At 31.2% G+C, this 52,795-nt stretch carries 49 protein-coding genes and 1 pseudogene; 3 read left to right on the top strand and 47 right to left on the bottom strand.

Annotated features, from left to right (window positions below; translation table 11 throughout):
• Positions 1 to 50: 50 nt before the first annotated feature.
• The 10 genes and pseudogenes from RSD37_RS13095 to RSD37_RS13050 all read right to left on the bottom strand — a co-directional run bounded on the left by RSD37_RS13095 (position 51) and on the right by RSD37_RS13050 (position 7,829).
• Positions 51 to 311 carry a hypothetical protein gene (locus tag RSD37_RS13095; RefSeq protein WP_346947190.1) on the bottom strand — a complete coding sequence of 87 codons (261 nt, stop codon included), beginning with the start codon at positions 309 to 311 and terminating at the stop codon, positions 51 to 53.
• A gap of 22 nt (positions 312 to 333) precedes the next feature.
• Complete coding sequence (locus RSD37_RS13090) at positions 334 to 1,332, bottom strand: HD domain-containing protein (protein ID WP_346947189.1); 999 nt, start codon at positions 1,330 to 1,332, stop codon at positions 334 to 336.
• Between the two features lie 139 nt (positions 1,333 to 1,471).
• Positions 1,472 to 2,086, bottom strand: coding sequence for a lactate utilization protein (locus RSD37_RS13085; protein ID WP_346947188.1), 615 nt, complete (start codon positions 2,084 to 2,086; stop codon positions 1,472 to 1,474).
• 118 nt (positions 2,087 to 2,204) lie between these two features.
• Positions 2,205 to 2,858, bottom strand: a pseudogene (locus RSD37_RS13080) (amino acid permease).
• A 125-nt stretch (positions 2,859 to 2,983) separates the two neighbouring features.
• Positions 2,984 to 3,685 (bottom strand): lysoplasmalogenase family protein, encoded by a 702-nt coding sequence (locus RSD37_RS13075; protein ID WP_346947187.1) that lies wholly within the window; start codon positions 3,683 to 3,685, stop codon positions 2,984 to 2,986.
• A 166-nt stretch (positions 3,686 to 3,851) separates the two neighbouring features.
• The gene (locus RSD37_RS13070; protein ID WP_346947186.1) at positions 3,852 to 4,889 is read right to left on the bottom strand and encodes a PTS sugar transporter subunit IIC; all 1,038 of its coding nucleotides are present in this window, start codon (positions 4,887 to 4,889) and stop codon (positions 3,852 to 3,854) included.
• A gap of 238 nt (positions 4,890 to 5,127) precedes the next feature.
• Positions 5,128 to 5,985: a response regulator gene (locus RSD37_RS13065; RefSeq protein ID WP_346947185.1), complete on the bottom strand. Its 858-nt coding sequence runs from the start codon at positions 5,983 to 5,985 to the stop codon at positions 5,128 to 5,130.
• Positions 5,957 to 7,294: an ATP-binding protein gene (locus tag RSD37_RS13060; RefSeq protein WP_346947184.1), complete on the bottom strand. Its 1,338-nt coding sequence runs from the start codon at positions 7,292 to 7,294 to the stop codon at positions 5,957 to 5,959. Before RSD37_RS13060 ends, RSD37_RS13065 begins: the two co-directional genes overlap by 29 nt.
• Positions 7,295 to 7,422: 128 nt before the next feature.
• Complete coding sequence (locus tag RSD37_RS13055) at positions 7,423 to 7,668, bottom strand: hypothetical protein (protein WP_346947183.1); 246 nt, start codon at positions 7,666 to 7,668, stop codon at positions 7,423 to 7,425.
• Complete coding sequence (locus RSD37_RS13050) at positions 7,665 to 7,829, bottom strand: hypothetical protein (protein WP_346947182.1); 165 nt, start codon at positions 7,827 to 7,829, stop codon at positions 7,665 to 7,667. The genes RSD37_RS13055 and RSD37_RS13050 overlap by 4 nt, the downstream gene beginning before the upstream one ends.
• 361 nt (positions 7,830 to 8,190) lie before the next feature.
• Between RSD37_RS13050 and RSD37_RS13045 the strand changes: the two genes are divergently transcribed.
• Positions 8,191 to 9,462, top strand: coding sequence for a dicarboxylate/amino acid:cation symporter (locus tag RSD37_RS13045; protein WP_346947181.1), 1,272 nt, complete (start codon positions 8,191 to 8,193; stop codon positions 9,460 to 9,462).
• Positions 9,463 to 9,639: 177 nt separating this feature from the next.
• On the opposite strand, the gene abc-f is transcribed toward RSD37_RS13045, so the two are convergent.
• The gene (gene abc-f, locus RSD37_RS13040; RefSeq protein WP_346947180.1) at positions 9,640 to 11,619 is read right to left on the bottom strand and encodes a ribosomal protection-like ABC-F family protein; all 1,980 of its coding nucleotides are present in this window, start codon (positions 11,617 to 11,619) and stop codon (positions 9,640 to 9,642) included.
• A 660-nt stretch (positions 11,620 to 12,279) separates the two neighbouring features.
• Here abc-f and RSD37_RS13035 point away from each other — a divergent pair.
• A complete protein-coding gene (locus tag RSD37_RS13035; protein WP_346947179.1) occupies positions 12,280 to 12,459 on the top strand; it encodes a hypothetical protein in 180 nt (59 codons plus the stop codon).
• Positions 12,460 to 12,749: 290 nt separating this feature from the next.
• On the opposite strand, the gene RSD37_RS13030 is transcribed toward RSD37_RS13035, so the two are convergent.
• The 19 genes from RSD37_RS13030 to cdaA form a co-directional block, all read right to left on the bottom strand.
• Positions 12,750 to 13,598 carry an AraC family transcriptional regulator gene (locus RSD37_RS13030; RefSeq protein ID WP_346947178.1) on the bottom strand — a complete coding sequence of 283 codons (849 nt, stop codon included), beginning with the start codon at positions 13,596 to 13,598 and terminating at the stop codon, positions 12,750 to 12,752.
• A gap of 631 nt (positions 13,599 to 14,229) precedes the next feature.
• Positions 14,230 to 16,056 (bottom strand): glutamine--fructose-6-phosphate transaminase (isomerizing), encoded by a 1,827-nt coding sequence (glmS, locus tag RSD37_RS13025; RefSeq protein WP_346947177.1) that lies wholly within the window; start codon positions 16,054 to 16,056, stop codon positions 14,230 to 14,232.
• 765 nt (positions 16,057 to 16,821) lie between these two features.
• Positions 16,822 to 17,751: an alpha/beta hydrolase gene (locus RSD37_RS13020; protein ID WP_346947176.1), complete on the bottom strand. Its 930-nt coding sequence runs from the start codon at positions 17,749 to 17,751 to the stop codon at positions 16,822 to 16,824.
• Positions 17,752 to 17,912: 161 nt separating this feature from the next.
• Positions 17,913 to 19,262, bottom strand: coding sequence for a phosphoglucosamine mutase (gene glmM / locus RSD37_RS13015; RefSeq protein WP_346947175.1), 1,350 nt, complete (start codon positions 19,260 to 19,262; stop codon positions 17,913 to 17,915).
• 337 nt (positions 19,263 to 19,599) lie between these two features.
• Positions 19,600 to 20,889, bottom strand: a complete 1,290-nt coding sequence (locus tag RSD37_RS13010; RefSeq protein ID WP_346947174.1) for an MFS transporter — start codon at positions 20,887 to 20,889, stop codon at positions 19,600 to 19,602.
• A gap of 69 nt (positions 20,890 to 20,958) precedes the next feature.
• The gene (locus RSD37_RS13005) at positions 20,959 to 21,855 is read right to left on the bottom strand and encodes a hypothetical protein (protein ID WP_346947173.1); all 897 of its coding nucleotides are present in this window, start codon (positions 21,853 to 21,855) and stop codon (positions 20,959 to 20,961) included.
• Positions 21,856 to 22,005: 150 nt separating this feature from the next.
• Positions 22,006 to 22,626, bottom strand: coding sequence for a DUF4004 family protein (locus RSD37_RS13000; RefSeq protein WP_346947172.1), 621 nt, complete (start codon positions 22,624 to 22,626; stop codon positions 22,006 to 22,008).
• A gap of 92 nt (positions 22,627 to 22,718) precedes the next feature.
• Positions 22,719 to 23,513: a polymer-forming cytoskeletal protein gene (locus tag RSD37_RS12995; RefSeq protein WP_346947171.1), complete on the bottom strand. Its 795-nt coding sequence runs from the start codon at positions 23,511 to 23,513 to the stop codon at positions 22,719 to 22,721.
• A gap of 381 nt (positions 23,514 to 23,894) precedes the next feature.
• On the bottom strand, positions 23,895 to 24,425 hold the full coding sequence (locus tag RSD37_RS12990) for a 2-oxoacid:acceptor oxidoreductase family protein (protein WP_346947170.1): 531 nt from the start codon (positions 24,423 to 24,425) through the stop codon (positions 23,895 to 23,897).
• 1 nt (position 24,426) lies between these two features.
• A complete protein-coding gene (locus tag RSD37_RS12985; protein ID WP_346947169.1) occupies positions 24,427 to 25,176 on the bottom strand; it encodes a thiamine pyrophosphate-dependent enzyme in 750 nt (249 codons plus the stop codon).
• Complete coding sequence (locus tag RSD37_RS12980; protein WP_346947168.1) at positions 25,176 to 26,246, bottom strand: 3-methyl-2-oxobutanoate dehydrogenase subunit VorB; 1,071 nt, start codon at positions 26,244 to 26,246, stop codon at positions 25,176 to 25,178. The genes RSD37_RS12985 and RSD37_RS12980 overlap by 1 nt, the downstream gene beginning before the upstream one ends.
• A 13-nt stretch (positions 26,247 to 26,259) precedes the next feature.
• The gene (locus tag RSD37_RS12975; RefSeq protein ID WP_346947167.1) at positions 26,260 to 26,469 is read right to left on the bottom strand and encodes a 4Fe-4S binding protein; all 210 of its coding nucleotides are present in this window, start codon (positions 26,467 to 26,469) and stop codon (positions 26,260 to 26,262) included.
• Positions 26,470 to 26,650: 181 nt separating this feature from the next.
• A complete protein-coding gene (locus RSD37_RS12970) occupies positions 26,651 to 27,328 on the bottom strand; it encodes an ATP-binding protein (RefSeq protein WP_346947166.1) in 678 nt (225 codons plus the stop codon).
• Positions 27,329 to 27,339: 11 nt separating this feature from the next.
• Positions 27,340 to 28,410 carry a butyrate kinase gene (buk, locus tag RSD37_RS12965; RefSeq protein WP_346947165.1) on the bottom strand — a complete coding sequence of 357 codons (1,071 nt, stop codon included), beginning with the start codon at positions 28,408 to 28,410 and terminating at the stop codon, positions 27,340 to 27,342.
• An 18-nt stretch (positions 28,411 to 28,428) separates the two neighbouring features.
• Positions 28,429 to 29,331: a phosphate butyryltransferase gene (gene ptb, locus RSD37_RS12960; protein WP_346947164.1), complete on the bottom strand. Its 903-nt coding sequence runs from the start codon at positions 29,329 to 29,331 to the stop codon at positions 28,429 to 28,431.
• Between the two features lie 17 nt (positions 29,332 to 29,348).
• On the bottom strand, positions 29,349 to 30,440 hold the full coding sequence (buk, locus tag RSD37_RS12955; protein WP_346947163.1) for a butyrate kinase: 1,092 nt from the start codon (positions 30,438 to 30,440) through the stop codon (positions 29,349 to 29,351).
• Between the two features lie 134 nt (positions 30,441 to 30,574).
• Complete coding sequence (locus RSD37_RS12950; RefSeq protein ID WP_346947162.1) at positions 30,575 to 32,176, bottom strand: NAD(P)/FAD-dependent oxidoreductase; 1,602 nt, start codon at positions 32,174 to 32,176, stop codon at positions 30,575 to 30,577.
• Positions 32,166 to 33,413: a CdaR family protein gene (locus RSD37_RS12945; RefSeq protein ID WP_346947161.1), complete on the bottom strand. Its 1,248-nt coding sequence runs from the start codon at positions 33,411 to 33,413 to the stop codon at positions 32,166 to 32,168. The genes RSD37_RS12950 and RSD37_RS12945 overlap by 11 nt, the downstream gene beginning before the upstream one ends.
• On the bottom strand, positions 33,383 to 34,231 hold the full coding sequence (gene cdaA / locus RSD37_RS12940) for a diadenylate cyclase CdaA (protein ID WP_346947160.1): 849 nt from the start codon (positions 34,229 to 34,231) through the stop codon (positions 33,383 to 33,385). The genes RSD37_RS12945 and cdaA overlap by 31 nt, the downstream gene beginning before the upstream one ends.
• Positions 34,232 to 34,418: 187 nt before the next feature.
• Here cdaA and RSD37_RS12935 point away from each other — a divergent pair, with 187 nt between their 5' ends.
• Entirely contained in the window at positions 34,419 to 35,429 is a 1,011-nt protein-coding gene (locus RSD37_RS12935; RefSeq protein ID WP_346947159.1) for a hypothetical protein, read from the top strand.
• Between the two features lie 193 nt (positions 35,430 to 35,622).
• On the opposite strand, the gene RSD37_RS12930 is transcribed toward RSD37_RS12935, so the two are convergent.
• The 17 genes from RSD37_RS12930 to rpsI all read right to left on the bottom strand — a co-directional run.
• Positions 35,623 to 35,937 carry a thioredoxin domain-containing protein gene (locus RSD37_RS12930; protein WP_346947158.1) on the bottom strand — a complete coding sequence of 105 codons (315 nt, stop codon included), beginning with the start codon at positions 35,935 to 35,937 and terminating at the stop codon, positions 35,623 to 35,625.
• A 67-nt stretch (positions 35,938 to 36,004) separates the two neighbouring features.
• Positions 36,005 to 37,294 (bottom strand): tetratricopeptide repeat protein, encoded by a 1,290-nt coding sequence (locus RSD37_RS12925; RefSeq protein ID WP_346947157.1) that lies wholly within the window; start codon positions 37,292 to 37,294, stop codon positions 36,005 to 36,007.
• A gap of 310 nt (positions 37,295 to 37,604) precedes the next feature.
• A complete protein-coding gene (locus RSD37_RS12920; RefSeq protein WP_346947156.1) occupies positions 37,605 to 38,636 on the bottom strand; it encodes a DUF4652 domain-containing protein in 1,032 nt (343 codons plus the stop codon).
• Positions 38,637 to 38,653: 17 nt separating this feature from the next.
• Positions 38,654 to 39,208 (bottom strand): sigma-70 family RNA polymerase sigma factor, encoded by a 555-nt coding sequence (locus RSD37_RS12915; protein WP_346947155.1) that lies wholly within the window; start codon positions 39,206 to 39,208, stop codon positions 38,654 to 38,656.
• A gap of 260 nt (positions 39,209 to 39,468) precedes the next feature.
• A complete protein-coding gene (gene citF / locus RSD37_RS12910; protein ID WP_346947154.1) occupies positions 39,469 to 41,007 on the bottom strand; it encodes a citrate lyase subunit alpha in 1,539 nt (512 codons plus the stop codon).
• 23 nt (positions 41,008 to 41,030) lie between these two features.
• On the bottom strand, positions 41,031 to 41,900 hold the full coding sequence (locus tag RSD37_RS12905) for an aldolase/citrate lyase family protein (protein ID WP_346947153.1): 870 nt from the start codon (positions 41,898 to 41,900) through the stop codon (positions 41,031 to 41,033).
• Between the two features lie 11 nt (positions 41,901 to 41,911).
• Entirely contained in the window at positions 41,912 to 42,175 is a 264-nt protein-coding gene (gene citD / locus RSD37_RS12900) for a citrate lyase acyl carrier protein (RefSeq protein ID WP_346947152.1), read from the bottom strand.
• 30 nt (positions 42,176 to 42,205) lie between these two features.
• Entirely contained in the window at positions 42,206 to 42,763 is a 558-nt protein-coding gene (locus tag RSD37_RS12895; RefSeq protein WP_346947151.1) for a Fe-S-containing hydro-lyase, read from the bottom strand.
• 16 nt (positions 42,764 to 42,779) lie between these two features.
• Positions 42,780 to 43,622 carry a fumarate hydratase gene (locus RSD37_RS12890; RefSeq protein ID WP_346947150.1) on the bottom strand — a complete coding sequence of 281 codons (843 nt, stop codon included), beginning with the start codon at positions 43,620 to 43,622 and terminating at the stop codon, positions 42,780 to 42,782.
• A 182-nt stretch (positions 43,623 to 43,804) separates the two neighbouring features.
• Positions 43,805 to 45,049: a methylaspartate ammonia-lyase gene (locus RSD37_RS12885; RefSeq protein WP_346947149.1), complete on the bottom strand. Its 1,245-nt coding sequence runs from the start codon at positions 45,047 to 45,049 to the stop codon at positions 43,805 to 43,807.
• 73 nt (positions 45,050 to 45,122) lie between these two features.
• A complete protein-coding gene (locus tag RSD37_RS12880) occupies positions 45,123 to 46,577 on the bottom strand; it encodes a methylaspartate mutase subunit E (protein WP_346947148.1) in 1,455 nt (484 codons plus the stop codon).
• 21 nt (positions 46,578 to 46,598) lie between these two features.
• Entirely contained in the window at positions 46,599 to 47,993 is a 1,395-nt protein-coding gene (gene glmL / locus RSD37_RS12875) for a methylaspartate mutase accessory protein GlmL (RefSeq protein WP_346947147.1), read from the bottom strand.
• A gap of 76 nt (positions 47,994 to 48,069) precedes the next feature.
• Positions 48,070 to 48,483 (bottom strand): methylaspartate mutase subunit S, encoded by a 414-nt coding sequence (gene glmS, locus RSD37_RS12870; protein ID WP_346947146.1) that lies wholly within the window; start codon positions 48,481 to 48,483, stop codon positions 48,070 to 48,072.
• 17 nt (positions 48,484 to 48,500) lie between these two features.
• Positions 48,501 to 49,472 carry a GntR family transcriptional regulator gene (locus tag RSD37_RS12865; RefSeq protein WP_346947145.1) on the bottom strand — a complete coding sequence of 324 codons (972 nt, stop codon included), beginning with the start codon at positions 49,470 to 49,472 and terminating at the stop codon, positions 48,501 to 48,503.
• 142 nt (positions 49,473 to 49,614) lie between these two features.
• Positions 49,615 to 50,298, bottom strand: coding sequence for an N-acetylmuramoyl-L-alanine amidase CwlD (cwlD, locus tag RSD37_RS12860; protein ID WP_346947144.1), 684 nt, complete (start codon positions 50,296 to 50,298; stop codon positions 49,615 to 49,617).
• Between the two features lie 252 nt (positions 50,299 to 50,550).
• Positions 50,551 to 52,173, bottom strand: a complete 1,623-nt coding sequence (locus RSD37_RS12855; RefSeq protein WP_346947143.1) for a Na/Pi cotransporter family protein — start codon at positions 52,171 to 52,173, stop codon at positions 50,551 to 50,553.
• Positions 52,174 to 52,708: 535 nt separating this feature from the next.
• The coding region (gene rpsI / locus RSD37_RS12850) for a 30S ribosomal protein S9 (protein WP_346947191.1) at positions 52,709 to 52,795 on the bottom strand (87 nt) is incomplete at its 5' end.

Here is a 52,795-nt window from a genome sequence, read left to right as displayed (position 1 = left end):
AGATATGAAAGCTTCGCTTTCATATCCCGTTACGCCCTTGCTTGGCGTACTCAGGAGTTTTTTGCTCTGTCTAATACTTTTTCTCCTACATTATTTATAATTAGTGCTCTATCCTTATTATTACTTCTATATCCTGTTATAATAATTTTACTATATTTTTTAGCAATTTCACATGCAGCTAGTAATGCCCCTTCATCTGCTAAATATCCTTCTGGGTATATAATCACATCAACACTAAGATTATTCTTTATTTCTTTTTCAAGTTGCTCAATAGTGTTTTCATGAATAGGTTGTCCTGTTAAAATTTTCATAATTGTCACATCCCTTATATATCTATGAAACTCCCAAAACCATTTTAGCACTTTCATATTTTTCCTTCATAATCTCTTTTGCTTCTGGACACAATTTAATCCAACTTCTTTCAATTTTTCTGCTTACCCAGTCTGCACCTTCTTTTATATTCATGTTTCTATTATGATAAGCAAGATGTAATAATGATGGTACTTGATCTATATGTGCCATGGCATCCGCACTTGCTACACATACTGCTTCTTTAGTTTTTTGTTCCTTCCTTACGCTACCTCTGTGACATATAATACAATCTTTTATTATTCCTATTTTTTCTTCTGGACACTCTAGTTTTCTAAGAATTTTCTCTGCTTCTATTGCTCCATATATATGATGTTCTTCATACATGTTTTTATCTTTTATACTTGCATAATCATGTAGTAATGCTGCCATTTCAACTATTTCTTCGTTAGCACCTAATCTTTTCGCTAAAACTTTAGCATATTTAACTACACTAATAATGTGACATGTCCATATTCCATAACCAAATACATTATCATTACTTTTACACTGTTCCTCTACTATTGTTGAAATGGTATTTATTAATTCTGTTGATTTCATTCTCATTACTACCTCATTAAGCAAAATTGGTTGAATTTGTGGGTATGTTAAATTCTCTGGCATATCCTCAAATAATGTAATTTCTCCAATCTCTAAATTAGGTAATTCTCCTAACTCCTGAATTTCAGCATAATATAATCTCCCATAACTTTTATCTTCATGTTCTCTTTCTAAGGAATAATCGCATAAGTAATCACATATAGGCTTTATATTAAATTTAATTGCTCCTGTTTCCTCTTTTAATTCTCTTGTAGCAGTATCATTAATATCTTCATTTAACTCCCTATGTCCACCTGGAACTTCCCATGTTTCCCGTTCTTTATGCATTACATATACAAATTTACCATTAAACCTTGAAACTATAACAGCAAATTTTAATTCTTCATCACTAACTATTCCTAAATCATATACTTTAGTTTTCATATAAATCCTCCAAAACTATTCTCACCATTATTTTTTGTTGCAATAAATATAGGACAATTCAAATTAATCCACAAAATGCAATTGTTTTTCCATCTCATTATCCCTTCATTAAAATTTTATAAGTATTAATCTTTACCATTTAAAACCCTAAATCCTCATTCACAATAAACACCTTAATTCTGCCTTTTACAGATTGTCCTTCTATGACTGAAAGGCTATTACACACCCTTTCAGTTGAAGTACAGTCCACACATTTATTTAACTCTACACAAGGTGGATTAAACCCTGCTCGTTTTGCATTTAATGGGCATGCAACATTTTTAACTCTTTTTATTCCTTCTTCCCATGTATCAACAATTTTATTTATTCCAACAACTATTATTACATTATCAGGTCCAAAAGTAATTGCAGCAACTCTATTACCACTATGATCTACATTAACTATACGTCCATCTACTGATATTGCATTAGACCCTGTAACATACCAATCTGCTAGCAATGCCTTCTTTTTTAAGATTTTACCCTCTTCTTTATCTTTAGCAAGTTCTTTATCATATACAATATTACCTCTTTCACTAAAGATTTTAGTAATATCCATTTCTTTAAGTGTTGCTGAATGACCTATACCAACAATCACATCTGTTGGTATCAAATTTAAAATTTTATTTTTTGCACACTCAAGAGTTTCAACACAAATTACCTCTATATTTCTTAATTCAAAGTTAGCAATTAATTTTTCAATTTTATCTATCATTTTCTTTTACCTCATTAATTTCTTATACAATCATAGTACTTCTACAAATATTACCAAGTTCCTTCAACCAAAGTATATTTTTATATGTGAAAAAGATTGATTCAAATAATCATCTGAATCAATCTTTTTTAGCATTTTGAGTTACAATGTCAGACTCCGACCACACTATCAGTGTTTTCTTTTCAAATAATAAAATATCGGAAGACCAAGAAGAGCTATACCGATTCCTATTATAGAAATGAACTTCTCCACTCATTAAACCAAATACAATAATAGCAACTATTGGGATAAGCTTACCTACTGTTGAAATGGTTTGAATAATTCCTCCATATTTAGTGCTAATTATATTCATAATAATTACAAATACCAATATTCCCACCGATAGTAGTTTCTGTTGAAAATTACTCATTGGAATAAAAAAGGTAGCAAAAGTAGAAACAGCTATTGCCAATGCTGCTCCCTATGCAGGATAGGATATTACTGTTTGCACCCATCCCAATAGAAAACCCCAAACCTCTCCATATAACTCTTCAAGATAAACATATAACCCGCCGGTTTTTGGTATAGATGAAGCTACCTCTGCAATGGTAAGAGCAGATGCTAAAGTTATAATGCCTCCAACTACCCAAGCTAGTATACCCATTATAGGAGAGCCTGCATCATTAAATACAATACCTGGTTTTAGAAATATTCCAGATCCTATTATCATTCCAACTACTATTGCCATTGCTTCAATAAATGTTACTGATTTCTTTAGTGTATTTTGCGTCATGACTGCCTCCTTAATAATTTTTTATAGGTTTATTATTTCTTATAGTTCATTCTTTATGCTTACCTTTCAGAAGTATAAAGAGTTATTCCTCCGTGCAGAACAAATTGAAAAAAGTTTTTTTCTAGTTAGTCCAACTTAAAACCACTTAAAGTGAGCAAAAGTTGAGAAGGAAGATAAAAGATCCATATTAAAAAACCTAGAAAAAATTTAACATTACCTTCTGCCACTATATTGTAAAGTCCCACATTTAAATCGCACATAAAAAATAAAAACATTCCTAAAGCAATTATCCATGAACTGTTTTTAGAATACTTACCTCTGCTTATGGTACTTACTGCACAGTAAAGGCTAGTAATTAATAGAGAAGCGTATATAAGTGCTAAAACAATTAAATTTTTCTCTATTGATGGTATTTTTATTTTTAATAATGTTATTAAAGCTATAATTAATGATAATATGAAAAACATTAAATTTTTATATTTCTCATTTTCCATTATGCTATGCCTTATTATGTAAGTTATTTGAACTAAGGAAAAGAAAAAAATACCCATAGTAAAATTACTAGAAATCACAAGAAAATAATCAGCGATTAAGGTAAATAATCGTGCAAGCTGAACTAAAAGTTTATCTTCTTTTCTGTAGCCATGAGCTCCAATTAGTAATGATATGATAAAGCAAAGTACTATAGTTGAATATTTTAATTTTACTGAATATATATTTTCTAAACTTTTAGATACAAAATCAATGTATAAAAAAACTAGGTAAATAACAATGATTATCATAGAACTAATTTTTATAAAGTGTTTCTTGTTTATAAGTTTATACATTTATATCACCTAAGTATATTTATTCCCTTTACTTAAGTTTTATATTATTTATATAAAACATCACTTTTTAGTTTTAAATTTTATTTGCTTTATATAAAAAAACTACACACCCTCACTTCATATGAGAATACGTAGTTTTAAAATTACAATATGTTTATATATATCATTATGATGCTTGTTCAATAGCTTCCTCATCAATTTCTTTTTCTTTCTTTTTTTCAATTGCTCCAAATATTTTTGATCCTACATATCCTGCTAATGTTCCTCCTATTGCTGAACATATAAGTGCTAATATAACATTTATAGGATTATTGAAGGCAAAAGGAGCTAATAATCCTGGAATTGGTGATGCTGTTCCAGGTGCATTATTTATTATTCTAAAGTAAGCTGCTGCTATTCCCGCTAAGCCTCCGCCAAAAAAGTTAGAACAATAAATGGGAACAGGATTTTTAGTTATTATATCTGCTTGTGTCAATGGTTCTAACATAACAGCTATCACATTACTTGTATTTCCAAGTTTTAAATTTTTAAATATCATTCCATTAGTGAAAGACCCTCCTACACACGCTATTGATGCTATCCCCATAGCTAAGCCTTGTAATCCTAACATAGCTGTTATTGCCATAGAACTTAGAGGGGATGTACAAATCATTTTTATTATTCCACCAAGTAAGAATCCCATTACAAGGGGAGATTGTACTGATGCTACTGATATCATATTACCTATATTAAGTAATGTAGCATCAACAACTGGATTTATCATCATAGCTAAAAATCTAGCAAATGGTGCTATTAATATTGCTCCTACAACCATATCCAATCCTTCTGGCAATTTCTTTTCTAATATTGGAGCTACTAATCCTATTATATACCCTGCAAAAAAACCAGGAAGTATACCATATCCACCTAATGCTACTCCTCCTACTACTGCATAAACCGGGTTAACGCCCATTGAAATAGGTACTAAAATTGCCGCTGCAACTCCACCCATTGTTCCAGATATTGTTCCAACTTCACTCAAAAAACTAAAACCTAAGAAATTTCCGCTTATATACTTATGTATCGCTTCTACTAAAAATGTTGCTACCGCAGCATTAGCTAACCCCGACATAGCTTTACTACCTTTAGGTGCTTTCATACTAAAAACTGAAAAAAATACTAAAGTTATTAATAATAATCCAATACCAGTAATAACATTTAACAAAATAAACACATCCTTTCAAAAACTATATTCTAAATTTTTAGAATTTTCTAACCTAATTTTAAACCTATCGTTTTTGAAAGTTTCAGAAAGTTTCGAAAAATAATATTTGCTTTGTTATTTTTTTATCTAATCTCTATTTGTTCTAATACTACAGCATCTACAAGTTGAAGATAAGACTATCCTTTACCCTTTTCTTCCTTGAATTAACTTTATATTGCAAAGAATTTACTAAATTTAATTACCTTTCTTTATCACAATATATTATTAATCCCTCTAAGAATTTTTTCACATTAACCTTTCCACCTTCACAGCTCTTTCCTCTAATAAAATCCATCTGTCTTTTTACCTCTTCAAAATTATATAAACTAGTAGAGTATTCTAAAAATGTTTCATTCATATAATCTTCTATACCTAAATTAGCTAAATTTTTCATCCCAATTAATGCTGTTCTTCTTATTCTCTGCTCTATAGATTTGTAGTTTTTATTAAACATAATTAATAATTCTTTTAATGTAAACTCTTCCACATTTATATCTTCTTTCATTGAATATAACAATATATTTTTAATATCCCTACATCCCACTTCACCTATAATTCCTATTCTTTTCATTACATAATTAATATTTTTTTCGCTATCTTTTATTTTACCTCTACCATCTACATCCTCACAGCACTCCAAGTTATTAATGTTAAACACTTTCTCTATTTTGCTTAACTTTTGTTCAATCTTAATTTTATCACTAACTTTTTTTATAACATTTTCTACTTCAATGGCATTTATGGGTTTATTAATATAAAATTCTACACCACTTTCATAAGCTTTCCCAATAATATCTTTAGTGACAACTTGAGAAATCATAATAAACTTTGATTTAACAAAATTCTTTTTACAATCATTTACTAAGGTTATTCCATCTCTTAATGGCATTAATAAATCAACTAAAACTATCTCTGGATTTATTTTTAATATTAGTTCTTCACCTTCCATAGGGTTTGTGCAAATTTCAACAACTTGGCCTAATTGTCTATCTTCTATAATTCGCTTTAGAATTATACCAATATTAATATCATCCTCTACAATTATTATGTCCATCATTTAAATTCTCCAACTCCTTTTGAGGTATGTATATAGTAAATTTAGTTCCTTGGTTTTCCCTTGATTCTACTTCAATAAAACCATTTAAACTCTTATATGTTAACTCTTTAACTATACTTAAACCTAATCCCCTATTTATATTACCTGTTTTATAATTTATCTTAGTAGAAAAACCTGGTGAAAATATATGCTTTATTTCACTTTCTTTTATACCCGTCCCTTCATCTTCAACAGTAAATATATAATATAGAATATTTTTTATTGAATGCTGAGATTGATGCACATAAATATTTCCCTTATCTTTAATTGCATCAATAGCATTCATTATTAAATTTCTTAATATTGACATAATGCAATAGTGATTTTTTGTATAAATGTCACTTTTGTATTTTAAAAATATCTTAACTTTTTTATTATCTCTATTAATTTGTACTTTCAAAGAGCTTTGTAATATATCATATATCTCACTTAAATAAAGACCTTTCTCTTCTTTATCATTTTCTAATACCTCTTCAAGTCCTCTTAACGCTAAAAGATTATCCTTCTTTATTTCATGAATATTTTTTGCTATATCTAAGGATTCCTTTGCCCATGTGTTACTATTTATATCACTACTTATATTAGTATATAAATTATATGCATCACCCATTAAATTCTCAGTACTTTTCATGCTTTTTTCCATCCAGTACAGCTCAGTTTTCAACTTAGATGTAGTATATAATAGCCTTTTATATCTATTATCATGCTCTTTTCTTAATATGAATACTTTATATTTGGATGTTATCTTAAGGCAGATCCATATAATTATGGACCTTAATAGTGCAATTAAGATTAATCCTAATATTAATCCTGTATTAATTTTTTCTTCATTCATAAAATGTCTAAATAATATTTCTATAAAATTCCCTAAAAAATCGGCACCTAGGCATATTATAAATATTTTATTTATTTTCTTATCGTACATCTTACTTGTAAACAATTTGAAGATTACGAAATATGTAAGGTAAAAAAATATCTCTGGGAAAAAAATTTTCATTCCATCACTTAAAGCCTCTAGCTCTAACCCTAAACTAAAAAAATATGTGCAAGCCCTTATAAAGTAAACAAACATGGCAGATAAAAATCCAACTTTCATTATATTTATGTTTTCTAATATATAGAAACATATTGGTAATATTATAATTGCCAAAGATATTCTAAAGTTCGATATTACTGGTTCAAAAAATACTTGTGATATCAATCCTATTATGATTGATATTAATACTGAATTTTCATAAGAACTATCCTTTATATTATAATTTAAATTCATAAGCCCCCCCTTTAAACCTTTACATTAATCCGTGTTAATTAATCATTTTTAACTCTTTTTTTATTATCTATCTAATTATAACATCATCTGTAATAAATTAATTGATTTATTATTCTAATAATACCTCTTTATATATGTATCTTAAAATCAACAAACTCAAATACTCCATTGCCCTGCTTTAGCATGTCTTTATCCTCTATATTTTTAGACGCATTCTTAATGCTATTTATTAAATTCACTTGTACATTCAACTCATTATGTGCTGGTAATATCTTTGTTATTCCTTTTAAATTACTAATTTTATCAATGGATTGCTTAAAAAGAATAGGATCTGTACTTGGGTAGAATGCATATAAAGTTCCTTTATAAATCAAATCCCCTGTATTTTAATATTTACTATACCTAAACCTGTATCAATTAAAAGAGCAAATGTCTTGCCCATTAATAAATAGGAGTGCACTTTTTCCCAATGTCCATATTCACTTATTGTATAGGTTTCATCATCAATCTTTTCAATTTCAAACCATTCATCCATATTCAAATCTCCTTTATCAAATTCTATGCTAAATATCTATGTCCTCCTGGAACTTCCCAAGTTTCTCTTTTCTTATGCTTAACATATATAAATTTTTATATATTTTTATATGAAAAACATCAATTCAAAAACGAACAATATCTTACTACTATTTCCTTGAGTTTTGCATAATTAATTTATAATTCCTTCATAATACCATTGTAATCGATTAAACAATAACCCTCCATACCGCAATATACTTATATTAATTTTCCAACAATTGAAGTTTGACTTTTTATTTTATTCACGATATAATCTTATAACTACAGTACAAAATTTAATTTACTCAATATACAAAAGAAAATTAGAAGGGATTGATATAATGAAAAAAGCAAAAATTAGTTTATCAACAAAAATATTTATCGGATTAATCCTAGGTTTAATAACAGGTATTATGTTTAATTTTATCCCAGAGAGTTTTATACGAGATCAATTATTAATTGATGGAGTTTTCTATTTAGTTGGACAGGCATTTTTAAAAGCTATTATGATGCTTGTAGTACCTTTAGTTTTTATTTCTCTAGTTAATGGAGCTGCCAGCATGGGTGATATTAAAAAGCTAGGTAGAATTGGAGTGAAAACAGTATTATTTTACTTAGCTACTACCGCTATTGCTATTTCAATTTCATTATCACTATCTACCATATTTAAACCAGGTGTTGGATTAAATTTATCAAATTCTAATTTAACTGAAGTTACTATCAAAGAAGCTACACCATTAGTTGAAGTGCTCCTTGATATGATACCCAACAACCCTATTGCATCCATGGCAAATGGAAACATGCTACAAATTATTGTATTTGCAATATTGATAGGTGTAGGGTTATCTGTTCTAGGTGAAAAAACTAAAATGGTAACAAACCTTTTTCAACAACTAAATGATCTTATTATGAAAATTGTAGATTTTGTAATGTTACTTGCACCTTTTGGAGTATTTGGTTTAATCGCTCGTACCTTTGCTACCCAAGGCTTTGATGCAATGCTACCATTAATGAAATATATGGCATTAGTACTAATCTGCTTGCTTATCCATGCCACTATTATCTATGGCGGTATGTTAAAGTTATTCACAGGATTGAATCCTATAAGATTCTTCAAGAAATTCTTCCCTGCCATTTCAGTAGGTTTTTCTACTTCAAGTAGTAACGCAACCCTACCCGTGTCCATGGAAGTTGCAGAAGAAAATTTAGGAATTTCAAAGGATGTTGCTTCATTTACATTACCACTAGGCGCAACCATAAATATGGATGGTACAGCTATTATGCAAGGTGTAGCTACTATATTTATTGCTCAAGTTTATGGAATTGATTTAACTTTCAGTGCTTACTTAACTGTCATTTTAACAGCAACATTAGCTTCAATTGGAACAGCTGGAGTACCTGGTGTAGGAATGATTATGTTATCTATGGTATTACAATCAGTAGGTTTGCCAGTAGAAGGTATTGCTCTAATTATGGGTATCGATAGAATCCTAGACATGTCAAGAACTGCAGTTAACATTACCGGTGATGCAGTATGTACACTGATTGTAGCAAAAGCTGAAGGCGAATTTAATGAGGATATTTTTTACTCTGAAAATGTAAAAATTAAATAATTTAAAAGAGCATTTTTGCTAATCCATCCTATTCCTACTCTATATATTTTACACAGGATATAGGAATATCTAAAATTTATTTTATAGTGTAGACAATGACATGCTCCCCTTAAAGTATACAGATCAAATAATAAAAATCTGTTACTAGAAAGGGGAGCATTTTTGTATATGCCAGTATTAATTATTAAAACTTAACCACAATTCCATAACTTCATCTAGTTCTTTACTTAATTCCTCTTTCCTGCAGTACAGCTTGTTAAGCTCCTCATAATCTAACTCGTGGTCAGCCATAGCTAAATCAATGTCTCTTATTTCATTTTCAAGACTCTCAACATTTGTTTCAACTTTAGTTTTTTCTGATTCCTTCTTTTTACCTTCATCAATATTGCTTGATTTCTTAACTTTTTTAGTCTTCACCACTGTCTCTTTAGGAGCTTTCAGACTCAGCTCATCTTTTACACTTTTATAATAATCATAATTACCGGGATAACTATTGAAGATATTGTCTTCAATTGCAATGACTCTTTCACCGATTTTATTGATAAAATATCTATCGTGAGAGATAAATAATATAGTTCCTTTAAACTCCTCCAGAGCTTCTTCAAAGGTTTCTATAGAATCAATATCAAGATGATTAGTTGGCTCATCCAGTATTAACAAATTTACATCTTTATATAACAGTTTACCGAGCTTTAGCCTGATCTTCTCTCCCCCTGACAAGTGCTTTACTTTTTTAAATACACTATTACCATAAAACATGAATTTAGACAGGTATTCCCGTGCTTTTCCCTCCAATATAGAAATATCTCCCCTAAAGCACTCCAGCACAGTGAGTTCCTCATTTTCGAAAGTAATTTTCTGTGGTAAATATGCCGCCATCACATTGGCACCTAATTCCACTACGCCAGCATCCGGATGTTCTTCACCTAAGAGCATTTTTAAGAAGGTGGTTTTTCCGCTGCCATTTGGACCGATTATCGCCGCTCTTTCACCAAAATTGATCAATAAATTTGCATCCTTAAAAATAACTTTATCCTCAAAGCTTTTAGAGAGCCCTATGGCCTTGATTGTCTCATTGCCTGATCGCTGCGTAGCCTTTAAATTTAGTTTCATATTTTGTTTTTCAAATTTCGGTTTTTCAGTTCTTACATATTGACCTCTTGTTCGATAATATTTATTACTTTCAATGTCACTGTTTTTCATTTTATCAAGCTTTTTTTGTAGGCTGGTAGCTCTTTTAAAGAATTTATTATTATCCACCCTAGTTGCCCAATCCCTTAGCTCCTTTATAGCATTCTGTATATTCTTAATCTCCTTTTGCTGTTCCTTATATTGATGAAGTTGTTCAAGCATATTCTCTTCTTTTTGCTTGGCAAAATCAGAGTAATTTCCTTTATAAGTCTCACATTCCATATCTTCTATTTCTACAATCTTTGTTACTACGTTATCTAGAAAATATCTATCATGGGATACAATAATTACAATTCCTTTATAACCTTTAAGATAGCTTTCAAGCCATTCAATTGAATCCATATCCAGATGATTTGTAGGTTCATCTAGTAGTAATATATCTGGATTATCAATCAAGAGCTTCCCTAGTACTACTGTAGTTTTTTCCCCACCACTTAACAAACTAAAGTCTTTGTTTAAAAAGCTATCATCAAATTTCAATCCCGTGCAAACCTTGCCTAACTTTTCCTCTATCTGGTATCCTCCCTTAACTTCATATAATTGAACCAAATCACTGTACTGCTTCAACGCTTTTTCCAATGCAGCATCTTCTAAAACTTTCATTTTATCTTCTAATTTACGCATTTCATTTTCTATACCGTGAATTTCCTCAAAAGCTAAGTCTAAAACATCAATAACCTTTAAACTGTCAGGATACTCCGGTATTTGTTCAAGGTAAGCCTTAGTGGCTTCTCCTGGAATGGAAATAAAACCTTCATCATACCCTGAGCTTGTGGCACCTGGATAACCAATGCAATAATTCATTGGTTCTATTCCCGCTATTAATTTAAGAACCGTACTCTTTCCACTTCCATTTGCACCTACTATACCAACCTTTTCTCCTGCATAAACTTGAAAGGTTATATTTTTCAGAACAAGTGTCGCATCCATATATTTTTTTATACCATTTAATAATAATTCAAACATAAAAATCCCTTCTTTCATCCATCTTTTAAATTAAGCCTTTTATGGACAGGCAGAAAAAATCTTAACTACTATAATTTAAAAAGGAATTTTAAAAATAAAAAAAACCATAAGAAGATGGCATCTTCCTACAGTCTAAAATACTCTAACTACTATAATTTATTTAAATCAGTATAAGCAAAATTATGCATATCAATAAACTCATTTCATTATGCTTATATGTCCAATTACAGAATTTTTCAGAAAAATTCTGACTCAATATTTCAAAATAACTATTTGAAACACTCTATAAATTATAATATTGAATTCCAGTAAAGTAAGTTACCTTCTAAATGCCTTATTCCATAAAGAGCACAACAATAAAACCTAAATATAATTAGGCAAATTGAAATTCATTACAAAATATATATTAATTAAAAATTAATATTAACAATTAGTTGGTGTCATAACTTACTTCCCCCTTTAAGGTTTTTCTTTATTATATCATCTTTTGCATTTTATGTAAATAATATTTCCTTTAAACTTTACTCTTTTATGTCTTCCGTTAATGGTCTATTCAAAATTTAAGAGTATACCTTTTAGGTGCAATAAAGTAATGGTATACTATTATAAACAAGAATTATAATTTATTTTATAAAATATTTAATTTTAGGAGGGTTACATATGGACTATCAAAATAAAGAAAACCTCAATGCTAATGCTATACGTCTAATTGAAATCGGCTCTATCTTTGATAGCATAGGTGTTACTACTGTAGAACTTGCTCAACACCTTAGAGACCACCTACAAAATTGTCCTGGAGGTAAGGATTGTATTGAGACTCTTTTAGCTAAAAAAATATAATCCATGTAATTTGTAAACAAACTGCTATCATTCCTATATAATAGAAATGTCTAAAATTAAAATAACGTCATAGGAAATAGGAGCAAGAATTATATTTTATATCATTTTTGCTCCCGTTCCTTTTCAAAATTACAAAGAGTATAACTTCTTTGTCACCTAAGTTTTGTATAAACAAACTAATAGTATTTTTGAAATTGTAATTTTCCAAAATACAAATTATTTTTATTTAAATTCACCGGTAACTAGCATAGAAGTATATAATGCCAATGGAAAACAGTTAACCATTCATTTTACTTCTTAATAGGAATCCAAATCTCACATTTGTAATCCGAAGAGTGTATATCACCTTCATGATAAACCTCAAGCTCTGGTGCACAATCATGCTGATATCCTGTAGATGGCATCCATTCTGTAAATATCCTTCTATTAAGGTCTTGTATAGCTTCTGGAAGCGCTCCAACTGATTCAAATACAGCCCAGGTTGCTGCCGGTATAGTTGCCGAAACATATCCTTTCGGAATGGTGTCTTTGATTTCCTCAACTCCTATCATATAATTAAATTCATCTTCACCGAAATCCTTACATATACCTAAGACACCAAGCTTGCCTGCATTAGATTCAATCCACTGGTATGAACCATCCTTCATGCAATCATCCCAAAATTCAGGTATCTGTTTAAAGTTTTCTCCGTCCACCATAGTTATCCTGCCTTGCTTACCTACTACTGTAAAGCTTCCTTTATCAACAATCTTATAATTCATATCTTTATCTCCTTTTATTGAAATGTGAAAGGATAGCTTTGGATATGCCTTGAGATTTGCTCCTAGCTCGCGTGCAGCCGAGGGGCTCATTCCATACATTTTACCAAAAGCTTTTGTAAATGCTTCTGGTGTTTCATAGCAATATTTATAAGCTACATTAATAATCTTTTCACCAGATATAATATCTTGTGCAGCGAGTGTAAGTCTTCTTCTGCGTATATATTCAGCTATTGTAACACCGGTTATCATATGATACATACGTTGAAAGTGAAACGTGGATGATAATGCAATTTTCGCCACCTTTTCAATATCAATCTTTTCAGTAATGTTAGCCTCCATGTATTCTACTGCCTTGTTCATCGAATCGAGCCAATCCATAAACCCACTCCTCTCTATTTCTATATTAAATGTTTTCTACTTATTTGTCCTGTCTTTAAATGCTACCCTATGATAGGTTTAAATTATGTAGTTTTCATCTACATTAATTCCCCATATTAAATATATTTCTTTTATTTATAAAAGTTTATAGTATATAACAGCAATGTCGGTATTCATATTATATAAGTTTTAAACTAAAATATAGTTCAAATATAATTTAATACCTAAGTTTATATTTTCTAATTTGTAACATAAGTACAAAAATGCCATGTATCTCACATGGCATTTTCCTAGAACTATTTTGATTTTAGAATTATTAAATTATGTTTGACGAAAGAAATAAGCATTTATGTTTTGAGATTATTGTTTTACCTTAATTTTTCTAAAATAATTCTTATTAAATTTTGTAAAGTGCAATAAATTTATTAATATTTTTCAATATCTTTATCTCTATAGTTCTTTCTTTTTTCTTTCTCCAAATAAAAAAATCATGAATGGCTTCAGGATTTTCCCCTCATTCCACTCATGATTTGCAATTATATTTTACTAATTAATATTTGTGTCAATATAACTTATAATAAGTGTCATTACTAATGATAACTCACATTTAAAATCCACAACAATATATAATTTATTCAACCGTTACTGATTTTGCAAGGTTTCTTGGCTTATCTACGTCACAACCTTTTTCGATTGCCATGTAGTAAGAGAATAACTGCATTGGTATAACTGATATTACAGGTGATAGTAAATCCATTACCTTTGGAATATAAGTTACCGAATGAACTGATTTCTCTATTTCAGTGTGTCCCTTTTGAGCAAAGGCATATACCCTAGCTCCTCTTGCTATAACTTCTTTCATATTACTTATAGTTTTATCATATAAGTCTTCTTGAGTTGCAAGAGTTATTACTACTGTTCCCTCTTCTATTAAAGCTATCGGGCCGTGTTTTAACTCTCCTGCAGCATAAGCTTCTGAATGAATGTAAGATATCTCTTTTAATTTTAAAGATGCTTCCATACATACTGCATAGTCAAGACCTCTTCCTAGGAAGAACATGTCGTTGTGCTTGCAAGTTTTGTTTGTGAATTTTTGAATAGTTTCTTTACAATCAAGAGCTTCTTGAGCCTTCTCTGGAAGTGCTAACATTTCAGCTTTTATTGCTTCTATTTCTTCTGTAGATAAAGTTTCCTTCTGCTCTGCAAAGAATAGAGCTATTATATACATAGCTATTAATTGAGTTACATATGCTTTTGTTGAAGCAACTGCAATCTCTGGTCCTGCCCATGTATATAGTATATCATCAGCTTCTCTTGATGCTGAACTACCAACTACATTTGTAACAGCTATTACTCTAGCACCCTTAGATTTTGCAAGTCTTAGAGCTGACATTGTATCTGCTGTTTCTCCTGATTGGCTAACAACTATCATTAATGTATTTTCATCTATTATTGGATCTCTATATTTAAATTCTGATGCTATATCTACCTCTACTGGTATTCTAGCTAATTTTTCTATTACATACTTTCCTACTACACCTGCGTGATATGCAGTTCCGCATGCAACTATATATATTCTATTTAAATTCTTAATTTGTTCTGCAGTTATATGAATATCATCAAGAGTTATTGGCTGTCCAAGTGCTATTCTTGAAGTAAGTGTATCTCTAATAGCCTTTGGTTGCTCATGAATCTCTTTTATCATAAAGTGCTCATATCCACCTTTTTCAGCAGCATCTGCATCCCAAGTTACATTGAATACTTCTTTCTTAACTTCTTTATCATACTCATCATAAATCTTAACACCATCTTTAGTAACTACAACAAACTCATTATCTTCTAAAAGGTAAACTTTTCTTGTTTGATTTAGTACTGCTGGTATATCAGATGCAATAAATATTTCATCTTCTCCAAGTCCAACTATAAGTGGGCTCTCATGTCTTACTGCAACTAATTTATCTGGCTCATGAGTTGTTATAACTCCAATTGCATAACTTCCTTGCATTTTTTCAGCAGCCTTCATTACAGCTTTTAATAAGTCTCCCTCATAGTAATAGTCTACAAGGTTTGGAATGACTTCTGTATCTGTTTCTGATAGAAACTCATAACCTTTACTTGTAAGCCATTCTCTAATTGCTATATAGTTCTCTATAATTCCGTTATGAACTACTGATATAGTGTTATCCGCATTACAATGTGGATGTGAGTTAACATCTGACGGTTTACCATGAGTAGCCCATCTAGTATGACCTATACCAATGAATCCATGAACTGGATTTTCCTCTAATTTTCCTTCTAAGTTAGCAAGTCTTCCTTTACACTTTGTAAGGTTTATTCCATCCTCATTTAGTATAGAAACTCCTGCTGAGTCATATCCTCTATACTCAAGTTTACTTAAACCCTCAATAAGTAGAGGCGCTGCCTCTCTTCTTCCAAAATAACCTACTATTCCGCACATAAAAAATCTTCCTCCCTAAATGTCTTTTATTCTATAATTTAGATACAACTCTACATGAATAAGAAAAACCTTTGATTTAGTATGCCCTTTTAATGTAATAATTAATAAGATCTCTCTTAAAATATCCACAACTAAAGAAACTATACTTAAACTTATCCACATTTAGTTAAGGTTTTACACCAGATTGTTTTGTCACAAAAATCACTTCTTGCTTTTATCAATCGTTAACGGTAGTGCGATACCGTGGGGCACCCGCCGAAGATCGATACTCCCCATCCTCGTCAACTTAAGTGAACTCCTAAATCTATGATTTAGTTGAGTGAACTTACTCATTCGAATACATATGAGAATGAGTTTCCTTTCAAACTAAAAATCTTTGATTTAGTTACGGGAACTTGCTCATTTGCATGAATATAAAAATGAGCTTCTTTTCACTTAAGTCCTGGCGCTAAGTTAATTTTTCTAGAATGACTTTATTCAAACCACTTCTTAATTCATACTCCACATATACGATAAAAAAAGTAATTAAGTTTGTAAAATAAATATTAATATTAAATATTAATCTATTATTAATATTTAACTACTTTGAAATCTAAAACCCATTAACCTCATTATATTATATTCATTTAATAAGTTTTGGTCAATGATATTCACTCAAATTTGTTTTTTAGAATCAGTTCATTACAAATACTTTATAAATCTATGTATAGTACGCTTGACATCAAAAGTAAAGCGTACTATACATATATGTAACTCTCACTTCTTCTAACTCTTAAAATATTTCCCCAAGAACTCATATACAACAGCTTCATATTCCTTTGGATTCTTACACTGCGAATCTGCATGGGCTGCATTAGGTGCAATAAAAAGTTCCTTCTTGTCCTTCTTTACTTCATACATAGCCTTTCCCATATAGGTAGGCACATAATCATCATTTTCACCGTGAATAAATAATATTGGTACATCAGTTTTTTCCACTACTTTAATTGGACTTACCTGGTAAATATTAAACCCTGCTCTTAGCCTAATCAACATAGCTGATAGTGGTACAAAAGGAAAGTTAGGTAAATTATAACGATCTTTGAGCTGATACTTAAGTAACTCATATAAATCTGAATACCCACAGTCTGCTATAACAAAGGCTGGTCTTTCATCAATCTCTAGGTGGGCAAGTACTGTGGCTGACCCCATAGACTCACCATGGGTAGCAACTGTGATATCATTTCCATAGGTATTGTAGCACCAGTCTATAACAGTTTTTAGATCAAACTTCTCATAATATCCCATAGTGGTAGGTGCCTTTCCACTTAAGCCATGATTTCTATGATCATATATTAATACCTTAAAACCCTTCTTAATAAACATATTAGTATACTTTACCTCTCCATATTTACTCCAGGTAATACCATGTACTAACACCATTATTTTAATCTGCTCTTCTTCTTTCTCATATTTATTATCTTCAATAAGCTCGCAGGATAGGTTGTACCCATAATTAGATTTTATAAAGAAATCATTTTTATTCCAGCTATTATATAGATCCTCATCAAATCTTCCCCCAGCTACCTCAAGGCTGTAGGTATGTTTATATCCTTTAATTACAGGATGAATAACCATAGTTGATAATTTCCATGAAAAGCAAAACAATATAATTAAAAGAACTACTATAATTCCTACACTTACATAATATATCATATAAACTCCTCCATATATTTACAATACTTTCTTTAAGTAAGTATATCATAGATGCTGTAACATTCTCAATGGCACAAAAATAAAGCAAGAAGAAAATCTCTCCCAGCTTTATTTATTAACAATATAAAACTTATACAACTAGTCTTTTTCTTTACCTATAGTTAGTTGTTAGCTTTTTCTTCTATTTTCTTAGCAAGGTCATGAGCCATTTTATCTATCGCTACTTGATTTTCGCCCTCTAACATTACTCTTACTAGTGGTTCTGTACCTGAAGGTCTAATTAATACTCTACCTGATCCATTCATCTTCTCTTCCATAACTTTTATATCAGCCATGATTTCTTCATCTTTTTCATGAATATCTTTCATGTTGTTTGGTACTTTAGCATTTACTAAAACCTGTGGTAATTCCTTCATTACTGATGCAAGCTCACTTACAGTTTTTCCGCTACATTTTACTGTTGATGCAAGCTGAATTCCTGAAACTAATCCATCTCCAGTAGTATTAAAATCTAGGAATATAACATGGCCTGATTGTTCTCCTCCAATAGAGTACCCCCCTCTTGCCATTTCTTCTAGAACATATCTGTCCCCAACTTTAGTTTTTATAGTTTTGATTCCTTCTTCTTTTAATGCAATATCAAGACCTAAGTTACTCATAACTGTTACTACAACAGTATTATGATTTAACTTTCCAATAGATTTTAAGTGCTTAGCAGCAATAACCATCATAAAGTCGCCGTTAACTAAATTACCATTTTCATCTATTGCAAGGCATCTATCTGCATCTCCATCAAAAGCAAGTCCTAAATTACAGTTGTTTTCTACAACGAATTTCATTAAGTCTTCTGGATGAGTAGATCCACAACGTCTATTTATGTTTATTCCATCAGGTGTGTTGTGTATTGCAAGAACTTCTGCCCCTAACTTTTCAAGTGCTAATTCTGAAGTTTTATAAGCTGCACCATTAGCACAATCTATAGCTATTTTCAAACCGGTTAAATCTCCTTCAATAGTTGAAACTGCAAAATCTACATACTCTTCAATTCCTGTAGTTAAAATAACTTTTCTACCTATTTTTTCTCCCACTGGAGTTTCAATACCTTTAAAATCATTTTCTATTAGCTCTTGAATTTTATCTTCAAGCTCATCAGTTAATTTAAATCCTTCTCCATTGAAAAATTTTATTCCATTATACTCTACTGGGTTATGTGATGCTGATATTACAACTCCTGCATCAGCGTTATATTTTCTTGTAAGGTATGATACTGCTGGTGTTGGTACAACGCCTACTGAAATAGCTTCTGCTCCTACGGATAAGATTCCCGCTATTAATGCATTTTCAAGCATATCTCCTGAAATTCTTGTATCCATACCTACTAATATTTTAGCCTTATGTGTTCCTTCTGTTAATACATAAGCTCCAGCTTTTCCAAGTTTATAAGCAAGTTCTACAGTTAACTCACTATTTGCAATACCTCTTACTCCATCAGTCCCAAATATTCTACTCATATATATCTCTTCTCCTCTTATTTTCATTTTTCATCTATAATAATTGTTTCTTTCCTTCTGTTACTGCTATTATGACTTAAATTTGTATAATAACATACAGACTAATTATAATACAAATTATGTATCATAACAATAAAAGTTTCTTTTCATAAAATTTTCCTATTGTTTTATTTATATTTTCACTTGATTATTTTTCTATTTATTCACATTGAAATATCATTAATATTTTCATTTTTAACGAAAATAAACCTTCATCCCAGGGAATGAAGGCTTATATATTTTACCTTGATATTCGTTTCTATTATAAACCTATATATATAGGTTTAAACCCTTTATTCTATACATAAATTTCATTAGTTTTTTCAATTAATTCTTCCACAGTTCCATCCGTACTATCATACTCTACTAAAGATCTTGTGCCTTTAATTATTATTAATCCCAATCCAATTATAAAAGCAACACCAAGAAGTGATATAATTGCTAATCGTATTGGTATAACCTGCCCTAAAACTCCTCCAATTAAAGCTCCTATTGGTTGTAAACTACCACTTACGGTATTCATAAGAGCTCCAATCTTGCCTCTTTTATTTGGTGGTACTACTAACATAATTACAGAGTTAAATATTGTATTAAAAATTACATTTGCTAAAAATGACATAAATCCCACAACTAGTATAATGTAAAAATTCTCTATCAAAAATGCAAAGGGTAGTGTTACTAGACATATTAGTACTCCTGATACATATAATTTGAACTTATATCTCTTCTTAATATTAATTATAGATAATAATATACTTCCTGTTAACATTCCAAGTGGAATCACTGCCATAAATACTCCATACTTTTCTGGTCCCAAAAATGGCATAGCTCTAAAGTATGGCAATATTAATATGAATGCCGCATTGGCAAAAAGATTTAGTATTGATGCAAGTATAAATAACTTCCTTAAAACTTTAAAATTCCAAAGAAACTTAAATCCATCCTTAAAATCTTCTATAAATGTCATCTTTTCAACTTTATGCTCTCTCCTTGGAGGTGTTATAAACATTTCTGAGAATGCTGACAATAAATATGATATCCCATTAAACAAAAACATATATGGAGCTCCTATAGCTACATATATAACCCCTCCAACAGCACTTCCTATCATATCCATACCAGAAGTTGCAACGCTAGTAACTGAGTTTGCCTTCATAAATTTTGATTCATGAACTAATTCAGGCTTTAATGCATTAACTGCAGGTCCAAAGAATGCAGAGCATAGTCCACTTACTATACCAGTTACAAATACCATCCACACCTGTATAAATCCAAAGATACCCGCAATACCAACAAAGGTTACAAATATACCCCTTATAAAATCAGTTATAACTATTATATTTTTTCTATTCCACTTATCCACAAATACCCCTGCAAATGGTCCAAGTATTATTCTTGGTAACATTGTAAGAGCACTTAAAAGCCCCATAAGTGCTGTAGAACCTGTCATGTCTAATATCCAAAAGTCCAAGGCTATAATATATAGCACATCTCCTAATACTGATACCATTTGCCCTTGCCAAAGCAAGAAAAAATTCTTATTCCAAAGTTTTATTTTTTTATCCCCTATTTTTGTTTCCTTCTCCATATTTTCCCCCAATTACTTTGTTCTATTTTTATCTAATTGACATATATCCTTCAATTGTTTTTCTCTATATTATATCTTTATCGATTGGTTAACGATTCCACCTTCTTCAAGCTTTAACTCTCCAGTATACTCCACTTTATTTATTATTGACCCTTTACCAATAATAATATTTTTTCCTCTAACCACATCTACTGTGGAGTTTTCAAGAAGGATTTCATCCCCCTCAATACACTTACAATGTAATCCCTTTTTACTTTTAGGAGTAAATGAAAATAATGATATTGTCATTCCAAACTTATTCATGTCATCTGATACCCTAACTACTTTTCCACCAATCTCCTTGATTTCATGATTTCCAGACATACTAATGTATATTTCATCTCCATTTATAAGGCCATCACAATTTGTATCTCCGCTTAAAACTATTTTTTCTCCCTCTATTCCTTCTTTTGCATATACATCTCCTGATATTACTATCTCTCCCCCAGTAATCTTCATAACCTGTTCAATATCCCCAGAAACTTTTATGGCATCACCTTTAAGATTTCCTCCAAAGGTTCCATCTCCACTTAAATGAAATATTCCCTCACATACCAAGTCTTTTTTTATATCAATGTCACCACTTACTCTAAGAGTTCCACAGTTAACACTTCCATCTACATCCATATCCCCACTGACTTTTAACTCACCTTTTACCAAAAGATTATCGTGAAATTCAGCATCTCCACTAATTTTCATTATTCCACAGGTTAGAGTATTTTTAATATCTAAATCTCCACTAACTTTAAATAGATCCTGACAGAATACATTTCCATTGATATCTGCATCTCCATTAATACTAAATGATCTACAAGTTACATCCCCATTTATAGTTCCATCTCCACTAATTTTTATATCTCTATATTTACCACCATTTGAGACTAAATCATCGTTTATTTTTAAATCACTATAATCCTTTAAATCCACAATTTCACCCCTTCTTTTAAACTTAAATTTTTATGCTACTTCATTTATATTATACATCTAATTTTACATTTAATTCAAGTAATGTTAATTTATTAAATGTAATGCTTTTATACTATTTTTATCTTATGTCATTAATATTTTTAAAACTTATTATAATGCTAATTTCATTTTCAACTTTTCTATGGCATTTTTTATATTTATTTCCCCTATAATTTTGCTACCACTATCTATCACAATTCTTTCCTCAAAGGCTATTACACAAATTCCTATTCCTAATCTTCTTATAATATATATACTGCCATCTTTTTCTTCTAATTTTATATACTCATCATCTATCATTTTAAGCATAGTTTCTATTTCATTAATTGTCAGCTGAGCTAAATCAAACTGCTCTTGAAGAATATACATTATTAAAACTTCTTTAAATTCATAGGAATCTTTTGATTGAAAAATGTCCTTATATATAGGTAAAGTTTCCTCTTCAATTATCCCCTTTTCTATAATATATTGCTCCTCAACATCATTAACCTTAGGTTTATTTGAAAACATAGCCGCTAAATCATCTAGTGGCATATCATCTTTTAGCTCTAGAATTTTATTTATTCTATTTACAATTTTTTCTTTAGGGAAAAAGGTTTCTTGTCCAGTATAACTGGATTTCTTAATAAACCACTCTTCAGGAATTAATTCTTTCCTCTTCCATCTGTAGAGCTGACCATAAGATATTCCTGTTATGTCTAATATTTCTTTTTTAGAAATCAATTCTTCCATGTTTTAAATACCTCCTTATCAAGTTTTCTATTTTTTATTTAAACTTGAACTTTTCATCGCTTTGTCTAACAACATCTTAAATTAGTCAGAATTTATAATTTGAACTCTTCTTCAATAATAGATTCAGTATTAACTCTTTCTAAGCTTTCACTATACTCTATCCTCTTTATTTTACACCCTTCTCCTATGGTGACTTTTCCACCACGTACAACATCTGCAATAGTGTTCTCTAAATAAATTTCATCAGCTTCAATAGTTCTAACAGTTAAGTATCCATGGTTTTTACTAAAAAGGCTACAAATAAATCTTCCGATAATATTCATACTACTACATTCCTTTGAAACCTTTACCTTGGTAGCTCCTATTTCTTCAATTTCACAACCACCATTTAATTCAATATTTATATCATCCCCATTTACCATTCCTAAAGTTTTAACTGCACCTTTTATACTGATGCTTTCTCCCTCAATGCCTTGACCCACAGAAATCGATCCAAGAAGCTTCACTATAGTTGCATTTATTCTTCCCTCTACTTTTCCAGCACCTACCATAATAAATTCTTCACCCTTGAAATTTCCTCCTATTTTTCCACTTCCACTTATATTAAATTTATTTGCATGAATAGAACCAAGGACAGATCCACTACCACATATACCACCTTTAACACACTTTAAATCTCCTGTTACCTTTCCACTTCCACTGATACTAAAACCACTAGTTGTAACTGCACCTTCTACTTTACCACTACCACTTATATTGAAACTTTCACAATTTACATCTCCATTAATTTTACCACTGCCACTTATAGATACACCTTTATACCTTCCACCATTAGCACTTCCACTACCTGATATTGTTAAATCTCCAAACTGTTGGTTATTTTCCATACTATACTCCTCCAATTTAATTATTAATATATTTTTAAATTTTTACTTTATATAATTTATATTTTATGTTTTTCTTCATCATCCATATTTAATCCCCACTTTCACGTAATAATGTTATATTTATCAAATATACTCTTTTAGATTATAACTATATAACCCCTTTAAATAGCCTTGCTTAGTATCTTTATTACTATAATACCATAGTAACATAACATTGTTACATTGTAAATATGTATTTACATTTTTTTCTTTATTAAAATGCATCTTCTTACCAATTCACTATTACCAGTAATAGAATTAATTTTTAATAAGAAGATAATTCTATTACAAATAAAAAAATCCTTAAGTATCTAAAATGATACCTAAGGATTTTAAACTAAACTATTTTACGTAGCTCGCTCCAATTTCAAGAGCTTTTTTATTGATTTCAAAGAATTTTTCTTTTCCATGATCTCTTAAAGATTGTAATAATGTATCCATGGAAACTATTTGAGTTTTTGCAACTAATGCTCCTAAAAGTACCATGTTAGCAATCTGTTTGCTTCCTAGATTTGCAGCTTCTGTTTGAGCTGGTACTTTTATTACGTCTACATCTTCTCTTTCAACTTCTCTATCTACTAGGTCGCTATCTATTATTAATAAGCCACCCTTTTCAATTTCAACTTCGAACTTATCTAAAGATGGTCTGTTCATAACAACTAATGATGTAGGCTTTGTTACTATTGGAGAACCAACCGCTTCATCAGAAACAATAACAGAACAGTTAGCAGTACCTCCACGCATTTCTGGTCCATAGGAAGGTAACCATGAAACATTCATGTTTGCATCCATTCCTGCATAAGCTAAGAATTTACCCATTGATAATATTCCTTGTCCACCAAATCCAGCAAATATTATTTCTTGTGATGCCATGTTATTTCACCTCCACAGTTGTATCTTTTTTTACACCTAAAGTGTAGAATGGCATCATATTTTCTCTTAGCCATCCTAATGATTCTTCTGTTGATAGTCCCCAGTTTGTTGGACAAATTGATAAAACTTCAACCATTGAGAATCCTTTTCCATCTATAGCATTTTGGAATGCTTTTTTAATAGCTTTCTTAGCTTTTATTACATTTGGTACGCTATCTGAAGATACTCTTTCTACATAGCAAACCCCATCTAAAGTAGAGATCATTTCTGATACTCTAATTGGGTGTCCTTGAACCTTAACATCTCTTCCATATGGAGAAGTCTCTGTAACTTGTCCTGGTAAAGTTGTAGGAGCCATTTGACCACCTGTCATTCCGTAAATACAGTTATTTACGAAGATTGTAACCATGTTTTCTCCTCTAGTTGCAGCATGTACTATTTCTGCTGTTCCTATAGCAGCTAGATCTCCATCTCCTTGGTATGTGAATACAACTTTATCTGGATTAGACCTTTTTATTCCTGTTGCAACTGCTGGTGCTCTTCCATGTGCTGCTTCAAACATATCACATGCAAAATAATCATATGCCAAAACTGAACATCCTACTGGAGCAACTCCAATAGTTTTATCTATAATATTTAATTCTTCAAGTACTTCTCCCACTAATCTGTGAATTGTTCCATGAGTACATCCTGGGCAGTAATGGGTAGGTACGTCTAATAATGCTTTTGTTGGTTGAAATACTATTGCCATTACTTAGCACCTCCTATGAATTTTTTCACATTTTCTAATACTTCTGCTGGACTAGGAACCATTCCACCTGATCTTCCAAAGAAGTTTACTGGTTTCCTGCCTTCAACTGAAAGTCTAACATCTTCTACCATTTGACCACAGCTAAGTTCTATAGCCGCATATCCAAATTTAGTATTATCTATAGTCTTATTAAAAGCTTCTACTGGGAATGGCCATAATGTTATAGGCCTAATTAAACCTAATTTTATTCCTTCTTCTTTAGCTAATTTAATAACCGTTTTGCATATTCTTGAAGTTGTTCCGTATGCAACCATAATTAAATCAACTTCATTTTCACAGTTATATAACTCATATTTGGTTTCATTTTCTTTTATTGCCTTATATTTAGCTTGAAGTTTTTTATTATGATCTTCTAGCCCTTCTGGTTTTAAATATAATGAATTTATTACATTATGATGTTTTCTACCATTTAAACCATTTGCAGCCCAAGTTTTTTCTGGAAGCTCTCTTTTTTCTCTTTCCTTAAACTCAACTGGCTCCATCATTTGTCCAAGCATACCATCTCCCATAACCATAACTGGAGTTCTATATATGTCAGCCACATCAAAAGCATCTTGCACTAAATCAACCATTTCTTGAATTGAACATGGTGCATAAACTGGCATGTTAAAGTCTCCATGAGCTCCACCTTTTGTAGCTTGGAAATAATCTGATTGAGCTGGTTGAATTCCACCTAAGCCTGGACCACCTCTAACTATATCTACTATTACGCAAGGAAGCTCAGCTCCTGCTATATATGATATTCCTTCTGCTTTTAAACTTATTCCAGGTGAACTTGAAGATGTCATACATCTTACTCCTGTTCCCGCTGCTCCATATACCATGTTTATTGCTGCAACTTCGCTCTCAGCTTGTAGAAAAACCCTCCCTATTTTAGGCATTTTTCTTGAAAGATATGCTGATATTTCTGTTTGTGGTGTTATAGGGTATCCAAAGAAACATTGACAACCAGCTTGAATAGCTGCTTCTCCTATAGCTTCATTACCCTTCATTAAAACTTTTTCTGACATGAATCTTCCCCCCTTATTTTTCTACAGTAATTACAAGATCTGGACACATTCTTCCACAAGATGCACATCCAATACACTTGGACATATTTTCTTCTGTAACTACTGCTGGATGATATCCTTTTACATTTAGTTCCTCTGAGTAAGTTATAATGTTTTTAGGACATGCAATTATACATTGCCCACATCCTTTACATCTTTCTTCTCTAAAAGTTACCTTTGCCATAATACTTACCTCCTTGTGCAAAATTTAAATTATTTATTTAGTATTTTTTAGTTTTTAGTTTCAAGTTTTTACAGTGTAATACGTTTACATTTTGACTTATCATAATCTTCTATAAAATATATTTACACAATTATAATTTAACACCTTTCTCTATAGGATGTCAATTTAGCACATGATAGTGCTAAATTAAATCCTTCTTCCATGGTGGCAACATATATATATGAAGCGGTAATATCTCACCTTGAACTTGTCCTTCAACCTCTTTAACCATATCTTCCGAACATGCTGTGTAAGCATGAGGTATGTTTAAATCCTTTGAAAGCTTAGCTATTTCTATGTCACCTTTAATTATATGTTCTTTATTAGTTTCATAGGATAGGTTAGTATTTGAAATAAGCTGTGTTACCTTTAATCTTGAAGATCTTTCTATATCCGATAAGAATTCCATTGTATCTTTATCATTTGAAGTAAATGGTCTGTTGCCATTTACTACAAAATACATATCATAAGGTTCTTCTTTAAAATATCTATTATACTGACCAAGGGCTATAGCCCCTGCATCATCTCCACCAATATCAAATACTACTTCATAACTCTTATCATTAAATACAGCCCTAACTTCTCCAGGAACTACCATCAATTCTGCATTAACATAATCTGGATTTGAAGATATAACTCTTATGTTATACTCATTAGTTAACTGCTTAGTAAGATCTCTAACACAGAAATATGGATTTACTATGTCTAAATCTACAATTGCTACCTTTTTACCTTGCTTTGCTAAGTTAATTGCATAATTTATTGCTATTTCTGTTTTTCCACTTCCAAAATGACCTGTAAAAATCCTTATTCTGCTCATTTTCATTCACCCTACTTATATTCTTTAGCAGTTTCTTGACCTTTTAATACTCTAAGTCCACCCTCTGCTAATGCTAATAATTCATCTTCTCCTGGATAAACTACTACCTCAGATATAAATTCTACTCTCTCTTTAATATAATCAACTATATATTTTGAATATGCAATTCCACCAGTAAGTATTATTGCATCAACTTTTCCTTGAAGAACAGCTGCACATCTTCCTATCTCTTTTGCTACTTGATACCCCATTGCATCGAAAATAAGTTTAGCTTGCTTGTCACCTGCAATAGCTCTATCTCCAACTTCTTTTGCATCATTAGTATGTAGATATCCTACAATTCCGCCTTTTCCATTGATCTTCTTTTTAATTTCGTCCATTGTATATTTTCCACTGAAGCAAAGCTTAACTAAATCACCAACCGGAAGTCCGCCACTTCTCTCTGGTGAGAATGGACCTTCACCATCTAGTGCATTGTTTACATCTACAACTCTTCCAAGTTTATGAGCTCCAACAGATATTCCTCCACCCATATGAGCCACAATAAGATTTAATTCTTCATAAGAAATTTCTTTTTCTTTAGAATATCTCTTTGCAACTGCCTTTTGATTAAGTGCATGGAATATACTTTTTCTCTCAATTTCTGACATACCAGATACTCTAGCTATATCTTCCATTTCATCAACAACAACAGGATCTACTATAAATGATGGAATCTTCAAACCTAAAGCTATCTCATGTGCAATTATTCCACCTAAATTTGAAGCATGTTGTCCTTGAACTCCATTCTTTAAATCTTTAATCATTACATCATTTACACTATATGTTCCACCCTCTATAGATTTTAATAGTCCACCTCTACCTATTACTCCAGATAGCTCATTTATATCAAATCCTTTTTCTCTTAAAACCTCTAGTATTACATCTTTTCTAAAATTTAATTGATCATATATTTCTTTGTATCTTCCTATCTCCTCTGATGAATGTCTTAAAGTTTCAACTAATATAGGGTTTTCATCATCATAAACTCCTATTTTTGTAGATGTTGATCCTGGATTTATTATTAATTGCTTATATCCCATAATTCTTATCCTCCTTAATTATCTTCCTGCTACTAATGATGCAAGTGCTATTGAATTCATTTTTGTCTCTGGTGAATCCGCTCTTGAAGTAACTATAACAGGTGCTGCCGCCCCCATTAATAACCCACCATTTTTAGATTTTGTAGTATATGTTAAACATTTATAGACTGCATTACCAGCTTCTATATTTGCCATTAATAGTACGTCTGCCGCCCCTGCCACAGGACCTGATATTTTCTTATGAGCAGCTGCCTCTTTTGAAAGCGCATTATCAAGAGCAAGTGGACCATCAATTATACAGCCCTTGATTTGTCCTCTTTCACTCATTTTGGAAAGGTTTGCAGCATCTAATGTAGCTGGCATACTTGGATTTACAACTTCTACAGCACAAATTGGTGCAACCTTTGGTACATCTATTTCAAGAGCATGTGCTACCTGAACTGCATTCTTTATTATATCAACCTTTTCCTTTAACTCTGGGTACATGTTAAAAGCAGCATCAGTTACAAATAATAATCTATCATATCCTGGTACTTCAAATACTGCTATATGAGACATTTGCTTTCCTGTTCTAAGTCCTACTTCTTTATTAAGTACAGCTCTTAAAAATGTTGCTGTATCTACAAGACCCTTCATCATCATATCTGCTTTTCCTGATGATACAAGTTTAACTGTTTCTATAGCAGCCTTATTTGGATCTTTTTCATCTACTATTTCATAATCTTCAATATTCATTCCAATTTTCGTTGCAATGGCAATTATTTCTTCTTTATCTCCAACTAATATAGCCTCTGCAATACCGTTCTTTTTAGCATCTCTTACTGCTTCAAGAACTGGCTCGTCTTGTGCCACCGCTACTGCTACCTTTTTCATAGGTTGAGACTTAACCTTTGAGATTACCTCATCAAATGTTTTAATCATTTTGATTTCCCCCTTGATTAATTAAATCTTACTTCATCATCATATATCTTTGGTGTTTCTTCACCATTTATTACTCTTAAAGCTCCTTGTGCAAGTGCTAACATTTCATCTTCACCTGGTACAATCTCTACTGGTGCAATGAATTTAACGTTTTCAATAATCCACTCAGTAACTCTCTTGTTATAAGCTATTCCACCAGTTAGAATTATAGCATCTACTTTTCCACATAGTGCTGTTGCCATTCCACTTATTTCTTTACTAATTTGATAAGCCATTGCTTTTAATATAAATTCAGCTCTTTCATCACCTTTGTCGATAAGTCTATCCACTTCTCTTCCATCGTTAGTTCCTAAATAAGCTACAAGTCCACCTTCTCTTGTAATCTTATTTTTTAAATCTTGTAAAGTGTACTTTTGGCTAAAAGCAAGATTTACTAAATCTCCAATTGGAAGCCCTCCAGATCTTTCTGGTGAGAATGGCCCATCCTCATTAGCGTTATTACAATCTATAATTCTACCACCTTTTACAGGTGATACTGTTATTCCTCCACCAATATGTGCTACTACAAAATTACTTTTTTCAAAGTCTAAATTATTCTTCCCACACACTCTTCTTGTTACTGCTTTAATATTTAAAGCATGAACTAAAGAACGTCTAGATATATCTTCCATACCTGATATTCTTGTAACATCATCCACTTCGTCTACTGCAACAGGATCAACTATGTAAGAAGATACTCCTGCTTTTTGTGCAATTTCAAAGGCAATAACTCCACCTAAATTAGACGCATGTTGTCCTTGAAATCCTACTATAAGGTCATCTAACATCTTATAAGTTATTTTATAAGTTCCACCTGGCATAGGTCTTAAAAGTCCACCTCTACCTACTACTGCTGCTAAATCTTCAAGTGAAAAATTATTTTCAGCTAACCAATTGTAAATAACATCAGTTCTCATATCTTTTTGCTGACATATATGAGAATACTGTTTCACCTCTTCTGCACTGTGAGATAAATTTTCTGTGGCTATACACTTTTCCCCTAAATACATAGCTATTTTCGTAGATGTCGACCCTGGATTAATTACCAATACATACTTATTTTCACTCATACCCATACCTCCACACTTAAAAATAGAACAAAAATTTTATATCTTGTGAAAATTCTTCTTAAAAATATTTGCTAAAACATTCTTAAATAATATTTTAGCAAATGTTGTATATAAATATCAAGATGTTAGTTCACTTATTTCGGTGAATATTCTGTTATGATTTTCTCAGCTACATGAAGTCCATCTACTGCAGCGGATATAATTCCACCTGCATAACCAGCACCTTCTCCTGTTGGATATAATCCCTCTACATTAATACTTTCGTGATTTTCATTTCTATTTATCTTTACAGGTGCTGATGTTCTAGTCTCAACTCCAGTAAGTAGTGCATCATTACCTGTATATCCAGGTATCTTTCTATTAAACACTGGTAGAGCTTCCTTTATTGATTCTACCACAAACTTAGGAGCACACTCTCTTAAATCTGAAAGTCTAGTTCCTGGAGTATACGTTGGTTTCACTTTTCTAAACCCTTTAGATCCTTCATCATTTAAAAAGTCTTTAACTAATTGTACTGGTGCATTATAATTTCCTCCACCTAATTTATAAGCCAATGACTCATAATGTCTTTGAAACTCAATTCCACCTAGTGGAGTTGTGTCGCTAAAGTCCTTAGGATCTATAGATACAACTATTGCTGAGTTGGCGTTTTTACCGTCTCTTTTGTAGTTGCTCATTCCATTTACTACTATGGTATTTTCCTCTGATGCCGATGCTACTACATGACCACCTGGACACATACAGAAACTGTATACCCCTCTACCTGATTGCTTACTTGTATGTGCTAACTTATAATCAGCAGCTCTAAGTTTTGGATGAGTTGCAAACTTACCATATTGATTTTCATCTATCATCTGTTGCAAATGCTCAATTCTAAATCCTATAGCGAATGGCTTTGGTGACATAGATACCCCTCTTTTAAATAACATTTCATAGGTATCTCTAGCACTGTGTCCTGTAGCTAATATTAGATTATCACAAGGAATTTTTTCTCCATTTACAGTTATCTCATATATTTTATTATTTCTTATTTCAATATCCTCAAGTTTAGAAGAAAATCTAACTTCTCCACCCTTTGCCTTGATTTTTTCTCTAATGTTCTTTACAACATCCTTTAATATATCCGTACCAATATGAGGTTTTCCCATATACGTAATTTCTTCTGGTGCGCCTGCTAAAACAAGTTCTTCTAATACATATCCACATCTATGGTCCTTAATTCTAGTAGTAAGTTTTCCATCTGAAAAGGTTCCTGCTCCCCCTTCTCCAAACTGTACATTACTATTTGTATTCAGTACTCTGTTACTCCAAAAACCTTCTATAGATTTAGTTCTGTTATCTACATCTTCACCTCTTTCAATTATAAGTGGTGAATATCCCTTTTCTGCTAAAAGTAACCCTGCAAATAATCCTGCTGGTCCCATACCAATTATCACAGGCCTGCTTTGCATTTTCTTTTTTCCTAAATTAAAGTCTGTATTATATTCACTTGCTCCTGCTTTAACTTCATTGCTATTTGCTCTAGCAATTACCTTTTCTTCATTGTCACAAGTTATTTCTACTGCGTAATTAATTTTTATAGCTGATTTTTTTCTAGCATCTATGGACTCTTTAATTATTTTAAAGGAGTTAAAATCCCCTTCTTCAATTCCAAGTTTAGTAGCTACCTTTGATTTTAAATTTTCTAAATTATCTTCTTTTATTTCTAATACTAAATTGCTTACTTTAAGTGCCATTATTACCCGTCTCCTCCGGCTTTGCCTTTATATTTATCTTTAGTGTTACTTTATCTGGTGTTTTAGCTTTTATCTGAACTGTAGATGGTACACCAGTTAGCTGTAATTCAACCTCATGGGATCCTTCTTTTAAATCCTTTAATTCTGCAGTTACTGAGAAGTTATCTGCTGTAAGTTTATTTATTTCACTTTCTTCTCCTAAAATCGTTAACTTCATCTCAGGAATATTCTGTTCAAGTGATAGTCCTTCACCTAAATTAATATACTTTATCGGTATACTAAAAGCCTTCTCAATATTTTTTTTCACTGTAATTTTCACCTTTACAGTCTTTTCATTATTTACAGCATGAATCTCTGATGGGAAAATCAAATTCGCATCTAAGGTTACATTGCCAGTTATTGTACTTAAATCAATTTCTTCCGTATCTATAGTTTTAATTCCATCTACTATTTCACTTCCACCAACGACCTCAATACTCTTAGGTGTTACTTCAATACTTTCTATAGATACTTCAGCCTTTGGTGTTCCTTTTGTTCGTGGATTTACACTTAGAACTTTACCCTTTTTCACCTTAATCTGTACTTGTGAATATTCTGGGTACACAGATACCCCTGTAACTTCTTTTCCATCCGAATCTATAGCCCTGAGTTTATAGTTTTCATCTATGTCTGCACTAGCATTAGTTATATCTACCTGCGCTACTGCACTAACTACTTGATCTAGGTATCTCTGAGGACCAGAAATTTTCACCGAATTTGGTGAAGCTACAGAATCGCCGTTATAAAATCCTTCTGCCACCTCTCCAGTTATATCAGTTGATACATTAACATACTTCTCCGCTAAAACATCAACATCAACCTTCATTAAAAGTCCTTCTGCATTCACAACTGATACCCCTGTAGCAACTTCTTTAACTTTCACTTGCACCTTGTTTTCTCCTGGGGTAAGTGCATATCCTTGAAGATCTGCTATAAGTTTAAAATCCTTATTTTTATCTAAGTCTTTTATTATTGATGCAGTAGCTTTGACTGTTAAATTAACATAAAACTCTTGATTTGATATTAATGTAAGGTCTCTTTCTATGAGAGTATCTTCATTAACAATTTGTACTGGTACATATTTAATTACACTAGTAATAACAGGGTTTTCACTACTACGAATATATATCCATAATATTAATGCTGCTATTACACAACAAACTCTTATTATGAGATCTTGTCTTTTTTGCTTATCCATAGTCTTACCCTTTCTTTAACTGATTCTTTTTTACCATTTCTACTCTTCATAATCTTTAATAATACGTTTCTTAATTTTTCTTTATCATAATTTCTAAGAAGTCTTCCATTTATAGCTAGTGAAATTACTCCTGTTTCTTCTGAAACTATTATTGTTATACAGTCCGTAATTTCCGTAACTCCAATTCCAGCCCTATGTCTAGTACCTAATTGTTTATTTAACTTATCGTCATTTGTCAGTGGTAAAAAACATCCTGATGCTATAATCTTATCATTTCTTATAACTGTAGCACCATCATGTAACGGTGTATTCACAACAAATATATTTTGAAGAAGCGCTGATGACACATCACCATTTATCTTAGTACCTGTATTTATAATGTCACCTAATCCCGTTTTTTGCTCAATTATTATAAGTGCTCCAACTCTTTCTTCTGCTAAGACTTCAACTGCATCAACAATTTCACCAACTACGCTTTTCATAACTTCTTCATCCTCATATATAATTTTATCTACAAAAGAAGTTCTTCCTATATGCTCTAGTGCCTTTCTTATCTCTGGTTGAAATATTATTATAATAGAAATAACACTAATTGTTAAAGTATTCTCAAGTATCCAATTCAAAGTTCTAAGATTTAGAACATCACTAACTGGTATTAACAAGAATATAAGTACAATTCCTTTTAATAATTGTTCTGCTCTTGTTTCCTTTATTAGTGTATATCCTTTATAAAATATGTAGGAAACAACGATTATATCAATTATCGAAAATATTGAAAATCCCTTAAAAATATTTATTAGTGAATTAAAACTTTCCATAAAGTCACCACCTAACGCCAATCTATTCTAATTATACACCAATACTGTTGTTTGTAATATAAAAAATACATTTTAAAACAAAAATATTTTCAAATATTAAATATCATTAAACCATGAATATTTTAGTATTTACTTTAATATAAACAATTATAATATTTATTTATAATTACAAAGGGGGATGCTGTAAGTGAGTGGAGAAAACTTTAAAATTAATAATATGATGATTAAATATTTATATTTTTTTATAATTGGCATATGTTTATTTTTTATTAGCTATAGTTTATTTAGTAAATTCCCATCTAACAAGGAGGAAAAATATCTTTATAATACTATAAATTCAATTTCTAAAGTTAATAATAAAGCTAAAACATTTTTAGATAACAATTCTTTAAATATTGATAAAGCTCTAAAAATCTTACCTGAAATGAAGACAGATTTAACTGACATATCATCTCATCTAAATTCTAGTATCTACATTAAAGACAATGATAGCTCAGATAATTATTCTAACTTAATAAAGGGACTAAACGAAAATATTCTTATAATAGAACAACTAGAAGCAATGCTTCAAAACCCATATGGTAGCGACATTGAACTAGCTGCTAATAACTTGAAAACTTTTAGAGATACATCTGAGAATTATTATAGTTTAATCTCCTATAAAGATTCTACTTACAATTTAGGAGTATCACTTCATTCTGTTATAAATCTTACTATAGATTATTGTATATCCTCAAATAATTTAAAGAAAATTTCAGAGTTAAAAATAGCTGAATCTATCAAGTTTATGGATACTCTAAATGAACTAGTTATATCTCTTGATAGTTTAAAATGTGACTACTATGAAAAGGTACTTGAATGTCGTAGTGGAAAGATTACCTATGAGCTACTTATTTCTAACATTAATGATACCAGCCTTAAACTTAACGCTGTTAAAAATGTGCTATCTCAAATGTCCATACCTAATAATTTCTCATCTATATATAATAATTTTTCAGAAACAGTAAATCTTTATAATGACTATATCTTTGAAATTAAATATGCAATAGTAACTGAAAAAGTCCGTAGAGAAAATGAAGATATCAAGGATGATTTTATGGATTCTTTATATATTTCCAGTAATAAAACCTACAGTGATATGGAAGTTAAGTATAAAAAATTTATTAAGGAGTATAATAATTTAAATAACAATTACTGAAAGAGGAGATGAATTATATGAAAAAATTCATTTTGATTCTTTTACTTTTCTGTAACATCATTGCTATAACTCCATACAGTATAGATACTCTTAATCGAATAAACATCACTAGAATAGAAGTTTAAATACAGTTTCAAATAAAATAGAGGAAATAGCTAGGCAATACCTTGTTATTTCCTCCTTCATATTTATTTTATACGTGTTTTTTCAAAAACCCTTCTAGCTCTTCTTCTGATGTAAATCCAACAAGTTTATCTATTTCTAGTCCATTTTTATATATGATTGTAGTTGGTATATTTACAACATTGTTTTTCCTTGAAAAATCCGGATTTTCTTCAATGTTTACATTTGCGCATATATATTCATCGTTAATTTCTAATGCGATTTTTTGAAATGATGGAACAAGCATCTTGCAAGGTCCACACCAAGGTGCTCCAAAAGCTAATGCAACTAACTTGTCTGCCTGCTCTATCATTTCTTCAAAATAACTTTGTTTCATTTCTGACATTCTACGTCCCCCAATTTTATATTAAACACCTATAAAAAGTTATAACTTAACCTTTTAACCTCTTGATTTACTCTAATATTTCTTTAATTTTAGTATTATTATACTCAGAAGAGTTAAATTTATCTTCAATAATTTCAGCATATGTTCTAGCTTTTTCTACATTTACTATAGCGTTACTTACAGCTAAAGAATAAAGACATTGTTCAGTATAAGATCCTGTATCTAAATATTTTTCCACATAAAGCTCATAGTACTTATTTGAATTTTCTATATTTCCTATATTCTCATAAGAAACCCCTATCATAAATAAAATATGCTCATTTAGATAGCTTCCATCACTATACTCATATGCTAGTTTAAGTGAATCTATAGCCTCTTCATACTTCTCGTTTTCAATAAGATTACTGCCTTTTTCATATAAGTATGGTACACCCTTAGTTTTTATTAAATCTATTCCACTTTGAACTACAATTTTATCATTTATATGTAAATCATCTTCCTTGTATAGTTCTATATAATTAATTATATTTTCATATTCTTCACTATCTATGTATGATTTCAACTCTTTTTCTTTAAATGAAGCCTTACCTTCTTTTATTTCTTCACTTTCTACATTTTCCTTTGTATTATCATTCACATTATTGTTACTTTCTTCAATATTTCCTTGGAAATTGTCTGAATTTGAATTAATATTGTCTTGGGATTTATTTTCATTTCCTCCCTTCAATATGCTTCTTTCTTCCAATAGTTTATATCCTTTAAATATTCCAACACTCAATAATACTATGACAATTATCGTTATAAATCCTAAAGTAAACTTCTTTTTAATTTGTTCACTTATATTTTTGCTTATAATTCCCAACTCAACCAATTGAGATTTAATCTTTAAAGCCTCTTCATTATGCCTATCTAGTTCTAAAACATCATTAACATATTTTATGCTTTTATTATGTTGACCTAACTTCATATAACATTTAGAAATGTAATTCCATAAGTTTATGCTATTAAAATTAGATTCTTCACATTTTATAAAGCATTTTAAAGCCTCTCTTACCTTAACTTCATTAAATAGTAGTACACCTTGACTAAATATGTATTTGTTACCTTCATCAGTTCTAGAATCCTCTAAATATTTTTTAGATACCATATCTCTATTTAACTTGTAGCTTAACTTCCAAAAAAACTTAGCTTGTTCTAAATCCCCACGGACATAATATATTAATCCCTTTAAATTTAATGTAGGCGAATGGCTTCTATCTATAGACAATATCTTGTCACAACAACTTAATGACTTGTCCAAATTTCCCTCACAGTAATAATTCATAGCTTTTTTATAGGATTTATTTATATTAATCATTTATTCCCCACTTATGTTTTTATTTTTAGTAGTTATTGTATAATCTAAGTATTTATAATTTTACCCTAATTTCCTCTCATATATTTATGTAATATCTATATAATCATTTTCTTACTATATTTTATCATGATATTTGTTTTTTTATCAACATAATAGTAACAAATTTATCTCTATTTCAACATTCACATTTACATTAAACTATGTTACATATATACTTTTTAAATATCTACTTAACTTAACTGTAATACTATAAACTTTAGCAACTATAAAAAAACGTATTACAAGCTTATTTGCAATACGCTTCTAACATCTATTCTATTACATCGCCTAAGTTATAATTTTGTATTATCTTTTCTACATCTTCATATTCATTTAGAGCATCATCTAAATATTTTATACATTTTATTTTCAGATCATTTCCAACCTTTTCAATAGAAACAAACCCTTCTCTATCTACCGCTGTACTTACTAACCTCTGCTGACCTGTAGTTACATCCATGATAATAATCTCTGATCCATTAACTAATGTCCCATAGCCTTTGCCTTGAACTATCATAATATTAGTATTGTCATACCAGTTAATTGATAGTGGAGATAATTGATTACCTTCCAGGTTATTAAGATCTGCTACTTCATACTTATACATCTTATTATTTACTGTATCTTTTATATAAATTTTCCCTATACCTTCTTCGTTGGCTGTTTCACCTTTACCTTCTATAGTTGCTTTATACTTCTCATCAGCTGTTGCTATAAACGGTGTATTAAAGGTTAATTCTTGTGTAGTTGGAACTTCTACCTTTGAATAAACTTCAACTACATTTTCATCTACTGCGCCTACTGTTGCCTTATCACTAGCTCCATCACCATTCTTAGATAATATATCTGGTACAGCTTCTAAACTCTCCCCTGCATTGCCATCAGCATCATTATTTTCTATTGCTATTCTGGACTTATCTTCACGTCCAGTTGAAGCTGATGAAAGTTCAATATTTTTATCATTATTAATTAATTTCATAGTTATTGGTGTAACTACAACTCCAAGTAAAAAAGCTGCTGCTATTGCTAATACCCCTTTATATTTCTTTTTCATCTTAATTCCTCCTTTTGTATACTTATTCTTATCAATGCTATTCATTATCGTATCTGTAGAAAACTTAAATCCCACATTATCTGATAAAAAAGCAGCTTTAAAAGCTTTATATTTCATAAGTTCTTTTTTATAGGATTCTTTGCAACTATCACAAGTTAAAAGGTGACTTTTTATATCTTCATCCAATTCAGCTGACAAATTCCCTTCAATATACTCTGTTAACTTATCTTTACACTGACTACATTTCATCCTGGTTCCTCCTACCTCTACTTGTAAAAGACCTTAAATCCATCTCTTACTTTATAGTATCTTCTTTTTACTGTGGTTTCTGTAACCTCTAAAACCTGTCCTATATCTCTGAACGTCAAATCTTGTGAATACCTTAGAGCTAAAATTTGTCTATCTAATTCATCTAATGTACCTATATATTCACTTACCTTTGCCTTAATTTCTGAGTAATCTGCGGCCTCTTCTGGACTCATATATGAAGATGATATGTTATATGCCTCGTCAATATCACTCTCATAAACTTTTCTATATTTCCTAGTATAATCTATAGTTTTATTTTTTGCTATCTGCAATATCCAATTATAAAAACTATACTTGCTATTATACATATTAAGCTTATTATATATTGTTATGAATACTTCCTGAGTAATATCTTCACTAGCTTCCTTTTGTTTGATCATTGCATAAACAAATTTTAAAATGTTTAGTTGATATTTTTCTACTATTAACTCAAAACTTTCTATATCCCCTTTTAATACATTATTTACAAGAATAACATCTTCTATAGGTACTTTTTTTTGTGAACCAATCATCTTCTTCCCTCTCTTTATATAAATAATACGATACGGATTTTCTAAAGTTTCTTTTATAAATAAATTAATTTAAGTTTTTATCATATTTCTTTTCTTATATTCGAAATTGTTTTTTATTTATCCTATAATAATTATACTACAGTTTGTACATAGAATAGTTAATATTTAATTACAAATATTATAAAAATAACACCTATATTTGAATTTCTTATGAATTCAAACATAGGTGTTAATATTAAAAATTTTAATTAATTAAATGTCTATAATGGTTTCTTCACTACATCTATCACCGTTCCATCCCTATACTCTACAACAGCAACTATTTCATCTGATAGTTCTATTGGTTTTGGTGTTCCTGTAATTTTTTCTGCTATAGCCTTTAATTCTTCTATAGTAACCACATTAAGGTTCGCTGCTTTTAATTCTTTGATTAAGTCTGTTCTTCTTGGATTAACAGCAATCCCTCTCTCTGTAACTATTACATCAATAGTTTCTCCTGGAGTTGTTATTGTAGTTAATTTATCTTTTATAATTGGTAATCTTGCTTTAGTAAGCTTTGTTACTATTATTGTAAGCTTAGAACCTGCGGCAGTGTCAGCATGACCACCTGAACCACCCATTATAGTTCCATCTGAACCCGTAGTAACATTAACATTAAAGTTTGTATCAATCTCCGTAGCTCCTAGTATTACTATATCCAGATTATTTACTACGGCTCCTTTATTATGAGGATTTCCATACATTGATGCAGACATAGCCATATGCCTTGGATTAACCGCACAAGATTTTACAGCTTTTAAATCAAAGCATTGTACGTCAAGTAAGCTCTCAAATAACCCTTCCTCAAACATATCTACAATATATCCAGTTATACCACCTGATGCAAAACTCCCTTTAATTTCATTCTTATTCATGTATTCTCTAAGTTCTGATGCAACTGCTAATGATATTCCTCCTGCTCCCGTTTGGAATGACATTCCATTCTTAACAAGTCCTGATGATATCATAGCATCTAAGGCTGTCTTTGCAATCTTGAGTCCAATTGGATCCTTAGTTATTTGAGTAGTTCCAGAAACTATACCTGCTGGGTTTCCTATAGAATCTACCTTAACTACATAATCTACATGAACTTGACTTATTTCTATAGGGGAATTTGGATATGATACTAAGTTATCTGTTATTGCAACAACGGTATCTGCATATTCTGCATCAGACACTGCATAACCTAATGCACCACAAGCAGACTTACCATAAAGTCCATTAATATTACCATAAATATCACTAGCTGGAGCTCCTATAAATGCAACATCAATATGTAAATCACCACTTTCAATGGCTCTTGATCTACCTCCATGAGTATGCATTATTGCTGGATATTTTAATTTTCCTGATGAAATAGCTTCTGCCACAGGTCCTGAAATATAGTTTGCATATATTTTGCTCACTGTACCATTTTGTATATGTGCAACTAGTGGCTTATGATTTGGAAATATTGAACTTGCAGCTATTGTTATACCTTTTATTCCTCTTTTTGCAATGGCTTCTACCACCATATTAAGAATGTAATCACCATTTCTTAAGTGATGATGAAAGGATATACACATACCGTCTTTAAGTTCTAATTTATTTAAAGCTTCATCTATAGAATTTATTAATTTACTATCCATTGGCGCTACTGGCTTAACATTTACTGACACACTTTTTAATGGCTCCATATTTTTAAAGGCACCTTCAAACGGAACTACTTTTCCATAGCCATCTATATAATCTGGAAGTTCTCTTCCTAATATATTTTTCATCCTTATCACCTCGTAATCCTCATTTAAATAAGGCCCAATTTTTTACTTAAATCTACAGTAGTTTTTGCTCTATTTATAACTGGTGCATCAACCATTTTACCATCTAGAGAAAATACACCCTTACCTTCTCTTTCTGCTTCTTCCATAGCATCTAGCACTCTTTGTGCATGTAGTATTTCTTCTTTAGTAGGAGCATATACATCATGTATTGTATCTATTTGCCTTGGATTAATTGATGCTTTTCCTGTCATGCCAAGAGATTTTGCTAGAAATATATCCTTCTCTAGTCCTACAAAATCATTTGTGTCTGTAAATGGTGTATCTATTGAATCCACTCTCATAGCTTTGCAAGCTATAGCAACTCTATTTCTAGCATATAATATTTCATTACCTTCTTTAGTTCTTTTTATTCCTAAGTCAGAAGTTAAATCCTCTGCTCCTAAGAGAACTGCAACAACTCTATCAGATGACTTAATTATGCTATATACATTTTCAACCCCATAAGCACTTTCAACTATAGGCACTAGTTTAATACTCTTATTTTCAAAGCCTTCTTCAGCCTCTATTTCATCTAAAATGCTACTAATTTCTATTAACTCTTCTTCAGTTGCTTTTGGAATCATTAACGCATCAGGTTTAACTCTTCCAATAACATCAATATCCTCTTTAGAGAATTCAGTAGTTAACGGGTTAATTCTAACAACAACTTCAACACCACTATAGTCCACATTCTTAATAGCTTCTCTAACAAGTATTCTTGCACTATCTTTTTCAGTAAGACTTACCGCATCTTCAAGATCAAGAATTACTGAATCTGCACCTAATATGGATGCATCTTGAAGCATTCCTGGATTGTTTCCTGGCATGAAAAGCATAGTTCTTCTTAATTTCATATTTACACCTCCTACTGTGCTCTTTTTACTGCAGTTTCAACTCTTGCTCTTATTGTATAATCAAGAGCACCTTTATCTTGTGCTTTTACAACTGCATCTTTAACGTCTAATGCTTCTAATGTTTCTCTTATAGCTCTCTCTATTTCTGTACCAAACTGTTTTATAACTAAGCTCTCAAGTTCAATATTTATACCATTTTCTTCACTTGGCATAATCACAATATATATATCATTTGATTCAAGAGTTCCAGCCTTTGAAATTCTATTGATTTCCATATAAATCACCTCTATATGTGGATTATACCACTATTTTTTGCTATTTAAGTAAGCTTCCCTACCCATTTCATATAGGTTATTTCCTTCTGAGTCTATAATTACAACTACAGGTAAATCTTCTACCTCTAATCTTCTTATTGCTTCAGCTCCTAAATCCTCATAAGTTACTATTTCTGCTTTTTTTACACACTTTCCAATAAGGGCAGCTGCACCACCTATTGCACCAAAGTATACTGCTTTATTTTTCTTCATTGACTCAATAACTTCGCTATTTCTTAAACCTTTCCCAATCATTCCTCTTAAACCGTGGTCTAAAAGTGCTGGTGTATAAGCATCCATTCTGTAGCTAGTTGTAGGACCTGCAGAACCTATAGCTCTACCTTCTTTTGCTGGTGTTGGTCCTACATAATATATTATACTATCTTTTACATCTATAGGAAGCTCTTCTCCCTTTTCTAATAGGTCTGCAAGCCTCTTATGAGCTGCATCTCTTCCTGTATATATAACTCCACTTAATAAAACGCTATCGCCTGCTCTTAACCCCTTTACCTTCTCCTCTGTAAGTGGTGTAGTTATTCTCTTTTCCATAAATTTTCCCCCTTAATTATAGCTCCACTTCTGCATGTCTTGTAGCATGACAATTAATGTTAACAGCTACTGGAAGCCCTGCAATATGTGTTGGATATGTTTCAATATTTACTGCTAAAGCTGTAGTTTTCCCACCAAAGCCCTGTGGTCCTATTCCTAATTCATTTATCATAGTTAATAGTTCTTCTTCCAAATTTGCATAGAATGGATTTGCATTTCTAACGTCCACCGATCTTATAAGAGCTTTTTTTGCAATAGTAGCAGCCTTGTCAAAAGTTCCACCTATTCCAACTCCAAGAATAATTGGTGGGCATGGATTGGGTCCAGCTTCTTTAACAACCTTTATTACAAAGTCCTTAACACCTTGAATTCCATCAGAGGGTTTTAACATTTTTATTTGACTCATATTTTCAGATCCAAATCCTTTAGGAGCTACAGTTATCTTAAGCTTATCTCCTGATACGATATTATAGTAGATCATAGCTGGTGTATTATCCTTTGTGTTCACTCTATCTAAAGGGTCTTTAACTACTGATTTTCTTAAATATCCATCTTTGTATCCTTGTCTTACACCTTCATTAATAGCATCTTCTAAAGCTCCACCAACAACGTGAACTTCTTGACCTATTTCTATAAAAACACAAGCAACTCCTGTATCTTGACACATTGGCATATCTTCATTTTTAGCTATATCAGCATTTATTAATATCTTATTTAAAATTCCCTTTGCAATATCCCAATCTTCCTCTTCATGAGATTTCTTAAGTTTATTCTTAACATCATCACCTAAGTAATAGTTCGCATGTATACATAGTTTTTTTATAGCTTCCGTTATCTCTGAAACCTTTATTTCTCTCATATATAATCCTCCTAAAATAACAATGATTAATACATTATCCTCAAAATTAATTTTATTAAGCTATAGCCTCATATAGTGATATGTATTGTTTAATAAAATGCAGTTATACTTAACCCCTATATCTTTATTATAAGCAAAAAGGCAGTTTAATCAAACTGCCTTTTTACTATACAATGAATTTTCTATTTATTTCTTCTGTTTACTAAGGCAACAACCCTATTCATTTCATTGTTTACTATCATATAACCTTCATCAACACCCATTCCTGGTTTAGCAAGACATTGGTCTGCTCCACAAGCAATAGCAATATTTGTGCAAATCTCTGCTGATCTATTTGTTTCGTTACATGTTCCTCCACAATAAGCTCCAACATTCATTTTCTTACAATATAATATTGCTTCTATTGTATTATTTACTCCTCCAAGATCTGGAGTTTTTATTTGAAGCATATGTCCTGAATTGTGATCTGCAAAGAATACTACATCTTCATAAGTATTGCACCATTCGTCTGCAACTAATTCAACATTTATATCTCTGTTATCCAACTCAGCTGTTAATTCTCTTAACGCTTCCATTTGTTTTTCTCTGTGTTCTACATCCATTGGTCCTTCTATTCTTAATTTAAAAGGTTTTGCTGCTTCTTCTAAGGTTGCTATATAGTCTGCCATAGCTTTTATATCATTATTAAAAGCAACTCCTATAGTTCCATAAACATCTATGTGGAATATTGGATTATAATCTTCACTAGTTCTTAATTTTAATACTCTAGCACTTAACCACGTAACATATTCAAGAAGTTTTTCCCCTTTTAATCCTAATTTATCTTCTACATGGTTTATTAAAGCATGCGGCATTACATCTGCACCTTTAATAATCATTTTGTCTGCATTATTGTATCTGTCATCTCCAGATTGAGTGAATATTGGAATTCTCTTTATTGATACTCCTGTATCATATTCATCTCTTACAACTTCAGCCATAGTAACTTTTTTAGCTTTTGAAACTGCATCAAGAATTGCTTGAGTTACTCCATATCTTATAGCAGTGTGAAGTCTTTTGCCATTAACTGTCATTTTATCAAATTCTTCTGCTAAAAACTTAAAGCTACTTAATTCTCTACCTATAAGTTTTGGTGCTATTTCATTTTCTATAACTGGTATAAAGTCTTTTGCCAAGAATAATGGATCACGTCCACCGGCTCCTGAGTATTGTACAGCTGCACAATCTCCAACAGCTACTTGACCATCTTCAAGTATTAACATTACAGATATAGATTCTCCCGCTTGTCTTATTGAAGTAAATCCTTCAGTTACTGGCTCTCCTACATAAGTAAATCCATCATGACCAGCACCAGCTTTTATAGCTCTTTGGTCATCAAAGTAAAACCCAGTTCTTCCTGCAGAACATACAACATCAACAATTTTCATTTAAATACACCTTACTTTCTATAATTTAAAAGTTTTTTCATTACTAGCTTATAATAAGTATATAATTCTAAGATTATTTCTCTGGTCTTCCTACAAGTTTTCCTTTTCCTACAGCAAAAATATCATCTATAGTCATTTGGAATCCAACTGGACGGTTTTCATATCTTGATCTTTCGTCTAGTTTCTTCATGTTGAAAGCTTTAAGCTCTGCATTGAATGGAACATTACCAAATTTAAGGTATCTAACAGCTCCATTGTTATCTCTTGCAGGCATCATTTTACCAGCATTATATTTACTTGGTGCAAATGGAATATCTATAATTCCCATATCAAAACCTTTTACGGCTCCAGTAGCTAAGTCACCATTTCCAACTTCATATAACTTATCTACCATGCATCTTGTTTCAGCCTTAATTATTGTAATTTCAGTTCTTAGCTCATCTGATAAGTGCATTTTTTGACCACCTAATAGATTAAGAGTCATTTTTGTTGCTCTTATTCCTTGAGCATTAGCTTCTTTTGTAGGAATTCCTATAGCTTCATGTGGTGTTTTAACTATAACTTTTGTAGCTCCTGCAAGTGCAGCTGCTGCAGCTCCTGTAGATATAACTCCAAAGGCTTTAGCTTCATCAGCTGGGAATCCTCCCATCCATTGGTGGAATACAGTTGTTAAGTAAACATCTCCATATCCATAAGCTCTTAGGTAATCACTACATTGTTCTTCAAGTGCTCTAATAGCCGCAACATCTTGTATTAAGTTACCACATTGTCCGTATCCAACAGTAATGTTTTTAACACCTTGCTCTGCTGCAAGTAATGCTTCTACTATAGCAACTGCATTAGATGTACTTGGTGGAACTAAAGTTCCTGTTAATGGACCAAATGGCTCTCTATTAATAGATATCCCTTGCTCTTCATAGAAACCTACTAATCTATCGCAGTACTGCCAATCAAGAATAGTTTTTTCTAATGTAACACTTTTAGCATATGGTATATTGTAAGATATACCACCACCTTCATTTGATGTCCAACCAGATGCATGAGTAATCTCTGCAAGTAGCCTTCCATCTGGAGTACCATGCCTTGACTCTAGTGGTAAATTTACTGATTCAAATACTTTTCTACATCCTTCAACTCCGTGATTAACTCCAGGGAATCCATTAAGAAGTGATCTTCTAGCTTTTATACTTTCTTGTATACCGACTTCACACTCTTCATATCTATTTTGTCTTGTATAACTGTCTATTGTAGATGGTAATAGGTCAGCTCCACCCTCTTTATCTAAATAGTTCAGTAATTCTATGTGGCTATCTATTAAAGCTACACCGGCCCTTGGTTGAGCTAAGGTTATGCCCGCTTCCTTTGCTTCAACTAATTTCTTTGCAAAGTTTTTATTTGCTGGAATTTTTTTATTGTAGTCTATAGCTTCCTGTAAATCAATACCTTTACCTGTTGGCCATTGTGCTAAAACCTCTTCCCTTGTCTTAAAGAACTCTTCCTCGGTCCACTTCTTGTTTTTTAGTTCCACTTTAATTTACCTCCTAGTAATTTACACTTCAACTAAATATTTTTTCATTATTCTTACAGCTTTATCTGGATAATCTTGTGCAAGTAATCCCATTGATGATAATATATAAGTCTTGTCCACTAAGGTTTTTGGCATTTTAGGTCTTAAGGATACTGCATTTTCTTTATTAAATGTTCCTGCGTTCAGGATTTCTCCTGGATTCTTGCTATGTACTAAAACTCCACCAGTCCCTATCATGTACTTCACATCCATTAAATCTTTTCCCAGTTGATTATATACAGCTCCCATTGGAGTGTATATGCATTCAACGGTTCCACAATGTCTTTCCATAGAAAGTTCTGTAGCACACTTTGCCATAGCTTCATCAAATATTATATCTTCTTCTGTCTGTGGTACCATCCTAATGTTAGTATTTCTATACTTACAGCTTGCTTCAATATCTATTTTCCTATCATAATCATTTAAGTATCCACGAAGTTTTCTACTTCCAGCAGCTTCCCAAAGTGATACTGATGAATATCTCATTCCAAGGTCGCCCTCTACTGTCCTCTTTGCAAAAGGTTCTTCTAAACCTTTCATATTTACTCCACCTTTAGTTGGTTCCCCACTTCCAATAGAGTGAACATCTGTAGTTGCACCACCTATGTCAATTATAACTAGATCTCCAATACCTTCTTCTTCATCACTACCTTCACCTAATACCCTGGCAGCTTTAAGTACTGCTGCAGGCGTAGGCATAAGTATCCCATTTATAAAACTTTCTGCATTGGATAATCCCTTTGCATCAGTTATTTTTTCCATAAATACTTTTCTTATTTCTTCTCTAGCTGGTTCTACATTTAATGCATTTAATTGTGGCATAACATTTTCTGTTATACTGAAATAAAATCCTGCTTCCTTAAAAGTTTCTCTTATCTCATCATTTGCACTTTTGTTTCCTGCAACAACTATTGGAATATTAACTCCGCCTTCTACAAGCATTTTTGCATTGTGCAGAATACATTGTTTATTTCCTCCGTTTGTTCCTCCAGCTAAAAGAATTATATCTAAATCTAAATTTTTTATTTCCTTTATTTCATCTCTTGTTAACTCGTAGCTGTATACCTTTATTACTCTAGCTCCAGCTCCCAATGCAGCTCTTTTTGCAGCTTCTGCAGTAAGGTCTGGAACAAGTCCAATAGCAACCATTTTCAGCCCACCAGCAGCAGATGAACAAGCAAGCTTTTTAATAAAATTTACTTCTTTTCCTTCTAGCTGATTCATAAGTTTCTCATAGGCTTTGTTGAATCCGATCATTATATCGTCTTCAATAGTTGTTATATCTTTTGCTGTAGCTAAGATTTTTTCATTTTCTATATCTACTGCAGTCAATTTGGTATATGTGCTACCAAAATCTAAAAGTAAATAAGCATTCACTTCAATCACTCCAGCTTTCTATTATAACTTTAAATAAATTTTACATTACTTAATACGCTATTTATATTCTATATTTTTATGCTAGTCCTAAGTCTTCGTTTAGATCATGGATAGTAGTGTCTATACTTGTTCCTGGTGGATAAACCCTATTGAACCCCATAGCTCTGAATCTTGAGTAAACTTCATTCCAATCTTGTTTACCAACAACAATATTTCCACCAACATAAATTAGGATTCCTTTTAGTCCTGCTTCATCACATTTTTCTCTTAATCCTCTACAGTCTATTTCACCATGTCCATAAAGTGAAGAAACTACAATTGCATCTGCATTTGTTTCAACTGCTGCATTGATAAAATCTTCTTGTGGCGATAATACTCCAATGTTAATAACTTTAAACCCTGCTTCTGTCAATGCATAATCTAAGATTTTGTTACCAACAGCATGACAATCTGCTCCAATAACCCCAAGAACTAATGTCTTCTTTTCCATTTTTAATTCCTCCCGAATTAACTTTTTTGATACTTTAATTCTACAATTTTTGACTTAAGCGCCTTCACTGATGTTGCATCTAAGCTATAAGAAAATTCTATAAGTTCTTTGTTTTTATCATTAAACTTACATATATCCTTATATCTACCTGGTGTAACTATTAAAACCTCTGCCCTATCAATTATTCCTTTAAGACCATCTTCATTTGTGCCGTTAAAGTACTCTACTGATAAGTCTCCAAGCCCTGCATTTTCAAGTGCTGACTTAATTTTAAATATAAACTCTTCAGATAAGCAAACAAATGAAAATTTCGTATCTGAAGGATGTCTAGCAATTCTTACGATGGATTCTAGATTAGGATTTATTGCAACTCCTAATATTTCTTTCTTCCATCCTTTCAAAAATCCATTTACGTCATTTACATGATTAAATGGTGAGATAATTACTTCACATTTAGAAAGCTTGTCCTTTGTGTCATTACTCATTTCTTGTAAATCTTCTAATGTAAATGGCATAGTATTCATACTTGTTAATGATGTTATTTCTTTACTAAACATTCTTGATTGTTCAATGTTACACTCTACAAATGCTGAAGTTATTTTGTCCATAACATCTTTTTTTTCACTAACCCTATTAGTTACTATTTCTAAAAAATCATCGGTATCTATCCCGCATTCTAATGCTTCCTCTAGTGCTAAATCTACAAATTTATTTATCTTTCTTCTACTATCTTCATTCTTCCAAGAAACTGCTTCTTCTGCTACGAATGTACCTTTTCCTCTAATAGATTTTAATACACCCTTAGATTCTAATTCATTATAGGCAGCACTAATGGTATTTCTACTTACTACTAGTTCTTGAGACAATTCTCTCTCCGTAGGCATCTTGTTTCCAACTCTTAATGTACCATCTTTTATAAGATACATTATTTGTTTTTTAACTTGGATATAAAGAGGTATCCCATTTTTCTTGTCAATTGTAATGTTCAAAATCTCATCTCCTGACCCATTGGATTAATGGATTAATCCAATTACTTAATCATATTAACATATGGACTAATCATTTGCAATTTCATATAATGTGATATTATACTTAGAGCCTACTTTTAGCTAAAAAAGTAGGCTCTTACCTTTAATTTTCTCTGTTTTCCAAGTAAATGCTTATAGATTCAGATAACACATTGGCAATTTGCTGTTGATAGTCTTCAGTCTTTAATTTCTCACATTCTTCACTATTACTAAGAAATCCACACTCAACTATAACTCCAGGCATAGTGTCATTGCCCCTTAACACTTTGTATTGGGTTCCCGCAGCCTTAGCTTCTCTCTTATTTGATGGGTCCAATTTAGTCTTTAAGTTATTTTGTATAATTGTTGCAAGCTCAGCACTGCCCTCATGATTGGAATACCAAACCTGTGCCCCCTTACAACTAGCTTGTGGAAATGTATTTAAATGTATGCTCACAAATATATCGCACTTGGTTTCTTCTTTTAAGCTAACTCTTTTATTTAAATCCTCATATTTCTTTTCTTTAACAGATTTACCTTCTGTGTACAATCCTATGTCATCAGTTCTAGTTATTTCTACTTTATACCCTTGACTCTTTAAATTTGCCCCTAATAGCAGTCCAATATTTAAATTTATGTTCTTTTCTGTAGTTCCATCCTTTGATGAAGCCCCTCCATCTATACCTCCATGTCCTGGATCAATAAGTATTATTTTATCAGTTGCTTGTTCAGATTCATTATTCTTATAAGTAGTAACTATATTATTTAAGTTAATTACAGATATACAAATGAATCCTAATATAATCACAGTAAGTATTGATATTAATTTAGTATTTTTTATGTTACTCCCATCCTTTTACATTGCTATGTAATTATATCTATTCATGTTAGGATAGCATTATTATCGTTTTCTTATACTATTTTATAATTATTTATTTAGCTAATTATATATCATGAAATAAATAATTATAATGTAATTTAAAAAATATAAAAACCTTCTAGAATTATTTAATTCTAGAAGGTTATATTTTAACATCATAGGTTTTCTAATTAGTATTTATTAGTTCTCCGATATTATTTCTGCAATATTAACTGAGTGGTCACCAATTCTTTCCAGATTACTTATTAAGTCTAGAAATATTGTACCTACCACTGCATTGCATACACCATTGTTTAATCTCCTAATATGAGATTCACGTAACTCTTTTTCAAGTGAATCTATTCTAGCCTCTATACCTCTTATGCTTGCTGCTTTTTCTTTATTGTAGTTCTTGAAACAGTCAATACTCATTTCTAAAGAACTAACAGTGTAGTCAAACATACCTTTAATTTCATTCATTGCATCTGGTGAAAATTTTGCACCCTTAGCTATTCTTTCACTTGCAAGATCCGCTATATTTTCTGCATGATCTCCTATACGCTCAACGTCATTAACCACATGAAAATATGCTGCAAGTTCAGCTCTTTGTTCATCACCTAAGTCTGAGTTTGAAAGTTTAACTAAGTATCTTGTTATATCATGCTCTAATAAATTTATTATTTTTTCATTACTGTATACAGTTTTAACTATTTCTTCATCACCTTCAACAAAAGCCTTCATAGCTATCTTAAAGTTTTCTTTGGCTTTTTCAGCCATTCTTACAACTTCATTAGTTGTTTGTCCAAAAGCTATTGCAGGAGTTTCTAGCAATCTCTCATCCACATATTTAAGTCCAGCTATATCCTTTTCATCTTCACCTGGTATTAACTTGTTAACAAAAGCTATAAGATATTTTATAAAGGGTATTAATAAAATAGTATTAACTACATTAAATAATGTATGCGCATTTGCTATTTGTTTTGGAATAGCTTCTGCACCTACTGTTGGGCTTATTCTAAGTATTACATCTGTTAAGAAACCTAGTGGTATTATTAAGAATATAATAGCACCAATAACGTTAAACAGTAAGTGGAATACCGCAGCTTTCTTAGCTGTTTTTGATGTACCAATACTTGAAATTAATGCTGTTACACAAGTACCAATGTTATTACCAAGTAATATTGGAATTGCAACCATTAGTGGAAGACTTCCTGTAGCTGCTAATGCAACTAATATACCTGTTGATGCAGATGAACTTTGAAGCACTGCTGTCATCATTAACCCTATTAATACGCCAAGTACTTTGTGTCCTTGTAATTTCATTATAAGTTCTTTAAAGAATATTGAGTCTTTAAGTGGAGACATAGCTCCTGACATAAGTTTTAACCCTAAAAACAATATACCAAATCCAAGTATAATTTGACCTACTTCTCTTACTTTTCTCTTCTTGCTGAAAAGTATCATAACTGCACCAATTGCTAAAAATATAGGTGCAAATGTATCAAATTTAAAAGTTATTAATTGAGCTGTTATTGTAGTTCCTATGTTTGCTCCCATTATTACAGCCGCTGCTTGATAAAGGTTCATAAGCCCAGCATTAACAAATCCAACTACCATAACAGTAGTTGCACTACTACTTTGTATAATTGCTGTAACAATAGTTCCAGTTAAAACGCCTTTAATCGGATTTGATGTGATTTTATCAAAAATACCTTTAAGCTTATCACCTGCAGCATTCTCTAGACCATCTCCCATCATCTTCATTCCATACAAGAAAAGTCCTAGTCCCCCAAAAAGGTTAATAATTAATAATATGGTATCCATATCTTACCTCCTAAAATATTATCCTATAAAGCTATGTACAATTTTATATAATCCATCAAAATTTCATTTTAATAATACACTATATTTAACACCACGTTAATATTTATTCGATAATTTAACATGAATTTAACATTAGCGTAATAATGTACTAAAGTTAGTTTATTCTTTATATAAAAACTTATTTATAAGTAAATTAATTAATTTATAGTAATTTGAACCATGAATATATTTTTCTAGGTGAACATTCACTACCACTTATTCTGAATAGTTTATGGTTTTAGTTTATTAAGCAACCTTACATACAAAGTATGTGACTTATATGTAGTTTCGGTTCGTCAGACAAGAGTTTTTCCATCGACTTACTTATAAGATTTCACGTAACAATGGACACACTTGTCTTAATCTATGTACTTTGCACTATTAACCCGAGCCCTCGCCCCTTAGATTACGATAATGCCGAGCTGCACAAAAAAAATAAGAGAGTATATGCAATACTCCCTTATCTTTATATAACATACATATGTATGTACAAATACTATCTTTTTGAGAACTGAGAAGCTCTTCTTGCTTTTTTAAGACCGTATTTCTTTCTTTCTTTCATTCTTGGGTCTCTTGTTAAGAA

The sequence above is a fragment of the Clostridium sp. genome (assembly GCF_036646415.1).
Classification (GTDB): domain Bacteria; phylum Bacillota; class Clostridia; order Clostridiales; family Clostridiaceae; genus Clostridium_J.
This window is presented reverse-complemented; position numbering and strand designations above follow the sequence as displayed.

Bases quoted from the DNA above. Each gene is read 5' to 3' on its own strand.
- RSD37_RS12915 (WP_346947155.1), bottom strand. From the start codon at position 39,208: ATGATTGGTTCACAAAAAAAAGTACCTATAGAAGATGTTATTCTTGTA.
- glmM (WP_346947175.1), bottom strand. From the start codon at position 19,262: ATGAGTAGAATATTTGGGACTGATGGAGTAAGAGGTATTGCAAATAGT.
- RSD37_RS12970 (WP_346947166.1), bottom strand. From the start codon at position 27,328: ATGAGCAGAATAAGGATTTTTACAGGTCATTTTGGAAGTGGAAAAACA.
- RSD37_RS12980 (WP_346947168.1), bottom strand. From the start codon at position 26,246: ATGTCAGAAAAAGTTTTAATGAAGGGTAATGAAGCTATAGGAGAAGCA.
- RSD37_RS13050 (WP_346947182.1), bottom strand. From the start codon at position 7,829: ATGGATGAATGGTTTGAAATTGAAAAGATTGATGATGAAACCTATACA.
- buk (WP_346947165.1), bottom strand. From the start codon at position 28,410: ATGGGATATAAGCAATTAATAATAAATCCAGGATCAACATCTACAAAA.
- buk (WP_346947163.1), bottom strand. From the start codon at position 30,440: ATGAGTGAAAATAAGTATGTATTGGTAATTAATCCAGGGTCGACATCT.
- RSD37_RS12945 (WP_346947161.1), bottom strand. From the start codon at position 33,413: ATGGATAAGCAAAAAAGACAAGATCTCATAATAAGAGTTTGTTGTGTA.
- abc-f (WP_346947180.1), bottom strand. From the start codon at position 11,619: ATGTTTGAATTATTATTAAATGGTATAAAAAAATATATGGATGCGACA.
- RSD37_RS12995 (WP_346947171.1), bottom strand. From the start codon at position 23,513: ATGGAAAATAACCAACAGTTTGGAGATTTAACAATATCAGGTAGTGGA.
- RSD37_RS13075 (WP_346947187.1), bottom strand. From the start codon at position 3,685: ATGTATAAACTTATAAACAAGAAACACTTTATAAAAATTAGTTCTATG.
- citD (WP_346947152.1), bottom strand. From the start codon at position 42,175: ATGGAAATCAATAGAATTTCAAAGGCTGGAACTCTTGAATCAAATGAT.
- RSD37_RS12855 (WP_346947143.1), bottom strand. From the start codon at position 52,173: ATGGATACCATATTATTAATTATTAACCTTTTTGGGGGACTAGGACTT.
- RSD37_RS13065 (WP_346947185.1), bottom strand. From the start codon at position 5,985: ATGATGGACATAATAATTGTAGAGGATGATATTAATATTGGTATAATT.
- RSD37_RS13000 (WP_346947172.1), bottom strand. From the start codon at position 22,626: ATGGAAGAATTGATTTCTAAAAAAGAAATATTAGACATAACAGGAATA.
- glmS (WP_346947177.1), bottom strand. From the start codon at position 16,056: ATGTGCGGAATAGTAGGTTATTTTGGAAGAAGAGAGGCAGCGCCTCTA.
- RSD37_RS13085 (WP_346947188.1), bottom strand. From the start codon at position 2,086: ATGATAGATAAAATTGAAAAATTAATTGCTAACTTTGAATTAAGAAAT.
- RSD37_RS12950 (WP_346947162.1), bottom strand. From the start codon at position 32,176: ATGGCACTTAAAGTAAGCAATTTAGTATTAGAAATAAAAGAAGATAAT.
- RSD37_RS12975 (WP_346947167.1), bottom strand. From the start codon at position 26,469: ATGGCAAAGGTAACTTTTAGAGAAGAAAGATGTAAAGGATGTGGGCAA.
- ptb (WP_346947164.1), bottom strand. From the start codon at position 29,331: ATGATTAAAACATTTGATGAGGTAATCTCAAAGGTTAAGTCTCAACCT.
- RSD37_RS12930 (WP_346947158.1), bottom strand. From the start codon at position 35,937: ATGTCAGAAATGAAACAAAGTTATTTTGAAGAAATGATAGAGCAGGCA.
- RSD37_RS12990 (WP_346947170.1), bottom strand. From the start codon at position 24,425: ATGGCATCACAAGAAATAATATTTGCTGGATTTGGTGGACAAGGAATA.
- RSD37_RS12890 (WP_346947150.1), bottom strand. From the start codon at position 43,622: ATGAGAGAAATAAAGGTTTCAGAGATAACGGAAGCTATAAAAAAACTA.
- glmS (WP_346947146.1), bottom strand. From the start codon at position 48,483: ATGGAAAAGAAGACATTAGTTCTTGGGGTTATTGGAGCAGATTGTCAT.
- RSD37_RS13090 (WP_346947189.1), bottom strand. From the start codon at position 1,332: ATGAAAACTAAAGTATATGATTTAGGAATAGTTAGTGATGAAGAATTA.
- RSD37_RS13010 (WP_346947174.1), bottom strand. From the start codon at position 20,889: ATGGAGAAGGAAACAAAAATAGGGGATAAAAAAATAAAACTTTGGAAT.
- RSD37_RS12885 (WP_346947149.1), bottom strand. From the start codon at position 45,049: ATGAAAATTGTTGATGTTGTATGTTCTGCAGGAAGAACTGGGTTTTAC.
- cdaA (WP_346947160.1), bottom strand. From the start codon at position 34,231: ATGGAAAGTTTTAATTCACTAATAAATATTTTTAAGGGATTTTCAATA.
- RSD37_RS13035 (WP_346947179.1), top strand. From the start codon at position 12,280: ATGGACTATCAAAATAAAGAAAACCTCAATGCTAATGCTATACGTCTA.
- RSD37_RS12925 (WP_346947157.1), bottom strand. From the start codon at position 37,294: ATGATTAATATAAATAAATCCTATAAAAAAGCTATGAATTATTACTGT.
- RSD37_RS13030 (WP_346947178.1), bottom strand. From the start codon at position 13,598: ATGGATTGGCTCGATTCGATGAACAAGGCAGTAGAATACATGGAGGCT.
- RSD37_RS12895 (WP_346947151.1), bottom strand. From the start codon at position 42,763: ATGGAAAAGAGAATAACTACACCACTTACAGAGGAGAAGGTAAAGGGG.
- RSD37_RS13045 (WP_346947181.1), top strand. From the start codon at position 8,191: ATGAAAAAAGCAAAAATTAGTTTATCAACAAAAATATTTATCGGATTA.
- RSD37_RS13060 (WP_346947184.1), bottom strand. From the start codon at position 7,294: ATGAATTTAAATTATAATATAAAGGATAGTTCTTATGAAAATTCAGTA.
- RSD37_RS12920 (WP_346947156.1), bottom strand. From the start codon at position 38,636: ATGAAATGTAGTCAGTGTAAAGATAAGTTAACAGAGTATATTGAAGGG.
- RSD37_RS13020 (WP_346947176.1), bottom strand. From the start codon at position 17,751: ATGATATATTATGTAAGTGTAGGAATTATAGTAGTTCTTTTAATTATA.
- citF (WP_346947154.1), bottom strand. From the start codon at position 41,007: ATGAAAAATATATTAGGAAGAGAACTTCCAGATTATATAGATGGCTAT.
- RSD37_RS13095 (WP_346947190.1), bottom strand. From the start codon at position 311: ATGAAAATTTTAACAGGACAACCTATTCATGAAAACACTATTGAGCAA.
- RSD37_RS12905 (WP_346947153.1), bottom strand. From the start codon at position 41,900: ATGAAATTAAGAAGAACTATGCTTTTCATGCCAGGAAACAATCCAGGA.
- RSD37_RS12985 (WP_346947169.1), bottom strand. From the start codon at position 25,176: ATGGCAATAGTATTTCAACCAACAAAAGCATTATTAGACGTACCTACC.